Genomic DNA, 56,700 nt, shown 5'->3' on the forward strand with positions numbered 1-56,700 from the left:
CTCCGTTTCCGGGTCGGGGGCTAGCCGGGTAGCCAGCCCCCTTTTGGGAAACGGGTAGAAGCAGCCAAAGTGATCATTGACCGCCGCCAATATTCAAAGCAGTGACAGTTAACTGTTGTCAACTGTCTTTTTTGGCAGCATTTTATTTTCTATGGAAAACGGAGATCACTATGCCAACGATTGACGAATATCTTGACCATGCAAAAGACAATCAGAAATTGAAATCTGATCGCCAGCTAGGTGCGCTTATAGGTATCAAAGGCTCACACGTTTCTGCATTCAGAACCAAGAAGGCTTGGCCCTCGGACGCGACAATGATCAGGATCGCAGAACTTGCCGGTGAAGATCAACATGAAGCCCTTTTAAATCTTAACATATGGCGCAACCTAGATTCACCAGTAGGCCCCGTGTATTCGCGTCTGATGGATAAACTAAAAGCCGCTGCAATGCTTGGTATTGCGCTGTTTTTTGTTATTGCAGCCATTAGCGGAACGGCTACCCCTGCCCGCGCCGATCAGTTGCACGTACTATCCTACAGTATATATTATGACAAATTTTTACCCATACACGTCGCAGAGCAACTGCCCATGTAACAATGGCGCGCTGCAAACAACGCTACCCGATGTTGTTAGTTCTTTGGGGTGTCGTGGTTCTTTTCTATGATTGCCTCATGATCAAGCAACGGGGCAACATCAATATCACCCGCATCCATCATGGTTGAAACCCGCTGAAGCGCGGCAACAAGAAAACTTTGTTCCCAGTCTTCCAGGTTGCTGAACTTTTCCGAAAAGCGATCATGCAGCGCCATGGGCGCACGCGCCAACACGCCATGCGCGGCCTCTGTCAGGCGGACATAAACCTTGCGCTTGTCCGAATGCCCGCGGGCACGCTGCACCAGCCCCATGGATTGAAGCTTATCGACCAGTGCCGTCGTTGATGCCTGGGCAAGGTTCACTTTGGCGGCAATTTCACCAACAGTCATTTCGCCAGAATCCTCTAGCGATTGTAACACCAGTAATTGCGATGTTTTCAGCCCTGCCAGCTTGCCTAAACGTTTGGCATGAATGTCGCTCGCACGTAAAATACGGCGAATAGAAATCAGGGCGTCGTGAAGTCTGTCCATGTGCGAATTCCGAAAGGGCGATCAACAATCATCTCTTATAACGCTCCAAAGCCCTGTCAGACAACGACTTTTCAGCATTTCCATCGAAAACAAAAATGAAATTGCATCGAATACTATATTTTCATGACAGATAATGTTCCCGAAAATAGATTTGTTCTGACATCTCGATCAAAATAAATTATCGTTTATAATCAATAATATATAAGAAAATACAGCAAATATGTCATCTGTCGACTTGATTAAAATGCATCGGTAATCTATGCTTCATCTCACTGAGCTAAATCGATTGACGAAACAATTAGGCAGATAGAACGATGAAAGTTGCCACAAGCGACGGCAGATCGACCCGCAAGACCAATCTGGACATTCGTAAACCAAAGTCCACTGACGGGGCTGCGGTGAACGAACTGATTGCTTCTTGCAAGCCGCTTGATGAGAACTCTGTTTACTGCAACCTGCTGCAATGCTCGCATTTTGCGCCGACCTGCGCGTTGGCAGAGCTTGACGGCGAAGTAGTCGGTTTTGTGTCCGGTTACCTTGTTCCGGAAACACCGGAACGGCTGTTTATCTGGCAAGTAGCGGTATCGCCCAAGGCGCGCGGCCTGAAACTGGGCAAGCGCATGATCCTGGATATTCTTGATCGCCGCGTATGCCACGATGTCAGCGAACTTCACACCACCATTACGACATCGAATGCACCGTCACAGGGTGTGTTCCGTTCGGTGGCCCGTGAACTTGAAACTAATGTGAACCGCAAGGTTCTGTTTGAACGTGAAACACATTTTGATGGCGCCGCTGCCAGTGAAATCCTTTGGCAGATTGGTCCGTTCGAACGCGTCGATGTCGAGCGCGTTGCAGCCTGAAGTTTCACATTAAATGATTTGTCACAAACGCCGAAATTCCGGGAACAAATCCGGGTCTTCGGCGTTTGATTTGACAGAACAAATTTCTATTTTCTCCCCAAATGAAAGAGAGAATTATGACTGTATTTGATCGCCTTGAATCGGAAGTTCAGAGCTACGCCCGCTCCTTCCCCGTGACCTTCAAAAAAGCAGAAGGCTCCTGGCTGACCGATACGGATGGCAATCGTTATCTGGACTTTCTTGCCGGTGCCGGCAGCTTGAATTATGGCCATAACAACCCCGTTTTGCAGGAACGCCTGATCGACTATATCAAGGAAAACGGCATTACCCACGGGCTTGATATGCATAGTTGCGCGAAGGAAGAATTCTTAAGCGCGATGGAAGACAAAATTTTTAAGCCGCGCGGCATGGAATACAAGATCCAGTTCACTGGACCGACCGGCACCAATGCGGTTGAAGCGGCCCTTAAACTGGCGCGCCGTGTCAAAGGTCGTGAAAACGTTATTTCGTTTACCAATGGTTTTCATGGTGTGACGCTGGGGTCGCTTGCCGTTACGGGCAATGAACATCACCGTGGCGCTGCCGGTGTATCGCTTGACAATGCTGTATCCGTGCCGTTTGACGGCTATATGGGCGACGGTGTTGACACAACCGATTATCTGGACCGCGTGCTGAGCGATAATTCCAGTGGTGTCGCCCTGCCCGCTGCGATTATTGTTGAAACCGTTCAGGGTGAAGGTGGTCTGAATGCCGCTGACTTTGGCTGGTTGAAAAAAGTCGAAGCCCTGTGCCGCAAACACGATATTTTGCTGATTGTTGATGACATTCAGGCCGGTTGTGGCCGGACCGGGACGTTCTTCAGTTTTGAACCTGCCGGTCTCAAACCCGATATCATCACCATGTCCAAGTCGCTGTCGGCCTATGGCCTGCCCTTTGCTGTTGTGCTGATCAAACCGGAATATGATGTTTGGCAACCGGGCGAGCATAATGGCACCTTCCGCGGCAATAACCATGCCTTTGTAACGGCGGCTGCCGCCCTGGAACATTTCTGGTCGGATGACAAATTTGCCAAAAGTGTTCAGGAAAAAGCAGTTTTCCTTGGCAACCGTCTGGAAGAAATTGCCACGCGTTATGGCGAAAAAGGCAGTATTTATCGCAAGGGTCGTGGTTTGATGCAGGGCATCTGCTTTGAAAACGGCGAAATTGCTGGCAAGGTTACGTCTGAATGCTTCGCCCATAACCTGATCATTGAAACCAGTGGTCCGGAAGATGAAGTTGTAAAATGCCTGGTTCCGCTGACCATTTCGATGGAAGATCTGGGGCATGGCCTGGATGTTCTTGAAATGGCGACGGCAAAGGTGATGGGCAAAAATGTCGTGACAGCCAAGGCTGCCGCTGAATAACTTATTTATTGCTCCGGCGGTTGCCATAGGGGTGCCGCCGGGCGAACCAAGCCAACAAAATACAAACAAATCAAAGAGTTAAAAATGATTGTTCGCACACTGAAAGAATGTGAAGAAACCGGTCGTCGTGTTGTTGCAGATAACTGGGAAAGCACCCGTTTGTCGCTGGCCGATGATGGCATGGGGTTTTCGTTTCACATCACGACCATCTATGCCGGTACCGAAACCGAAATTTGCTATGCGAACCATTTTGAAACGGTTTACTGCATTTCAGGTAACGGCGAAGTCGAAACCATTGAAGACGGTAAGAAATACAAAATCGTACCGGGCACTGTTTACATTTTAAACAAGCATGACCGTCATTATCTGCGGGGCGGCACAGAAGACATGGTTGTTGCCTGCGCGTTTAACCCGCCGCTCAATGGCCGTGAAACTCATGATGAAAACGGTGTCTATCCGCTGGATGCAGATGCCCTTGCCAGCTAACGATATATCGGGACAGGGCGCTGTGTCACATCGCCCTGCCCGCCTTATACGAGAAACTTTCAAGGAAACGGCCCCCAAAGGAGGCACCATGGTTTCAGCCCGTAAAAAAGCGGATGCCGGACATAGCGTTCACAAAATCGGCGGAACGTCCATGACACAGGTTCAGGCCGTGATGGACAATATTCTGGTGGGTGATCGCGACGAAAGCGACCTTTACAATCGTGTTTTTGTGGTTTCAGCCTATGGCGGGTTTACCGACATATTGCTTGAAAACAAGAAAACCGGTGAAGCAGGCGTTTATCAGCTTTATGCCGGTTCGGAAACCGATTGGGCCTGGGGGGATGCCCTGACCAAGGTCGCCGTGAAAATGTGTGCCCTGAACGAAGAAATTTTCCAGGATCAGTCTGAACTGAAACTGGCCAATTCCTTTGTGCAAGAACGTGTAGAAGGCACGCGCAGTTGCCTGATGGACCTGCATCGTCTGTGCAGCTTTGGTCATTTCAAGCTGGAAAAGCATTTGCTGACCGTGCGTGAAATGCTGAGCGCCATTGGCGAAGCCCATAGCGCGCACAACACCATGTTGCTGCTGCGCGGTAAAGGCGTAAATGCAGTATTTGCCGATCTGTCTGGCTGGCGCGAGCCTGAAGCATCAACCCTTGATGAACGCATTGACAGTGTGTTCACCAATATTGATGTCAAAACCCAGATGCCGATCGTCACCGGCTATGCCCAGTGCAGCGAAGGCCTGATGAGCCTTTATGGGCGCGGTTATAGCGAAGTCACATTTTCGCGCATTGCCTGCCTGACCGGTGCGCATGAGGCGATCATTCACAAAGAATTCCACCTCAGCAGTGCTGACCCGCGCATTGTTGGCGAAGACGCCGTCCGCCCGATTGGCCGGACCAGCTATGATGTGGCGGATCAGCTCTCGAATATGGGTATGGAAGCCATTCACCCACGTGCGGCCAAAGGGCTGCGTCAGAACGGCATTCCGTTGCGCATTGCCAACACGTTTGACCCCGAGCATCCCGGCACCGTCATTGACGATGACTGGCACCCGGAAGAAAGCCGTGTTGAGATCGTGACCGGCATTGCAACCGCATTCGAGATCGAGGTTTATAATCAGGACATGGTTGGTGTTCCCGGTGCCGAAGAAGAAGTTCTGCGCGTTCTGAAGCGCTATAAGGTGCCGACCGTTACCAAGAATCTGAATGCCAATACCATCACACATTATGTGTCTGCGCCGTTAAAGCAGATCCGTCGGTGTGTTGAGGAAATTGAATCCAATCAGCCAGAAGCAACGGTTAAAACCCGCAAGGTTGCGATCGTTTCCGTGATTGGGGCCAATATCGATCAGCCAGGCCTGTTTGCCCGTGCCGTTGGCATCCTTGATGATGCCGGTGTTGAACTGGTAGCAAGCCATTCGCCCAGCCGTCGGGTTGACTTGCAGTTTGTGGTAACAGAAAGCGATTTCAAAAAAGCAATCATTTCGCTGCATCGCGGTTTGGTCGAAGGCAAAAAGAACGAACAAGATACCAAACAGACGTCGAATGACGGCAACAATCTTGAGAATCACGCAAAACTCTCTGCCGCTTAATTCCAACGTCTTGTTTTAAAATCCTGACAAGCTCCGTCATTTTTTGGCGGGGCTTTCTTTTTGGCGTCTTGCGATGAAATTTACACCCCTGCTTGGCACTGTGAAAAGAAACGCTTCAGCTCTTCGCGCTGTCGCGCTTGAAAAATGACAGTCAGAAGAAGTTTTGGGCCGGTGCTAGCAGGCAGCTTCATATCCCTTTAAGATCCATGCAATTACGCAAACTGTTTAAAGCGTTAAAATATTACATCCTGCCCCAGGCTATCCCAGGTAATCGAGCGGCATATGACCAGCAACATGATGGGTTCCAAAGACCGTCCGAAAATCATGACGGCGAAATTCCCCTGCCCACAATGGTTAGAACGAGTCCCCCTTGATCTGATATTACCGGTGGTGCTTTTTTTCCTTGCCGTGGTCGCATTCGTCCCTGGTTTGTCGGGCGTCCCGCCGTTAGATCGTGACGAACCGCGATTTGCGCAAGCAAGCAAACAGATGCTTGAAGCACATCAATATATCGACATCCGGTTTCAGGATCAGTCTCGCTATAAAAAGCCAATCGGCATTTACTGGCTGCAAACCGCTGCTGTCACGCTGACCGGGCATGATGCCAAAGCGCCGCTTTGGGTTTACCGGTTACCTTCGTTTATCGGCGGTATTCTGGCTGTTTTGCTAACCTATTGGGTGGCCCGTGCGTTTTTCGACCCCAAAACCGCTTTTATTGCGGCTCTTTTGGTTGGTTCGACAATTATTCTGGGTGTTGAAGCACGGCTGGCAAAGACCGATGCCTCACTTCTGTGGACGGTCATTCTGGCGCAAGGAGCGCTAGCCCGTCTGTGGCTTGAAAAAAAGACCACCCCAAGCTGGGGGCTGGCATTCTGTTTCTGGACTTCCCTTGCTGTGGGCGTCCTGATCAAGGGGCCAATTTCCCTTATGGTCATCGGCCTTACGCTCGCGGGTCTTTTTGCTTTTGAGCGCGACATCAAGTGGTTTAAATCGGCGGTGCCGTTTTTCGGTTTTCTTTGGTTCCTTGCGCTGGTGCTGCCGTGGTTCCTTGTGATTGGCAAATTAACGAACTACGCCTTTTTTCAGGAAGCCCTCGGTCATGACTTGCTCGGAAAAGTGCTGGAAGGACAGGAAAGTCACGGCAAGCCTCCAGGGATGCATCTTGTGTTCATGGCGATCGTTTTCTGGCCCCTTCCTGGTTTCCTTATTCTGTCAATTCCCCGGATATGGCAGAAGCGTTCGGAAAAAATAACCCGATTTTGCGCCAGCTGGTTCCTGCCATCATGGATTGTCTTTGAATTGATGGGCACCAAATTACCCCATTACACCATGCCCCTTTTACCCGCTTTGGCAATTTGCGTTGCTGCGGCAATGTCGCGTGGCGACGATCACCACGCGCACACGTTCTTCAAATGGACAGGTGCCGTTTTTCTGGGGCTTCCGGCCTTACTTTTGACCATTGCAACAATATTTCTTCCCCTTCATCTTGGCATAAGCCCCTCTTTGCCGGGCATTGCTACCTCTGTTGTCGCGGCGTTGCTGGTGCTGTTTGCCGCCATGCGCCTTGTGGCCGGGCGCGCGGTACAGGCTGTTCCTGTCGCCATTGGCGGTGCATTCATCATGAGTGCGGGGTTTTGGGGATATGTCGCTCCCGCCTTAAAACCGATCTGGATCAGTTCTCGCCTGGTAACGGCAATTTCCGAGGTGGCGCCATGCCGCAACCCGGCCGTTGCGATAGCCGGGTTTGGGGAACCCAGTTTTGTTTTCCTCGAAGGTACAAATACCCGCATTACATCTGGCCAGCAGGCGGCCGATTTTCTCGTAAGCAATCAACCTGCCCCGCCGGCAGACGCCATGGCGGATAGTGCGACAGCGGCCTGTCGTGTTGTTGCAATAGAAAGCCGCCAGGAAAAAGCCTTCCTTACGGAAGCCCAAACAAAAAGCATAACACCAACGCCGATAAAACTGGTGCAGGGCCTGAACATTAATGGCGGCCACCATATGACGATAGGCCTTTACGCCAGCCCTTGAAACATAACGGATCAGTAATGGATATTGCTATGTGGTTTCGTGATCGTTTTCTAAAACTTTGCCAGTGCATCGGGGCGAATTTTGTGACGGCGCACCGTATTTTTAAAACACGCCAAAGTCGAACTTCCTCCTGTAACCCACGCGTCCTCTCTGTTTGTTATCCCCAAAACCTGGCCGCCCTTGCCCTGATTGGAACCGGGCTCTGTGTGATTTTTCTGGATTATCAAAGTCAGATTTGGCGAAAAGCGTTGCCAGCGGACTTTCTACACACATTTGGCTGGATGAATTCCCTGGGCAATTCGGCCTGGCTGTTAATTGCCAGTGGTGTTTTATGCCTTGTCATACTGTCACAAGACGCCCGAGACTATGGGCTGCGACTCAAGATGGCGATTAGCTCGGCCTTTATTTACAGTGCCTTTTTGTTCTATACCGTTGCCGCCAGCGGATTGCTTGTGATCTTAATAAAATGGCCTTTGGGTCGTGCCAGGCCCAAGCTGTTTGACGCGTTAGGCGCATTCCATTTCGATCCTTTGATTTTCAAAGCCGCCTATTCCAGCTTTCCGTCCGGGCATGCCACAACGGTTGGGGCAACTGTTGTGGCACTTGCCCTTATCTTTCCAACATGGCGCTGGTTTATTGCCGCCTGCGGGTTTTGGGTCGCCCTCAGCCGTGTGATATGGGGCGCGCATTATCCTTCCGATGCTTTTACCGGCGTTCTGCTTGGCGCGACATTTTCATATTACAGTGCACACGTTATGGCACGTCGCCGCATTGGATTCCGACTTTCCCAGGATGGGCGGATACACCGATTGCTGGGGGTTTCTTCTGCGCATCAATGCTGGCATGCTTTGCGTAATGCCGTGAAAAAAAGAAAACCTGATCAGACGAAACATTCTGCATCGGCCAAAAATTTTGTTACACAGCAACCTGAACCCTTACAATCAGGAAATTACAATGCCAGATAGCACCAACATGGCGATAAACGACCTGCTTGAGGTCATGTCTAAACTGCGCAATCGGGAAACGGGGTGTCCTTGGGATATTGAACAAACGTTCGCAACGATTGCCCCTTACACAATTGAAGAAGCATATGAAGTTGCCGATGCCATTGCCGCAAATGATATGCCTGAACTGCGTGAAGAACTGGGTGACCTGCTGTTGCAGGTTGTTTTTCATTCGCAAATGGCCGCAGAAGAACAGCTTTTCACCTTCGATGACGTGGCACGCAGCATCACCGATAAAATGATTGCACGCCACCCGCATGTTTTTGGCAATGTTGACGCCAAAACACCGGGCCATGTCAGCCAGAATTGGGAAAAGCTGAAGGCGGCCGAACGGTTGCGCAAGGCCAACGTTAAAGGCCGCGAACAAACCAGTGCGCTTGACGGGGTAGCATCGGCCCTGCCCGCCCTGATGCGCGCCGAAAAGCTGACCAAACGTGCGTCCCGCGTGGGGTTTGACTGGCCAGAGATTGAACAGGTCTTTGATAAACTAAACGAAGAAATTGGCGAACTTCGCGCCGAACTCACCGCAACACCCGATCACGACCGGTTGGAAGATGAATTGGGTGACATGCTGTTTGTGATGGCCAATCTGGCGCGAAAAATCAATGTCGACCCGGAAGTTGCTTTGCGACGGGCCAATTTGAAATTCACCCGCCGTTTTCAGTTCATTGAAAAAGAACTGGCCCGTAATGGCAAGAGTGCTGCCCAGTCCAACCTTGAAGAAATGGATGCTTTATGGAATGCCGCAAAACGGCATGAGCGCTGCGAAAAAACCGATTGATCCATTTATCTTCCAATGAGCTATCGCAACGAGTTTGCTGCACACTCAAAAGCCGTCAGGCCGTATTCCGAAAATGAATTGAAGCATCAAATTTTCATTGTAAGTTGTTGTTTAAGTTCACTAAACATCGACCACTGAACTTAACATGACAGAAGCGACTTTTATCACGGTTGGTGTGTTTAGGACGTTGGTCGACGTTTTTTATAGCCTGAAAAAACTTTAATTTTGAAATCAGCGCGCCCGTCAGGACGTCTTTTTGCCAAATACAGGCAACAGAAGCTCGTTTAATTCGTCCCACAATTCGAGTGTGGCCGCACAGATCAAAGCTGGGCCATTGCCTTCGGCACGATAGTCGTTAACCGAGCGGTCCGGGGAAATGTAGCGCGCAATCCCCCCGGCTTCACGCACCAGCAAGGTGCCTGGCGCATGGTCCCAGGGCTTTAAGGTGCGATAGGCACAAAAATCGTACTCGCCCTGGGCAATTTCCTGATATTCGGCACCACAGCACGAATAATGCGATACTTTTGCGAAAAAGTCGTGATGTCCATGGGCCTTTATCAACCTATCCCGGACATAGGATATTAAAAATCCCCGCGCCTTTTTGGCCTGGGTCGCATTTTTGCGTACACTTAGAGCCTGCCCGTTATGAAACGTGCCGCTGCCCTGTTCTGCCACGGTAACGTCGCCACTAATCGGATCAATGATCCAGGCTGCAACTGTTTTGCCATCGCGGTAAAGGGCCAGCATGGAACGAAACGGTTGGCGATGATGGGCGAAATTTTTGGTGCCATCAACCGGATCAATGATCCAGATGGGGGCGCTATTTGCAAATACGCGTTGCTGCAAGGCAGGATCGTGATGGGCAGCTTCTTCACCTAATGCCACACTGCCTGGCAACAAAGATGTCAGGCGTTGGGTCAAAACGCGCTCGGCCTCGGTATCGGCAATGGTTACAAGGTCGAGCGCATGTGTTTTGATGTTAATATCGGCAGCATCGAGTTGCCCGAAACGCGGCGCAATTTCTTCGGCGGCGACCTCGCGGATGATAGCGGTAACCTTGTCTATATCCGGTGTCATCACTCTAAAAATCCTGCATCGTTATCGGGTTATACGGAATAAAGGTCCAAACCGTTTTTCTGGCACCAGTCGTCGAACTTTCCAACGCGGGTTTCATCAAGCCGGATTTCTATGCTGATGCCGTCATCACCTTCAATGCGGTTCAACACTTCACCCTGTTGATAAAGCCCGGCAAGTGCCTTGCCATTGGCATAGGGAACAAGCACCTGAAACACCGGCATTTCTGCCGTAAGCCGGTTTTCGATCAGTTGCAACAAATCCTGGCAGTTCGCACCTGTCAGGGCGGAAACAACCATGGTGTTTTCGGTGCGGTTGCTCAGCTCTCGCACAGCCAGCGCATCTTCCTCGTTAAGCAGATCCGCCTTGTTCAGTGCCTCGACAAGCTCGGCCCCGTCAATCACCTGCTGAAGACCAAGTTCTTTCAGAACTTCCAGCACGTCTTGTTTTTGCGCATCGGTTTCGGGCGATGACACATCACGAACATGAACAATCAGGTCAGCTTCAAGCACTTCTTCAAGGGTCGCGCGAAAAGCTGCCACCAGATCATGTGGCAGATCGGAGACAAAACCGACCGTATCAGACAAAATCACCTTGCGTCCGCTGGGCAGTTCCAGTCCTCGCATGGTCGGATCAAGTGTCGCGAACAACATGTCCTCAACAAAAACATCTGACCGGGTGAGACGGTTAAACAGGGTTGATTTACCAGCGTTGGTATAGCCAACCAGGGCAACAATCGGGTATGGCACCCGACGGCGCGCCTTGCGATGCAAATCGCGGGTGCGCTTGACCTCTTCAAGTTCACGACGAAGTTTTGCCAGTTTGTCGCCAATCAGGCGACGGTCAATTTCGATCTGGCGTTCACCTGGACCGGCCAAAAAGCCCTTTCCGCCACGCTGGCGCTCAAGGTGGGTCCATGTCCGGACCAGTCTTGATCGCTGATAGCTCAGCAAAGCAAGCTGAACCTGCAAACTGCCCTCACGGGTTTGTGCCCGGTTGGCAAAAATTTCCAGGATCAGGCCGGTGCGGTCAATAACCTTCGCTTTCCAGGAACGTTCAAGGTTTCGCTGCTGGATTGGCGTTAGCTGTCCATTGACCATGACCAGGTCAGCTTCTTCGTCGCGAATCCACTCGCCGATTTTTTCGACGGTACCCGTACCAAAAAGAGTTGCCGGACGCGGCTTCGCAATCGAGACGATTTGCGCCCCGGCGACGTCGAAATCCAGCGCACCCGTTAAATTCACGGCCTCGTCCAGACGCGACTGTGCATCACGCCAGGCCGAAGCGGCATCCATACGTTTGGGATCCGGATGGATCACCAAGACGCGGGGGCGAGCGTCTTCGTCGTCCACCCCCGATGTCAGTGTTTCTTCAGCTATTTTCTTCGTCCGTTGCAGGCTGGCTTGGATCAAACAATTTAATTGGCGTCGTCGGCATTACCGTCGAAATCGCGTGTTTGTAAACAAGCTGTGTGTGGGCATCGCGCCGCAGCAAAACAGAAAAATTGTCAAACCAGGTAATGATCCCCTGCAATTTGACTCCGTTAACCAGAAATACGGTAACCGGCGTTTTGTTTTTACGGCAATAATTCAGGAATACGTCCTGAACATTTTGTGATTTTTCCGCCATTGGTTAGACCTAGCCTTCTTTTATGAGCGTTTTTTTGGTTTTGGGCGGCCAAGGAAAATATCGAACCGCTAGTTCTTTAATGAAATTTACGGTTCGCGTCCCACCTTTTTATGACCTAGTGAAACTATAAGGCTTTCCTTACGCGTTTTACAACCCCTGCAAGCTCTTCGCAATCAGTGAAATGCCAATCTGGGCAAAAAGCTGCGATTTCCGAGGCATCCGCGCCCCCTGTTACTTCGCCACCAACAATAATTGCAACCGCCCCGGCATTGCGCGCACACTGTATATCAACCACGCTATCGCCGACAAACCACAGAGTCCCACCTTGCATTGCAGCATTTTCGCCCAATGCCATATGGACCGGGTCAATTGCCGGCTTGTCGTTTGCGGCATCGGTGGCCCCAACCTGCTGGCCGAAAAAATGCCCCCATTCAAGATGGGCGACCTCGGCGCGCAAAAAATCACCATGTTTGTTACTGACAATTGCCGTGTAAATCCCGGCATCTTTTAGCGCCAGCAACAAATCATGCGCACCCTTTAACGGGCTTAGTTTTTCAAGATGGATGCGGTGAAAATGTTCGTAGAAACGATCTTTGGCTTTTTCCCAGTCATCCCCGAACAAAGCCGGAAAACTGTCGCGCAAAGACCTGGCAACGCGAACATGCGCTTCTTCCATCGTCCAGCGTTCCAGCCCATAATCGTCAAACGTCAAATTCAGGGCCACCAAAATGGGCCCCCAACTGTCAACAAGGGTGTTGTCCCAATCAAACAAGACAGCATCAGGACGCAGCAATACAACTTCTGACATCGGATCATTTTCAGTTCATTAGAATAAAAAGATAACTGTTTACATAAATGCGACCCATCACACTGCAGCAGTGTTTTGCACGCTGGGCCCGTTTAAAAATCAGCTTTTCGACCTGTTTTTGGCATCATCAGCCAACTGGTCCATCGCATCGAAATAGGCATTGCGCAAAGTATTTGCGACCGGCCCCATTTCTCCGTTGCTAATCGCAACATCGTCAATTTTCCAAATCGGCATCACAAAGGTGCTGGCACTTGATACAAATGCTTCGCGGGCATTTTGGGCTTCCGCAACGGTGAAGGCCCGTTCTTCGTATTTGAAACCATTTTCCCGAGCAAATTCCAGGATCGCCATCCGGGTAATGCCCCGCAAAATATTATGATCTGCCTCGCGGGTCACAATGACGTTGTCTTTTGTCACAATCCACGCATTCGAAGACGCCCCTTCGGTTACATAACCGTTTGCATCGACCTGCCATGCTTCAAAGGCCCCTGCTTCCCTGGCTTTTTGTTTTGCCAGCGTCGCGGGCAACAATGCGACCGATTTGATGTCACGACGTGCCCAGCGTTGGTCGGGGGTGGTAATGACGGTGGCGGCCTTTACATCGCGTCCGGGAAAGGCCTTATTACGTGCCGTAATGACAATTGTTGGCATGGCGGCATAGGGGAATGGAAAATCGCGCGGGGATACGCCGCGCGTAACCTGAAGATAAACCAGTCCTTCGCGCACCAGATTAAGCCGGACCATGCGGCGTAAAATCTGCGAAAGGGCGGCGCGCGCCAATGGCATGGCAATTCTAAGCGCATGCAGCGAACGTTCAAGGCGGTCCAGATGCCCCTTCTCGTCAATCAACTGGCCCTTATACACCGCGACAACTTCATAAACACCGTCGGCAAATTGAAAACCGCGATCTTCAACATGAACCGACGCATCCGCATGCGGAAGATACTGACCATTGACATAAGCAATACGCGACATTGTCCAACCTTTAAATTTTAGCGAGAAAAACAGATCCCCCCGGTAACAAGCGATCTGATCCGTTTATCTATCCGTCCAGGATTAAAAATACTCAAGCCGCACGGCAAACATCTTCTCAACTTTTTTGATCTGTTCCGAACCGGCAAAAACAACAATGCGGTCATTGGCTTCAATCACAGTATTTGCGCGTGGCATAACAACCTTGTCGTCGCGCAAAATCGCGCCAAATACCACCCCGGGCGGCATTGCAATATCCTTGATCGCCTTGCCGACGATGGGCGCTGTTTCCAGGGCTTCTGCCTCCAGAACCTCGCCAAAACCTTCCGACAGGCTGTGAACGGCCCGGATACGCCCCCGGCGCACATGTTGCAAAATCGTAGAAACCGTCGTCATACGCGGGCTGATCACCACATCAACACCCAGTTCCGAGACCAGGGATGTATAGGTGCTTTTATTGATCAGTGTTAACGCCCGCTGGCAGCCATACCGTTTTGCCAGCAAGGACGACAAAATATTGGTTTCGTCATCATTGGTCAGGGCCACCACGGCCTCGGCATTGGCAACATTGGCTTCTTCGAGCAATTCCGGGTCCAGAACGTCGCCACACAGAACGACACTTTTCTTGGGCAGTTTCTGGGCCACAAAGCGCGCGCGATCGGGATCGGATTCGATCAGCCGGGTGGTGACGCCGGGGAAGTTATTGTTGATTTCCTCAGCCAAGAACAAGGCAATGTTCCCGCCACCGAAAATCACGATCCGGCGGGCTTCGGGGTCTTCATGACCAAAGGCCGACATCGCGCGATCAACCTGATCACTCGATACCGCCAGATACACCAGATCACCGGCAAGCATCTGGTCTTCCCCCTTGGGGTAAACCGGCTTGTCATTGCGGATCATACCCAGGATTGAAATATTCAGATCGGGGAATAACTGGTGTAATTGCCGCAAGGGCGTATTGATGACCGGACAATCTTCGTTGCAACGCAAGCCGAGGATTTTAACTTTATCATCGGCAAACGGGATCATATCAAACGCACCAGGCGCACGCAGGCGCCGGGCAACTGCCCGCGCCACTTCCATTTCCGGTGAAATGACAACATCAATCGGCAATTTATCACGGCCAAACAACCCGGCCCATTCGGGCTGCAAATAGGTTTGGCTACGAATACGGGCAATTTTGGTGGGCACATTAAACAGTGAATGCGCCACCTGGCAGGCGGTCATATTGACTTCGTCAGCAAATGTCACCGCAATCAGCATGTCGGCTTCGTCGGCACCGGCCTGCTGCAAAATATCAGGGTGCGATCCAAAGCCGATAATGCCCTTGACCTCTAGCGTATCCGAAATCTTACGGATCAGTTCTTCAGACTGATCGATAACCGTTACATCGTTTTGTTCAGCAGCAAGGTATTTGGCAATGTGGAAACCCACCTGCCCCGCGCCACAAATGATGACTTTCATTTAGATCTTTCTCCTGATCAAAAACCTGTCGGCATCGATTGCGTGTCATTCCCCAACGCGATCACCAAAAATGCCAAGACTTTTGAGCTTTCTATGCAGGGCGGAACGTTCCATCCCGATAAAATTGGCAGTTTTGGAAATATTTCCGCCAAACCTGTCGACCTGAGTTTGAAGATATTCCTTTTCAAACAGTTCACGGGCTTCGCGCAATGGCAAGGCCATGATTTCGCTGGTTTTGTCAAATGCCAGCGATTCCGGCATGTCGGAAAAAAGTTCGCCGGGCAGCATTTTGCCACTGATCATTTGGCCGTTTTCACCCGGAGACATGATCATCAAACGTTCGATAACGTTTTTAAGCTGGCGGACATTGCCCGGCCAGTCATAGGCGTGCAGGGCGGCTACGGCTTCGGGCGACAATTTACGCCGTGGCAGGCCGGTTGCATCGGCATAGCGCGCTAAAAAATAGTCTGCCAGCTCTGGTATGTCGTCGCGGCGCGCATTCAGCGGCGGCACATCGAGCGGCACGACATTTAACCGGTAATAAAGATCCTGGCGGAATTTTTGTTCTTCAATCTTTTCCTCAAGATCGCGCGATGTTGTGGCGATAACGCGCACGTCAACACTCACCGGGGTTGATCCCCCAACGCGAATAAAGGTTTGATCTTGTAAAACGCGAACAATTTTTCCCTGCGTTTCCAATGGCATATCAGCCACTTCATCAAGCAGCAAAGTGCCGCCGTGGGCAATTTCCATCATGCCGGTTCGGGCATCGCGCACGGCATTGCCAACAGCACCAAACAGCGATTCTTCCATTGTTTCCGGAGAAATATTGGCGCAATTCAACACCACAAACGGCCCATTGGCCCGTGCAGAACTGCGATGAACCAGCCGGGCGACCACTTCCTTGCCGGTACCGGCAGGCCCTGCAATCAAAATACGGCTTCCGGTTCGGGCAACCCGTTCAATCGACTGGCGCAAATTGGAAATGACGGGTGTTTTGCCCACCAGTTCCACATCCCCGCCGGCACGCAATGTCAGTTCGCGGTTTTCACGGCGCAACCGGGCATCCTCGATTGCGCGTTCAACAACAAGCAGCAACCGTTCGGTATTAAACGGTTTTTCGATAAAATCGTAAGCCCCGTTGCGCGATGCTTCAAGGGCGGTTTCAATATTACCGTGCCCCGAAATCATCACGACAGGTACTTCGGGATGTTCGCGCTGAATAAGCTTTAAGGTTTCAATGCCATCATGCTCGCTGGCCTCCATCCAGATATCGAGAATGACAAGGGTCGGTCGCCGTGCGGCAACCTCGGACAATGCCTGCTGGCTGGAACCAGCCGCACGCGTCGTATAACCTTCGTCTTCCAGAATGCCTGCAATGAGTGACCGGATGTCTTCTTCATCGTCGACGATCAATATATCGTGCGCCATGTTTCGACAGTAACCTTGGTGTTTCTATTTTGTTATCGTGCGGGACCAGACTGACCTATGCCAATGGCGGCATCGTATCATTTCCCAAAGAATTTTCAGTTAACTTTGCCAGGTTTTGCGGAAAGGACAAAGTAATCCTCGCCCCGACCTCGGCTCCGTCGGCGAGTATAAGCTCTCCGCCGTGGTCTTCCATGATTTTCTTGACGATCGCCAATCCAAGGCCCGTTCCCTTGCTTCTGGTGGTCACATAGGGTTCGGTCAAGCGTTCACGATGTTCGGTTGGCAACCCTCTGCCATTGTCTTCAATCACGATATCGATCCGTTGATCTTGCGGGTCACGCTGCGAAATGTGGACCCGGATATGGCCCGGCGCAAGATCGCCCTTTGTTGAATTTCGTCCGGCAATTGCCTCGGCGGCATTTTTTAACGTATTGATCAGGCACTGATTAACCTGGCGCGCATCGCACTGGATTTTGGTTTTGACGTTCTCATCAACGTCAAAATCATAGGTGATCGAAGAATGCGCCTGCTGCTGCAAAAACAAGGCATTGCGCGACAGTTCCACCAGATCTTCCTCGCGCATTTTCGGGCTCGGCATTCGGGCAAAGGACGAAAATTCATCAACCATCCGCCCAATATCGCCAACCTGCCGGATAATGGTTTCGATGCAGGTTTTAAATACCTCGGTATCGCTTTGAATTTCCTTCAGATATTTTCGGCGTAACCGTTCGGCCGAAAGCTGGATCGGGGTTAGCGGATTTTTAATTTCATGGGCAATCCGACGTGCCACATCTGCCCAGGCAGCCATGCGTTGCGCATTTTGCAGTTCAGTCACGTCATCAAAAGTAACCACATACCCGAAAATTGACCGGTCCCCGGCCCGTTCAACAGTGACCCTGACCAGCAGCATCAAGTTAAGGCCATCACGCCGGATTTCAATTTGCCGGGGTTTTGACCGATCGCCTTCCTTGATCGCTTCATCAAACAGAACCGTAAATTCCGGGATAACTTCGCAAATGGCGTGACCGACATTTTCTTCCAGGTCCAGGCCCAGCAATTCGGATGCGCTGCGATTGGGCAAATTAATGCAACAATCGGCATTCAAACCAACAACACCCGCAGTTACGCCCCCCAGAATGGCCTCGGTAAAGCGCCGTCTTTCATCATTGAGCCGGTTTGCCGCGATCAATTCAGCCCGCTGGGTATCAAGCTGTGCTGTCATGCTGTTAAAGGCGCGGCTTAGGGCTTCAAGTTCATCCCCTTGCCCATCCAACGGTACCCGGAACGATAAATCACCGTCACGGACTTTTTCTGCCCCCTGAATCAGTTGTGAAATCGGCTCAACAATTCTGGTTGCCACGGTTAGTGCCAGCATCACGGCAGCCAGCAACAAAACAACCGCGATAATCACGAAGATCATCACGAATGTAATGACAATGCCCGATCGTTCACCTTCAAGGTTTTCATAGGCCTTTACCGCACGCCGGGCCTGTTCGATCCGGTCTAACACATTGCTGTCCACAAAACGGCCGACCAGCAAAAAGCCATCGATAAAATTATCAAGCCGAACAACCGCACGAATACGATCTTCGGTATCGCCCAGCATCAAAACAACGTCGTTAACCCGCGCGCGATCAAATACTTCGGGGGGGACCGGTGCGCCCTCGGGATCATAGGAAAAACTGTAATCGGACTGGGCAATAATCTTGCCACTGCCATCAATGATCAGGGCTTCGGGCAAACCTCGGGCATCAGCCTGGGCGGTAAGAATACGCGCCAGACGCCCCTGATCAGTTGCAAAAGATACGCCAAGCCGTTGCAGGTCGCTGGCGGTTGCCAGCGCATCTGCCCGGATCAGTTCCTGATGTTCCTGCAAATAAGCCTGGGCAATGACCATGCTTTCTTCAACCGCTGTCCGAATGCGGTCGCTAAACCAGCCCTGAATGCCAAAATGCAGAAAAAGTGCCGAAAAAACAGCCACAATAATGGCCGGTGTTACCGCGACAAGGCTGAACATCAAAACCAGCCGGGTATGCAATTTTGCCCCGGCAGTGCCCTTGCGCCGCTCAACCCATATTTGCACCAGCTTGCGCGCAACCAGCGTTGCCAGGGCCAGCAGCAACACCAGATCGACATTAAGTAAAATGATAATGGTGCGCGGATCTGGCCGCAATGGCGCGGTCCCGGTCATTGCCAAATAAGTAACCGTCGCCGAAACCAGGGCTGCAATAACCAGTCCGATGGCCAGCTTGCGAGACTGGGCAATACGACCAAGTGTTATAACAAAAGCCGATTGCTGCCAGGCCTTGCGACGTTGGCGCGCCGGAAAGCTCATTTGGCCCCCCGCACAACTTCCAGTCCCAGGTCGCGAATTTTCTTGCGCAGGGTATTGCGGTTCAGCCCCAATACCTCGGCTGCCTTAACCTGATTGCCGCGTGTGGCTTCCAGCGTCACGGTCAAAAGCGGACGCTCCATTTCGCGCAAAATGCGGTCATACAGACCGTTTGACGGCAAATCGTCATCATGGGCGTCATAATATTCGCGCACATGGCGTTCTATCGATTCGGCCAGAGACTGCGGCTCGCCCATTGGGGCTGCTTCAGCAACGCTGTTTTCAGCAAATTCCGTCTCGATAACATCAACACCGATAACGTCCTGCGAATACAAGGCCGTCAGGCGACGCACCATGTTTTCAAGTTCGCGGATATTACCGGGCCAGCGATGCGCCTTGAGCCGTGCCATCGCATCGGATGACAGGTTCTTGCGCGGCAGGCCCTGCTCGCTGGCCTGGGTCAGAAAATGATTTACCAGTTCAGGAATGTCTTCCAGGCGCTCGCGCAGGCTGGGCAAGCGGATCGGTACCACGTTTAAACGGTAAAACAGGTCTTCGCGAAAGCTGCCTTCGCGAATCAGTTTGCGCAAATCCCGGTGGGTGGCGGCAACAATGCGCACATTGACCCTGATCGGCGTGCGCCCGCCAACACGGGTATATTCGCCTTCCTGCAAAACGCGCAAAAGACGGGTTTGGGCTTCGAGCGGCATATCGCCGATTTCGTCAAGAAATAACGTTCCGCCCTCAGCCTGCTCAAACCGGCCAATCTTGCGTTCATTGGCGCCGGTGAAGGCTCCTTTTTCGTGACCAAAAAGCTCGCTTTCGATCAATTCACGCGGAATGGCAGCCATGTTAATCGCAACAAACGGCCCGTGACGGCGAGATCCGTATTCATGCAATGCGCGTGCGACCAGTTCCTTGCCGGTTCCGCTTTCGCCGGTAACCATTACAGTCAGGTCGGTATTCATCAGGCGTGCCAGCGACCGGTAAATTTCCTGCATCGCCGAGGAACGACCAATCAAAGGCAGACGGTCATCCCCTTCATCATTAGGTGATTTGGCGATTTCCTGATTAACCGGCGTTTCAAGTGCACGATCAACAATGCTTATCAACTCGTTTAAATCAAACGGTTTTGGCAAATATTCAAATGCGCCGCGCTGGGCGGCCTTTACGGCCGTCAACAAGGTGTTTTGCGCGCTCATCACAATCACGCGCAGATCCGGACGCAATTTGCGAATACGCGGCACCATGTCGAGGCCATTTTCATCGGGCATCATCACATCGGTGATGACAAGGTCACCTTCGCCATCGGCAATCCAGTCCCACAGGGTTTTACCGTGGCCGGTGCTGCGTACTTCGTGCCCCTGGCGCGACAGGGCCTGGGTCAAAACAGTACGAATGGCACGATCATCATCGGCGACAAGAATACGGGCTGGTTGCGCGCTCATAATGTTTCTTCCTTGATCCAGCTATCTTTCTGATTGATCTGCACATTCTCGGCTAAGGTGCGATTATAAATCGGCAACATGATTTGAAATTCTGCCCCGCCGCCAGGGACGTCCTTTAGCTCAATCACACCACCATGATCGCTGATGATTTTTGCAACCAGTGCCAGCCCCAACCCCGACCCGGTGGGTTTGGTGGTGACAAACGGGTCAAACAGGCTTTCGCGCATGTCTGGCGGAATGCCCGAACCGTTATCACGCACCGACACAACCAGCGGTAAATGCACACGGGTATCGCCCCCCGCAACGGCCAACCGCACCCCATGCTGGTATCGCGTCGAAATGGTGATCTGACCATCGTCAGAATGCACGGCTTCGGCCGCATTTTTGATCAGATTTAAAAACACCTGAATAAGCTGATCCCGATTGCCATAAACCGGCGGCAGGGATGGATCGTAAATTTCTTCGAAATGCAGTTTTTGCCCAAACCCGTTTTCCGCCAGACGACGCACATGCTCAAGCACGGTATGGATATTGACAGCCCCCCGCTCCAGCGGTTTGTCGGAAAAAATCTCCATCCGGTCGACCAGATTAACAATGCGATCTGCTTCGTCGCAAATCAGCCGGGTTAAAACCCGGTCATCTTCATTGGCCGTTTGCTCTAACAATTGGGCCGCCCCGCGAATGCCAGACAGCGGGTTTTTAATTTCATGTGCCAAAATGGCGGCCATCGCACTAACAGATCGTGCTGAATTGCGGCTTAATAATTGATTGTCAATTTTTTGGGCGATCGACCGGGGCTCAAAAGTTAAAACGGCTGACCCGTTTTCATCGGGCATCGAGCCCACCGTCAGATTAACGGCGTGACGTCCAATTTTCGGGCTTTCAATCAACAAATCATGGTCAGCAACCAGGGTCGCTTCGTCGATGGCCTGGCGAACTAACGAAAAAACAGGACTGTCCTCGGGAATGAAATCCTGAAGATTGCTACGGCACAACACAGCTGCGCTGGTATTAAACAGCTGTTCGGTTGCCTGGTTCACAAACCGGATTTTACCATCACGGTCCGCGACCACCACTGCGCTGGCAATTGCGTTTAAAACGCCGGCGGGATCCACATTGTGTCCCTTGCCAAAGCCAAGCCTCATCTTCGTCCCCCGATCGTCATCTGTGTTTCGGTCAATGTATATGTCGGCTCAGGCCGCACATTCCCGTAATTGGGTTTCAATTTTTGGTTCATAAAAGGCGCGAATGGCATCTTTTACCTGGACCGGATCATCGAGCACATTAACTGTGCGCCGAAAATCGGTCGCATCGCGCAAGCCATTGCAATACCACCCCAAATGCTTGCGCGCGATGCGGTATCCCGGCACATGACCGTGATGTTGGATAATCGCGTCATAATGGTTCAAAATGGTTTCAAGCTGTTTTTCCAGCGACGGGGCCGCCAGCTTTGATCCGGTTTTAAGATAATGCGACACCTGATGCAAAAACCATGGGCGCCCTTGGGCACCACGACCAATCATGACACCATCGGCACCGGAACGGCGCAGCAATTCGGCGGCGTCTTCCTCGCTTTGAATGTCGCCATTGCCGATAACCGGAATACGTACCGCTGCTTTAACATCGGCAATGGCATCCCAATCGGCTTCTCCCTTATAGAACTGGCACCGCGTGCGCCCGTGTATCGTCAACATCTGAATACCCAGATCCTCGGCGATACGGCCAAGATGTGGGGCATTACGATCCTCGTCGTCCCAGCCCAGTCGCATTTTCAAGGTTACCGGAACCTTCACTGCCTTAACTGTGGCTTCCATGATGGCGGCGGCCAGTTTCTCCTGCCGCATCAAGGCAGATCCGGCATAGCCCTTGGTAACCTTTTTGGCCGGGCACCCCATATTGATGTCAATAATCATCGCGCCGCGCGCTTCGTTCATCCGGGCGGCTTCGGCCATCTCAACCGGGTCCGTTCCGGCAAGCTGCACGGAAAGCGGGCTTTCGGCTGCACAATCGCCGTGCATTTTACGCACTTCTTTTTGATGGTGCTGAATGCGGGTCATGGCGTCTGACGCAATCATTTCCGAAACAACAAGATGATCGCCAAACCGGCGCACCTGCTGACGAAAAGGAAGGTCGGTAACACCCGACATCGGTGCCAGAATAACATTTTCCGACACACTGACAGACCCGATCTGCAACGACATGAAAATCTTCCGATTGCCTAAAACTTGGGCAGATTAATGAAACTGAACGCAGAGTGCAACAACTCTAAGCGATACAGTCTGAGGAATGCGGGTTAACACCGATAAAGAAAGGAAATTATCCCAGCAAATAGGCCGTCACAAAGCGCACACCGGGAAAGGCAAGCGTTAACAGCAACCACGCCCCAAGCACAAAGCGCACCGCCATCCTGCCGCGCAAACTTGACCGTTCATGAATCCAGATCAATGTGCAAATAACGGCAAAGCCCAACAGGGTCAGCAACATTTTGTGGTCAATTGTCCACAATGATGCGCCTTCCACCTGTCGCAGGGCAAACCCGGTCACAATACCGATGACTAAAACCCATGCCGACCATTTAAGATAGGTAACCAGCATTTGTTCGCTGTCACGCAGCGGCGGCAAACGGCGGCTCCAGCGGGTTGGGCGGCGGTTTTTCAAAGCATTTTCCTGCACCACATAGGCCATTGCCGCAATCGCCGCAATTGTCACCAGCGCATAAGTGACCAGAGACGTTCCGATATGCACCCACAGCCATGCCGAATATAAAAGCTGCTCTTCTACCTGTCCCGGTGCGGTGCCATTAATGGCCTCAAACACGCCGGCAACACCCCCAAACAGCAGTAAATATGCCCCGACATACCCCGCCAGACGCCAGACCTGCTGGCGGGTATCGCACCCTGTCATCCCGCCAAATGCAAATAGAACGGTCAGTTCCGACCAATGCAAGGCAGAGGCAAATCCGCGCGACTGCACGGCCTCGCCCGTCAGGCTTAAAACCGCAATTGTCCCGACAATACCCAATGCAATCGAGCCATATAGCCAGAGGTCACGTTGCGGTTCGCGCCGTAAGATCTGTGCTGTCAACGGCAGCAAGGAAAGGATGTGGATGGCAGTGGCGATCATACACAGACGTCCAGAATGGTTTAAACAGCCAATTTGCCGACTTGGCAAACCCGGCCCGGAAAGATAACTTTAGGCTCACTTCAGACATGTGAGCGCATATCGTTTATGAACAAAAAAATCTCGGTTGTCATCGTCGCTGCCGGTAGCGGTAGCAGATTTGGCGACCCGCTTCCAAAACAATATCATCAGATAGGTGACAAAACGCTTTTACGCCATTGCGTTGAAGCATTTATGTGTTTTTGTCCGCCCGGCCAAATTCAGGTTGTTTATAACCCTGATCATCAATCATATCTTGATGCGGCCCTTGGTGAACTTTTGTGCCTGCACGGTTTGCGCCCTGCCGTGACCGGCGGGCAAACCCGGCAGCAATCGGTTATAAACGGCCTTCGCGCACTTAAAGATGCCGCCCCCGATCATGTTCTTATTCATGATGCCGCCCGACCCGGGATTGATCCGGAGGTCATTACCCGTGTGCTTGCGGCCCTTGATAATTGCGACGGAGCCATACCGGGCATTACGGTTACGGATACGATCAAGCAATGCGACGGGGCTGGTCATATTATCCGGACCATTCCGCGCGAAACCCTGATGGCGGCGCAAACGCCACAGGGTTTTCGTTTCCAAACCATTCTTGCCGCACACGAAAAGTTCGCCGGTCAGGAAATGACCGATGATGCCAGCCTGCTTGAACAGCTTGGCGCTGCGGTCAAATGTGTGGCCGGAAGCCATCGCAATGACAAAGTTACCCGCCGTGACGATTTATCGCGCGTTGGCGCGCATTTTATTGATGAACCTGCCGCCCCCCAGGCCCGCCCTCATCCCGAAGACCAGGAGCTCTACAACATGCCCAGCATGACATCTGAAGAATTTCGTAGCGGCACCGGTTTTGACGTTCACCGCTTTGCACCGGGCGACGCCTGCATGTTATGTGGCATTTCGGTGCCGCATCATGCCCGCCTTGAAGGGCATTCAGATGCCGATGTCGGTTTGCACGCTTTAACAGACGCCATTCTTGGTGCCATTGCTGCCGGCGATATTGGTCAGCATTTCCCGCCCAGTGATCCGCAATGGAAAGGGGCCGCGTCCGATCAGTTTTTAAAACATGCTGCGGGGCTGGTGAAAAAACGTGGTGGCAGAATTGTAAATGTCGATGTGACACTGATTTGCGAGCGCCCGAAAATTGGCCCGCACACCATGGCCATGCGTCAGGCCGTTGCCGATATTCTGGCGATCGATATCGACCGGGTCAATGTCAAGGCCACAACGTCGGAACGGCTGGGTTTTACCGGCCGCGAAGAAGGCATTGCCGCACAGGCAAGTGCTAGTATCGCCCTGCCAGTACGATCATCCTGACAGATCTTCTGACCAATTGGCGGACCAAAGAAAAAGGCGAGACCGATGGCTCGCCTTGATGGTTTATAACTAAAAATCAAATATTATCAGGCTTCTGCGCCGTCTTCTTCAGGTAGTTGATATTTCAGGATCACCGGCACCTGGGCAAAGCCGAACAGCAGCGTAATCGGCGTAACGCCCCACACCTTAAAGGCCACCCAAAAATCGGTACCGAAATTACGCCAGACAATTTCGTTGGCAATTGCCAGGGCAATAAAAAACAATCCCCAGCGCCATGTCAGAATGCGCCATCCATCATCGGATGCCCGAAATGCGCTTTCCAACACCAGTTTCAAAAACAGCTTGCCTGTCGCAAGACCACCAAACAAAATGGCGGCGAACATCAGATTAACAATCGTCGGCTTGATCTTGATGAACAGGTCATCCTGCAAATACAGGGTCAGACCGCCAAACACGATCACAAACACCCCGCCGATCAATGGCATGACCGGTACGGTACGATTGATCAAAAAGGACACCGATAAAGCAACGATCGTTGCCACAACAAAAACCAGTGTTGCGCTCATCAGATCGTGGGTAATTGCGTTTACCGCAAAAAACAGGACCAGCGGGCCCATTTCCAGGACCAGTTTGGTTAAATGATTCATCGTGCCACTTCTTTTGCCAATTGGGCCCCCATCCTAGGGTGCGCGCGGGTTTAGTGCAACATCAGTGTTCGTTGCCTTGCTGTTCACAAACGTTCACTTCATTGTCGAAAACTCATCGAAGCTGCGCGCTCAACCAGGCTGCGTAACCATCATTGATACGGCCCACAGGCAGCTCCATGATGCAGGGGGTGTCGTATGGGTGCCGAACAGTAACATGATCCATCAGGGCGCCAACCTGCGCGTAACCGGTTTTTAACAGCAGCACGACCTCATTTTCCTCTTCGACCTGCCCTTCCCATTCATAAATGGCCGTCATGGCGGGTAAAATATTGGCGCATGCAGCTAGCTTGAGGCCGATTGCTGACCGGGCAATATCCTTGCCACAGTTAATATCGGGTAAAGTGACATACAGAATGACAAGTTTGTCATTACTGGCAGGCAAATGTGTCATGCCGGTTGCTCCTGTTTCAAATATCAGCGAAACTTTACATCAGAGATGCCTGCCAGATCGTATCCTTTGCCATCATGCAGAACAGGGAACGTTTATCATGCCCCCATCCAAGGCGGCGAAACCGACCGACACCCAATATAGCTGGCTGCAGCGCGGATTAACCCAGCCCGGCGGAAAATTACCGTTATTTGATGCAAACGGTCGTCAGATACCGGCAAAAACCGTACAGGCCTGCATTAAACATGGCTGGGCAGAACCGTGGTTTGCCAATCCGTTAAAACCCGACTGGCTGGTATGTAAGCTGACACCGAATGGGTGCAAGGCCGCCAAAGGTGAAAAGGAATAATACCAGGTTTTTATAAGAACAACTCATTTTGGAATAAGGTGCGGCGAACGACCTTGTGACAGGCTGTGTCGTACATGCTGCCTTATGTGCGCAAATAACAAAAAACCTGCACCAAATATTTCGGGCAGGTGATTGAAAGCAGATTAAAATTTTAAGAAGATATTGGTCGGAGCGAGAGGATTCGAACCTCCGACCCCCTGCACCCCATGCAGGTGCGCTACCAGGCTGCGCCACGCTCCGACCGATGTGCACCTTGCGGCGCGGACAGATACATAGCCCCGCTACGCCCAAGACGCAAATAGTTTTTATGGATTTTTTCCGACTTTTTCAAAGGCAGTCTGCAAAAGCGATTGAAGCTCTTCCAATTCACCCAGAAGGTTCGTCAAGGCATCTCGATCAATACCGGCATTGCCAGAATTTGAAGCAACATCAACACCATCCACCAATGGCGACGATTCTGCACCGGCAGAACCCTGAAGACGACGTTCGCCATCATCCTGACTGTCTTGCGCAAACGGAGACGACACGGCACCATCGGGCAGAGTTCCACCATTTTGCGCAATCAGTTTTTGCACACCTTTAATGGTGTAGCCCTGATCATGCAAAAGTGCGCGAATACCCTGCAGGAATTCGATATCATCGGGCCGGTAATAACGCCGTCCTCCCGCCCGCTTCATGGGCTTGATTTGCGGAAATTTCTGCTCCCAGAACCGTAATACGTGTTGTTGCAATCCCAATTCGGTTGCAGCCTCACTAATTGTGCGGAAGGCAGAGTCAGACTTTACGGTACGGCGATTTTTCGCCGTTTCCCCCAGTTCATTTTTCATTGATCGCGTTTATTCGTAATTATGCGTTAATGCGCGATTTAAGAACTTGTGATGGCCTGAAAACCAACACCTTCCGCGGCAATATTGGCACTTCTTCACCCGTTTTAGGGTTGCGACCAATTCGTTCCCCCTTACTCCGGACAGAAAAGCTGCCAAATGACGAAATTTTTACAACTTCATCACGAATCAACGCGCCAGAGATTTCATCAAGTACCGTTTCCAATAACTGGGCAGATTCGTTGCGCGAAAGGCCGACTTCCTGATAGACCGCTTCGGCTAGATCGGCGCGGGTAACCGTTGTTTCCGACATGCAGACCGCCTCCTTATAACAGGGCAATGAACACAAGATTATAGTTGGTGGCTAAACCAGTCAATATCAATAGGATACACGTGATTATGGCGGAAAGTTGCACTTTTTAGGCCAAATCATTGATTTTCAATAATTTTTAATAGAATAGCCTGTTTTTCGACCAAAAACCATCACCGTATCACCAGCGAATCAGTGACGCCCCCCAGGTGAAGCCGCCGCCCATCGCTTCAAGGACGATAATATCGCCGCGCTTGATGCGACCATCATGTACGGCTTCGCTAAGAGCAAGCGGGATCGACGCTGCCGACGTATTGGCATGGCGATCAACCGTCATCACAACGCGATCAGGTGAAATTCCGAACTTGCGTGCCGTTCCATCAAGGATGCGCTGATTGGCCTGATGAGGAACCAGCCAGTTGATCTGTTCTGCACTGATGCCGGTATCATCGAGAACTTCGCGAATAACAGCGGCCAGATTGGTTACTGCATGGCGAAATACTTCTCGGCCTTCCATTCGCAAATGACCAACAGTCTGGGTGGAAGACGGCCCGCCATCAACATGCAGCAATTCATATTTACTGCCATCCGAATGAAGCCGCGATGCCAGAATGCCCTGGTCCTCGATGGTACCGCGCCCTTCGTGCGCCTGAACAATAACAGCCCCTGCCCCGTCGCCAAACAACACACAGGTGCGGCGGTCTTCCCAATCCAGAATCCGCGAAAACGTTTCGGCACCGATAACCAGCGCCGTTTTGACCTGACCATTCCGAATATACATATCCGCCGTGGTCAGGGCATAGACAAACCCAGAACAGACCGCCTGCAGGTCAAAGGCGAAACCAACGACGCCCAGCCGTTGCTGAACCTTGGTCGCCGTTGCCGGAAAGGTATTATCTGGCGTCGCTGTGGCCACAATGATCATATCGATATCAGCAGCGCTCACATTGGCATGTTCCATGGCCTGCACGGCTGCATTATAGGCCAGATCGCTGGTCATTTCGCCGTCAGCAGCAATGTGGCGCTGGCGGATACCCGTTCGCGACACAATCCATTCGTCAGTCGTATCAACGCGTTTGGATAATTCTTCATTGGTCAGGATTGTCGAAGGAAGATAGGAACCGCAACCGATGATGCGTGAACGAACTGTCATGATGGGAAACTGCCAATATACGAAAGTTTAAACGAAAAAGTTATTATGCGGTGCCAGTTGGCAAGACAGCAGGATCGTCAGCTTGCGTCTTTGACATTTCAGCTTCGAACGACGCGATTTCGGCTTTGATCGTGTCATTCAATCGATTGGCAATCAAATCGTGACAAACACCGATGGCATTTGAAAAACCAAGCGCATCTGTTCCGCCATGGCTTTTCACGGCAATGCCATTCAGACCCAACAACATCGCGCCGTTATAACGGCGCGGGTCCATGCGTTCGCGAAAACGTTGCAAGGACCGGCGGGCCAAAAGATAACCGACCTTGGCCCAAAACGAACTGCGGAAGGTTTCACGCAAGAAATGAACCAGCAACCGCGCCGTCCCCTCGGCCGTCTTCAGGGCGACATTGCCAGTAAAACCATCGGTTACAATAACATCAACCGTCCCTTTGGCCAGGTCATCGCCTTCGACAAAACCGGCAAATTGAATGGGCAGGTTGATTTCCCGTAAAATCGATGCTGCCTTTTTTACCGATTCATTGCCCTTGAGTTCCTCGATCCCGACATTAAGCAAACCGACTGACGGCTTTTCAATACCAAACAGAACCCGGGCAAAAACTTCGCCCAGCAGAGCAAACTGCACAAGGTTATCTTCATTGCATTCGATGTTGGCACCGAGATCCAGCATGATGGTTTCGCCACGCTGGGTTGGCATATATGTTGCAATTGCCGGACGGTCGATTCCGGGCAAAGTTTTCAAAACAAACTTGGCCATTGCCATCAGTGCGCCCGTGTTTCCAGCCGACACAACTCCCTGTGCCTCGCCTTCCTTGACGGCATTGATAGCCAGCCGCATGCTGGAGTCCCGGCGCTGACGCAAAGCCACCGAGGGCTTGTCGTCCATCGTTACTTCCTGTGATGCATGGCGAATTTCGGTTACAGCTGCCAGTTCGGGGCAGTTGTCCAAAAGCGGTTTGATCCGCGTTTCATCGCCATACATTAAAAATTTTAAATGCGGCATACGTTTAAGCGCGATTTCTGCCCCCGCGACGACCATGTCGGGCGCGTGGTCTCCCCCCATCGCGTCAAGTGAAATGCGAACCTGTTCAGGCAATGTATTCTCTTGTCGTTGTTTTAAACATTTATACAGGAAAACGTAACCGCCGCAAAACCGGTCTGCGCCGCGGTTTGGCAGATACGCCCGGAAAGCCCGTAATTACCGGAAATTCCGGTTCGGCACAAGGTAAAGCGTTAGAATGATCAGTTCTTGTTTTCCAGCTTGTCTTTAAGACCGGCCAGTTTCGCAAACGGATTCGGCTTTTCCTCAGCTTCTTCTTCCTCGACGAATTCCTCGATATCAACACCTTCCTTGCGCGGATAGGGATCCATCGAAATGGCCAGAAACTGGGCAGCAACTTCGCCAAGATCGACAATACCATTGGTCAGTGGCTCGGGCTGATCAAGAAGTGCCATCAATTCGTCTTCGCTCAGACCTTCAAGGTCGTCTGCTGTTGATGGCAGGCTGTCTTCACTGACATGTGGCGAATACAGAACTTCAATCTCGTCATCAACAATTTCAGGCACCGGCTCCAGGGTAACAACGCAACGCTGGGTAATTTCCGCATGCAGCGGCCCACGAACCGTCACTTCGCCGTTGCCCGCCAGTTGCAAGGTCAGCTTTGCGGTCAGTTTTTCAATGCTGGCAAGATCAAAACGGTCTGCCAGTGCTGCCCGTTCTGCCGCACTGGCATCAATTTCAATGGTGGTCTTTTTTGCGGTCAGTTCCTGCACTTTGACAATGCGGGAAAATTCCGGCGTCAGATTATCAGACATGCGTAAGCTCTTTTGTTTTCGGTTTTTTACGATCCGGTCGCATCATATGTCGGCGCCGGAAATGAAACTTCACCCTGTATCAACGCAGCATCGTCCAAAGTGGCGAGGTGGTCGACCGTGGCATAAATATATGACGTCATGGCAGCTATTTGCCCGACCGTAACGTTGGTCTCTGCAAACAGGTTACGATCCAGTGCTGCCCCCAGTGCCGTATCCCCGGCGGCGATGCCTTCTTCATAGGCAACGATGCGGCCATGATAGGATTCCGACATTTTGCGGATGCGTTTCAGGATTCCAACATCACCGATCCCCATTTCGCGCATATTCTGGTCCAGGTCCGCAAACATCACGTCAAACACCTGCTGGGCAAGTTCTTTTTGTGCAGGGCTGGTTTTCAATCGGCGAAACAGCATAAAAGCATGCACTAAAATCAGGTCAAAACGGCCTTCTTTTGTGTCGGCAACGCCACCTTGTATGTAAAATGCAGGTTGACGCGCCTGACTTACCAAAGCTGTATATAAAGCAAAGGCTGCATCATGAATTTTGCCTTTTTTTGTTAACCAGCCAAACAAGTTATCACTCCTTCGTTGACATTCGCGCCATGGCAAGCAGAATGCCCTGAATTTCCCGGGGCGCTATGTCCCGTTCGTTGCCCGGCAATATCATGCGCTCAGCGCTGAAACTCAAGGCAATTCATTTACGACGTCAACAAGCGGATCGTTCCGGTGGGTTCAATGCATTCAAGAATAAAGCGCTTCACCTTTATCGTCATCGCCGGTTTTACCGCCGCCTGGCTGGCTGGCTGCAGCCCGCAAATTGCCAATCGCGGCAATTTGCCAGAACCAGAGGACCTGGATCAAATTAAAGTTGGTCAGTCGACCAAAGGCGATGTAACCGATATTCTTGGGACACCCTCAAGTATTGCAACGTTTGATCCGAATGTCTGGCTCTATATCTCGCGCCAGGTCGAAACGGTTGCTTTCTTCAAACCTGAAGTTGTCAAGCAGGAGGTGGTTGTCATCAGCTTTGACACAGCCAATCGTGTCGATCTGGTCAAACAGTATCATCTTGAAGATGGCAAACGGGTTGAACCAACGGATCGGGTAACGCCGACGGCGGGTCGCGAACTGACGATCCTACAACAGCTGTTTGGCAACCTTGGCCGCTTTAGCGATCAAGCAAAATAAACGGCGTATTCCAATCAACCTGATTAACAATCAGCTTTATCTTATTGAAAAATGGTCGAATCCACCTTTGGTGAGTTCGGCCATTTTTCCGTTCAGGTCCTGCATTAAAACCTCATTGATCCGATCGGTCACAGTGCCGATAACCGTAACATCCTGCCCCAAACGTTTTATATCCGTGGCAGAGCCGCACAACAGCAATTCATAATCATCACCGCCAGCAAGAATGGTTTGCCAATGTGACGGGTCAAGCTCAAGGGCTGCTTTGGCAGCATCAGAGAGCGGAATGTGACTTTGATGCAAAATCACGCCCACACCGGATGCCTTGGTCATTTTTCGAATATCGCCGGCCAACCCATCGGAAATATCCATTGCTGACAAACGTGTCCCCAGCGACGCGGCCTGCATGCCAAGTGCTAACCGCGGTTGCGGCAACCAATAACGGTCACATAAAAAATCATGATGAGCCGCATTTTTAAGATCCAGTCTGCCCTGCAAAACCGCAAGCCCCAATGCAGAATCACCAAGTGTACCTGACACGGCGACAACATCGCCCGGGCGCGCGCAATCGCGTCGCAACGCACGTCCCTGCGCAATCGCCCCCAATGCCGTCAAACTGAAAAAAGTCGGCCCGGGAGTCGATACGGTGTCGCCACCAAACAGATCCACATGCCAATGGGCGCAATCTTCGCCAAAAGCCTTGGCGAAGGCGATAATCCATTCTTCGGGAAGGTTGCGATTATAGCCAGCAGCCAGCACCACCCCCATCGGGCGGGCACCCATCGCCGCGATATCCGACAAATTGACCCGCAATACCTTGCGCGCGATTGTTGCCGGGTCATCTTCGGCCCGAAAATGGACATCAGCAACCAACGCATCGCAGGTGACAACGCTATCTTCACCTGGCGTCGATGAAAAAATGGCGGCATCGTCGGTTAACCCCAACGATGCCGCCGAACGACTGGCTATAGGCGTAAAATAGCGCGCGATCAGCTCAAATTCACTCGACCGCTCTGCCATATCAATCCTTGTTCGCCTCAAGCGGACGCAGTGACTTGCCAATACGATCCAAAACGGCATTGACCAGGCGCGGTTCATTTTCATCAAAAAATGAATGAGCGGCATCAACATATTCGGTAATCACAACACGCATCGGAACATCTTCACGCATCATCAATTCGTATGTTCCTGCCCGCATGATGCTGCGTAAAACGGATTCCAGACGTTTGACCGTCCAGCCCTTTTCAAGCGCGCCATCGATCAGCCCGTCAATATCAGGAAGGCGATTTTCAACGCCCTGCACCAGATCGGCAAAAAAACCGCGATCCGGATCGATCAGATTTTCGTTAGGCTCGTCCGCATCACGCTGGCCGAGACCATCAAGCCGGAATTCGGAATATTCCTGAACAACACGCCCGGCTGCAACCTGTGACACATCAGCCTGATAAAGCGCCTGAATGGCGGCAAAACGGGCGGCACTACGCCGTTGGGCGATTGAAGGTTTGGATTTGTCGGTCATTACTTGTGATGTATTCCAAAATGGTTTTGAACTTCGATCATACGCAAAACTGCCGTAGCAGCCTCTCCGCCCTTGTTCTTTTCATCCGCACGTGCGCGCGCCAGTGCCTGGGCCTCATTTTCAACGGTGAGAATACCGTTTCCAACCGCTAGGCAATTATCCATGCACAGCTGCATCAGCGCACGGTTGGCTTCGTTGCAGATATGTTCGTAATGTGTGGTTTCGCCCCGGATAACGCAACCAAGTGCCAGATACCCGTCATAGCGTGGCCCGGTGGCAAGCTCGTTCATTGACTGAACAGCATAACGAATGGCGATTGGCACTTCAAACGCGCCGCTAACCGACAAACGATCCCACGTTGCCCCACCCGCTTCAAGCGTGCTGGCAGCACCTTTGACCAGATCTTCAACGATATGGGTATAATATGGCGCATCAACAATCAGGATGTGCGGGGAACTACTGCTTTTCATTTTACCTCCGAGACGCAAAGCGGACGCTGATCAACCAGATTCAGACCAAATCCGTCAAGCCCTACGATGTGACGTTTGGTGTTTGACAGCAGAATCATGTCTCGCACCCCCAAATCATGCAAAATTTGCGCACCAATGCCGTAATCACGCAGATCGGGTTCTATCGAATCTGTAGCCGTTACGTTATCCCTTAGCGCCGAACCGTCACCGCCATGATGATCAATGATCCCGGCAATGGCGTTGGAAAGGCTGTTGGCCCGTGCTTCGCGAATAAGAACAATAACACCCCTGCCTTCTTCGGCAATGGCCTTCATTGCCGCATGCAATTCGCCGCCGCGCCCGGTTTGGCGGTCGCCTAAAACATCATCAAGAACATTCAGCGCGTGAACACGGGTTAAAACCGGCTTGCCGTCGTTAATATCGCCCTTGGTCAGGGCGATATGCTCGGCATAATTAAGGGTATTTACGAACAGGTGTAAATCAAACGCACCGCCATGAATACTGTCGATCCGGGTGTTTGCCTTGCGCTGAACAACCTTTTCATGCTTGCGCCGATAGCGGATCAAATCGGCAATCTGCGCAATTTTCAGATCATGCTTTTGCGCAAATTCAACCAGTTCAGGCAACCGGGCCATTTCACCCTTGTCATTCATGATCTCGCAAATCACGCCAGACGGGTTAAGGCCCGCCAGACGGGCGATATCAACCGATGCTTCGGTATGGCTCGCACGCACCAGAACACCGCCATTGCGCGCACGTAACGGAAAAACATGCCCAGGCGTCACAATTTCATGGCGATCAGCCGACGGATCAATCGCGACTGAAATGGTCCGCGCACGATCAGGGGCGGAAATACCGGTGGTAACCCCGGTTTTGGCCTCGATCGAAACAGTAAATGCCGTTTCGTGACGGGTGCCATTGCTGGTCGTCATCAGCGACAGGCCCAAATGGTCGCACCGCGCAGACTCCAGCGTCAGGCAAATCAGGCCGCGCCCGTGCGTCGCCATGAAATTGATGGCATCGGGTGTTGCCATTTGCGCAGGGATCACCAGATCACCTTCGTTTTCGCGGTCTTCGTCATCAACAAGAATAAACATCCGCCCGTTGCGGGCTTCCTCGATAACGTCTTCGATTGGTGACAAATAACGATGCGGCATAGGGGTCAGTCCTTTCCGACCATGCGCGCGACATAACGCGCCAGCATGTCAATTTCAAAATTGAACCGGTCACCTGCTTTGCGGCCGCCCAGTGTGGTGTTGTTTTGGGTATGTGAAATCACGTTAATGCCAAACGAATTGTCATCTACTTCATTCACTGTCAGGGATACGCCATCAAGGGTGATCGATCCCTTGCGCGCCACATAGCGACCAAATTCATCGGGCAATTCAAACGTCATCCGCACTGAATCGCCCTCGGGATGCAGGGCTGTTAAAATGGCAACACCGTCGACATGGCCAGAAACGATATGGCCACCCAGTTCGTCGCCCATGCGCAGGGATTGTTCCAGGTTAAGGCGTGCGCCAACAACCAGTTCCCCCAGTGTCGTCAGCGACAGGCTTTCGGTCGAGGCCTCGATGGCAAACCAGCCCTCGCCTTTTTCAACAACGGTCATGCAGGCACCATTGCACGCGATCGAGGCGCCAAGATCAATTTTGGCCGTATCAAAGGCTGTATTGAACTCGAACCGGGTATCGCCACGTTTTTCAATTTTCCGAACCGTACCGATGTCGGTAATGATACCTGTAAACATTGCAATTAATCCGTTATTTTTTCATAGCTTATCATTAAATCCTGACCGACATTCTTAACCAGGCACTGCTTAAAACGATACATCTGTATCAGATCATCCAGATGTAAATCCCCGATAATTCCCTTGCCATCGGCACCTATAATGCCGGGTGCCTGAAAATGAGCAACACGGTCAACCAACCCTTGTTGCAAAAGTGATGCCGCCAGCCTGCCTCCACTTTCAACAAGAATACGGGTAAGCCCTTGTTCAGCCAGAATATGCAATACATTATGTAAGTCGAAATGCCCGTCGACGCACCGGGCCGAGATCACTTTTACCGCTGTTTTTGCAAAAACTTTTTGTGCATCGGCCAAATTCTGCTTAGCCACCACCAGCCAGGTCGGCGTTTGGAATGCGGTTTGCGCCAAAACACATTCCGGCGACACCACAGCAGTCCGATCCAGTACGATCCGCACCGGCGAACTCTCCTCTCGTCCGGCGATCCGGCATCGCAAATCGGGGTTATCGGCAATGACGGTATTGGCGCCAACCATGATCGCGTCGTGATTGGCACGAAACCAGTGACCTTGTTCGCGTGCGCGGCTGCCGGTAATCCACTGGCTTTTGCCATTGCCAAGGGCGGATCGTCCATCGATGCTGCCAGCCAGCTTCAGGGTAACAAGCGGCACATTACGCGTAACCCGCGCCAAAAAACCGGCATTGTGATGATGTGCGACGTCTGTCATCAGACCGGTATCAACGACTATTCCCGCGTCTCGCAACATGTGGTGACCACGTCCTGAAACACGGGGGTCCGGGTCTTCAAGGGCACTTACAACGCGGGCGACACCCGCCTCAATCAGGCCCAGAGCACAGGGAGGGGATTTGCCAAAATGGCTACAGGGTTCAAGTGTGACATAGGCCGTTGCCCCCAATGCCTTTGCCCCGGCCTGATCCAACGCAACGCGTTCGGCGTGGGGCCGCCCGCCGGGCTTTGTCCAGCCGCGCCCGACAATTTCGCCATTCCTGGCCACCAGCACACAGCCAACTGCCGGGTTGGGCCATACATTTCCCAATCCGCGCTGCGAAAGACTTAAAGCGACCCGCATAAAATGCCGGTCATCATCGCCAAAGCTCGAACCGGTCATGGTCATTTATCCGGAGAATCGTCACTGTCTTGCATGTTTTCCACGAATTCCTCGAAATCACGAGCTTCGCAGAAATCTTTATAAACAGAAGCATAGCGCACATATGCGACCTGATCGAGGGCGTGCAATGCTTCCATAACGATTTCACCAATGGTGTCGGTGGTGATATCGCTTTCACCGCTGCTTTCCAGCCGACGCTGAATACCGTTCAGGGCCTTTTCGACCCTTTCATCTTCTATCGGGCGTTTGCGACATGCCAGAAAAATCGATCGTGCCAGCTTGTCGCGATCAAACAATTCGCGCTGCCCGTCTTTTTTCACCACCATTAATTCCCGCAATTGAACACGTTCAAAAGTGGTAAATCGTGATCCACAGGCCGGGCAAAACCGACGCCGGCGAATGGCGTGATTTTCCTCGGTCGGACGAGAGTCCTTAACCTGGGTATCGTCGTGACTACAAAACGGGCAGCGCATTATCTGTTCTCGCTATATTTCAGAGAAATCAGCTATAGATCGGGAATTTATTGCACAAATCCTGAACCTGCGCACGAACCAATGCTTCTATTTCGGCATCGCCTTCAGGCTGGTTAACCAGGGCATCAAGAACGTCGGCAATCAGCTTGCCGATCAGTTTGAATTCCTCGACACCAAAGCCACGGGTTGTTCCTGCCGGGGTTCCCAGACGGATACCCGACGTAACGGTCGGCTTTTCGGTATCAAACGGAATGCCGTTTTTGTTGCACGTGATCCCTGCCCGTTCCAGAGCCACATCCGCCACATTGCCCTTCAGGCTTTTGGGGCGCAGATCAACCAGCATCAGGTGCGTGTCGGTGCCGTTGGTGACAATGTTAAAACCGCGTGACTGCAAGACATCAGCCAGTGCCCGGGCATTATCAACAACCTGCTGCGCATAAACCTTGAATTCAGGCCGCAATGCTTCACCAAAAGCAACCGCTTTGGCGGCAATCACATGCATCAACGGGCCACCCTGCAAACCAGGGAACACGGCCGAGTTGATTTTCTTGCCAAGATCAAGGTTGTTCGACAAAATCATGCCGCCGCGCGGACCGCGCAGGGTTTTGTGCGTCGTTGTGGTAACAATGTCGGCATAAGGCAGCGGGCTCGGGTGGACGCCACCGGCGACCAGCCCTGCGAAATGCGCCATATCAACCATCAGATAGGCACCGACCTTGTCAGCAATTTCACGGAACCGCTTGAAATCGATCTGACGCGGAATGGCAGAACCACCAGCAATGATCAGTTTCGGGTTGTGTTCAACAGCCAGGGCTTCAACATCGTCATAATCGATCAGAAAGTCCTGCTCGCGCACACCATATTGAATGGCATTAAACCATTTTCCCGACAATGCCGGACGTGCGCCGTGCGTCAGATGTCCGCCAGCATCAAGCGACATGCCCAATACAGTATCACCTGGCTGCAACAGCGCCAGCATGACAGCCCCATTTGCCTGCGCACCCGAATGGGGCTGCACATTAACATATTCACACCCAAACAGTTCTTTGGCGCGATTGATGGCAAGCTCTTCTGCGACATCAACAAATTCGCACCCGCCATAATAACGGCGTGACGGATACCCTTCGGCGTATTTGTTGGTCAGAACAGATCCCTGTGCTTCCATGACGGCCTTGGAAACAATGTTTTCCGAAGCAATCAGTTCGATCTGATTTTTCTGACGATCAAGTTCGTCGGAAATGGATTTGAACAATGCCGGGTCAGCGTCAGCCAGACCGGTAGAGAAAAAGCCGTTAAAAGACATTCGAAAGCCTTTCGATAAAACGGGAAATAAAAGAGCCCGAAAGCCCTGGTTCATGCCAATTGGCAAATAGGGTTATTGCGGGGCCGAAAGTTTGTCGATACGCCCCTGATGACGGCCACCTTCAAATTCAGTCGACACAAATGCTTCCACGCAATCCTGCGCTGTCGCAACGCCCAAAAGGCGTGCGCCAAGACAAAGAACATTGGCGTTGTTGTGCTGACGGCAAAGCTCGGTTGACAGGCGATCATGAACCAGAGCGGCCCGGATTTCCGGGTACCGGTTGGCGGCAATGCTCATGCCAATGCCTGATCCGCAAACAAGAATACCGCTTTCTGCCGTTCCGTCGATAATGGTTTTGCAAACCGCATAGGCGAAATCGGGATAATCGACAGATGAGGCACCATCAGTGCCGAGATCCAGCACTTTGTATCCTTGCTTCGACAGTTGTTCGACGATTAATGCCTTAAGCTCAACACCGCCATGATCGGCAGCAATCGCAATGGTTTTGGCCGACATTTTCTGCGCCCTTTTCAAACTGCAATAAAATTTGAGCGCCTTTTAACACATCACTATCGTGCTGCCAACGCGCAGTCGCATCGATCACCGCGAGTTCTGCCATGCACTCTACGCTGCTCTCGAATTCGACTGTCAACAATACATCAACACCTTAATATCAAAAATAGTTGTATGACATCCCCGCATTGGAAAAATAAATACTGGGAAATGCACGTTGTTTTTTAATTGGCGAACAAAAAATCACTACAGAAAACGACATGTTAAACGCTTGGTTTCGCTTCAAAACTATACCATTGTACGTTTGTTTGCTCTGATGTTATTTGTTAAGTATAAAGATCGGTGTTTGCATCAAATTATTTTAACAATATTGAACAAACGCAAATGTTGACTATATGCCCCTTTGAGCTGCAATTCTCGTAGCTATTGGGAACAGGTTCAAGGACACAAGAAAAAATGACCGACGTAAACGACGATACCTTTGATCGCGACGAACTGCTGCAAATGACAGTAGATATCGTTTCGGCATATGTCAGTAACAATGCTCTGGCCGCAACGCAGCTTCCCGAACTGATCACAGCAACTTTCAGATCACTTGAAGATTTGCGTGGCCTTGAAGAAATCGAAGAAGAAGAACCGCTTAAACCTGCTGTCCCGATCAAAAAATCAATTGGCGATGATTACATCATTTGCCTTGAAGACGGCAAAAAACTCAAAATGCTGAAACGCCATCTTCGCACAACCTATAATATGACCCCGGAAGAATACCGGGCAAAATGGGGTTTGGCGGCAGACTACCCGATGGTCGCCCCGAATTATGCAAAGCAGCGTTCACAATTTGCCAAAAAGATTGGTCTTGGCCGCAAAGCCGACTAACGACAGCAAACGGATTGCTTTTTACTGCGATAGCTGTTGATAAAAAGGTGCCCCCGGTTCGGGAGGTACCTTTTTATTTGGGTTTTCAAAATTAAAACTGCATGCGGCAAAATTTCCGCAATCCCTGCACCCTCGCCCGGGCATCGAAACATCAATATAATCGAACAGGCCGGACACCGAAAAAAGCCCGGCACATTTCTGTACCGGGCCATGTCGCGATCAAAAAATCAGGACTGATTAATTCGCATAATCGTAGGTGCCATTTTCCCATTTGTAGAAAACGTAACCCGGAGCAGCGACGTCGCCTTTGGAGTCGAACGAGATCGAACCCAGGACCGTATCAAAGCTGTCACCGCTTTTGAGTTCTTTGGTAACAGGTTCAAAGTCGGTTGTACCAGCTTTGGTCGCAGCTTGTGCCCAAGCCTGGATCGCACCATAGGTATACAGGGTATAACCTTCAGGCTTGTAACCTTTACCTTCGAAGTATTTCACGAGATCCGCGTTGCGCGGATCTTTTTCAAGCGCCGGACCGGCCGTGAACATGGTACCGGCCCCGGCATCACCCGTGATGGACCAATATTCAAGGGTGTTGATGGCATCGCCGGACATCGCCAGAGTGTCCATTCCCTGGGCACGCATCTGACGCACGATCAAACCAAGTTCGGTATGATAGCCACCGTAATACAGCACATCAACATTTTCGGATTTCAGCTTGGTAACCAAAGCCGAATAGTCTTTTTCGCCCGGCGTGATGGCTTCATACAAGACTTCCTTGACACCAGCTTCATTCAGAAATTTCTTGGTTTCGTCAGCAAGGCCCTTAGAATAAGCCTGTTTGTCGTGAACGATGGCAATACGCTTGTCACCATAGTGTGCTGCCAGATATTTACCGGCAACTTCGCCCTGCTGGTCATCACGGCCACAAACGCGGAAAACGTTGTCGAGGCCACGCTCCGTCAATTGCGGGTTGGTTGAAGCCGGGGAAATCTGAATAACCCCTTCTTCGTTGTAGACTTCCGAGGCAGGGATCGAAGAACCCGAGCAGAAGTGACCTGCAACAAGAGCAACATCCTTGCTGATCAGCTGGTTAGCAACAGCAACAGCCTGCTTGGGATCGCAAGCATCATCGCCAACTTCCAGAACCAGCTTTTCTCCGTTCACACCGCCGGCAGCGTTGATATCTTCAACTGCCTTAACGGCACCCTGACGCATCTGTTCACCAAAAGCGGCGTAAGGACCAGTCATCGGACCAACAGTCGCAATGGTAATGTCAGCTTTTGCTGCCCCCATTGACAGGACAAGCGCCGATACAGTTGCCAGAAGGCCAAGCTTGGTTTTCGACATAAGAGAAGTCTCCCTGTTCCAAAGGTTGATTCCGACACCATGCCAGAACCATCTTTTAGGACCCGAAACCGGCCTGGTTTTTTCCCCATTTACCGGTTTCCGCTCCTCGTACTCTAGCATCCCGTTTAAGGTGTGCAATAGTACAAATCGTTTCTTCGCCAACAAACCGGTTCCCCGGCAGCATCGGCAAAAAGTAATGTTATTCAGCGCCTTCACGCGAACGATAGGCAAATGGGCCAACACGTTCATACAACCATGGATACTGTGACAGCATCTTGTTCACCCGGACAATCCGAAATGAAACCATGGCAATAGCCAGCAAAATAACAGTATCAAAAATGAAACCCGACAAAGACAGAAGCTCGCCATTAAACAGGGCAAACCCTAAAAACCGGTCCGTTAATCCCAACAAAATGGCATAGGGAACCATCTGGCTCATCGGGCGCCAGGTATTGGCAACCGCCTGCCCTGTCATCATCGCGCAAAACCCCATCAAAATGATGGTGATGCCAATGGTAACGCTGATGCTGGTGCCTGTAATTGCTTCCATAACGTTATCTCCTAGTGTCCGCCTTCAAGATACGCTGCGCGCACTTCAGGGTTTGCCAGCAATTCAGCACCACCGCCCGACATGGTAATGTTGCCATTGACCATGACATATCCACGATGCGCCAACTTCAACGCATGGAACGCATTTTGTTCAACCAGGAATACGGTAACCTTTTTTTCCAGATTGATCTTTTTGATGGTTTCAAAAATCTGCTTTACCACCAGCGGCGCAAGACCAAGCGAAGGCTCGTCAAGCAGCAAAAGGCGCGGTCGGCCCATCAGGGCACGGCCAATGGCCAGCATCTGCTGCTCGCCGCCCGACATGGTACCGGCACGCTGATTGATCCGTTCCTTCAGACGCGGAAACAAATCAAAGACCATTTCCAGATCTGAATCGAAATGCTTGGGGTCCTGGGTACAAGCCCCCATTTGCAGATTTTCAAAAACCGACATCCGCGGGAAAATACGCCGCCCCTCCGGGGATTGCTGAATTCCCAGCCGACAGATGTCATGGGTTGGCATCCGGCTGATGTCGGTACCTTCAAATAAAATACGGCCTTTGGAGGCCTGCGGCGACCCGCAGCATGTCATCAGAAGGGTTGTTTTACCAGCACCATTGGCCCCGATCAGGGTAACAATTTCCCCTTCATTGACTTCCATATCAATGCCCCTGAGGGCTTCGATATTACCGTAGAAGGTGTGAACACCTTCAATTTTCAACATGGTCATATCGATGTCTCCCTCACTTTGCCTTTGGGGAAAGATGAAGATCCCGGGCAACTTCCGGCGGAAGTTCATCGTCTTCATCTTCACCCAGATAGGCACGGATCACCGCGGGGTCGTTTTTAACGGCCTCGGGGTTTCCATCGGCAATTTTCTTGCCGTAATCAAGCACGATCACATGGTCAGAAATCTTCATCACGACACTCATATCGTGCTCGATCAACAACAGACCAATGCCCTGCTCGTCCCGGATGCTTTGCAACAGCAAATTCAACTCCCCGGACTCACGGGGGTTCAAACCGGCTGCCGGTTCATCAAGGCACAATAACGAGGGTTCAACACACATCGCCCGGGCAATTTCCAGACGCCGCTGGGCGCCATAGGCAAGGTTGCCGGCATTCCAGTCTGCAAATTCGTATAAACCGGTCTTGTTTAACCAGAATTTGGCACGCTCCAGTGCTTCTTTTTCCGCACTGGAATAACGCTTCAGATTGAATAGACCCGCCACCGAAAACAGAGACGCATCCATCAAGCGGTTATGCTGGGCAACGATCAGATTTTCCAGAACCGTCATGCCGGTAAACAGACGAATATTCTGGAAGGTTCGCGCAACGCCGTTATTGCGCGAAATGCGAAAACCTTCGGTCCGTTCCAATAATCGCGGGCCATCATTGGCATTCAGTGTCAACCGGCCCTCGGTCGGCACATAGAACCCCGTAAGACAGTTAAACACTGTGGTCTTACCCGCCCCGTTCGGGCCGATAATTGCCGTAATTTCCCGCTTCCTGGCCGTAAAAGACAAATTGTCAATTGCCACCAGACCACCGAAACGCATTGTCAGATGTTCAACTTCAAGCAATTTGTTGTCGGTCATGATTTTTCTCCGGCAACTTTTTCTTTCTTGCTCATACTCAGCAAGATTGTCGGATCACGGAAAGACAAAAGGCCACGCGGACGCCACAACATGATGGCAACCATCCCTGCCCCGAAAATCAGCATGCGGTATTCAGCCAGTTCACGGAACATTTCCGGGAAACCGATCATGACGATCGCGGCCAGCACCACCCCGATCTGGCTGCCCATACCGCCCATCACAACAATGGCCAGAATAACAGCAGACTCAAGGAAGGTGAAACTTTCCGGGCTGATAAAGCCCTGACGGGTGGCAAAAAATGCCCCGGCAAAACCGCCAAACATTGCGCCGATGGCAAAGGCCGACAGCTTGGTGTTGGTCGGGTTGATGCCAAGAGACCGACAGGCAATTTCATCTTCGCGCAAGGCTTCCCATGCCCGTCCGATTGGCAATTTGCGCAAACGCATGGTCACGAAATTGGTTACCAGCGCCAAAATCAGGATCAGATAGTACAGGAAGATCAAGCGGTGCATTGACGAATATTCAATGCCGAACATGTCGGAAAAACGCGTCACACCTTCTGGTACCCGGCGCGAAAATTCTGCCAGGCCAAAAAACGAGGGACGTTCAATTGATGCAATGCCGTCAGGACCGCCAGTTAAATTGTACCAGTTGATGAGAATCACACGAATGATTTCACCAAAGCCCAACGTCACAATGGCAAGGTAATCCCCGCGCAGGCGAAGAACCGGGAAGCCCAGCATGATACCAAAGCTGGCCGAGAACAAACCCGCCATGGGCAAGCACAGCCAGAAGCTGAGGCCGAAATGCTGGGACAGCAAAGCATAGGAATAAGCACCGACGGCATAGAAGGCGACATATCCAAGGTCCAGCAACCCGGCAAGACCCACCACAATGTTCAGCCCCCACCCCAGCATGATGTAAATCATCACCAGGGTCGCAAGGTCGATTGCAGAGCGGTTTTCGCCAAAAATGAACGGAAAAATAATGAAGAACGCAATCCCGAACATACCGATCTTTTTGGTGTTGGTCCGGTAAGCAAGCTGTAATTTGGCGGATATTTTCCTGGTACCGTCCTCGTCTCCCGTCGGACGGCCTTTGGATGCCGAAAAATAGGCAATCGCAAAAACAGCCGCAATCAAACAGATAAAGAAGATCGCGCGACCGACACTGTGTGTCGCCATATCAAAAATGACAGGTGATACCCAGCGATCATCCAGATCGCGGAAACGCACGAACATTTCGATCACCATCAGGGCCGAAACAACGATCAGACCGGCCTGCAATAATCGAGAAAGATGTTCACGACGCACAACCAGTCCAAGTCGGCCAATAACGGTGGCACCTATCGCAATAAGGACAAGGTCCCAGCGCAGGGCAAGTTCAAGACCGGTCGGACGGTCAACGGTTTCAACCCCCAGAATCATGATAGACATCATGAAGGCCAGAACAGCAAAGAACGCAAGTTCTTTGGCTATGTCTGCCGGTGTAACCCGCGAAGATGTAAGTAAAGACGACATCAGACTTTCTCCACCTCCGGCTTGCCCAGAAGACCCCACGGTCGGAAGATCAGCACCAGAACCAGAATGCTGAATGTAGCAACATCCTTGTATTCAATAGTGAGGTATCCCGACCAGAAGGATTCAATCAGGCCAATCAGCAATCCGCCAAGCATGGCGCCTGGCAGCGACCCGATACCGCCAAGAACGGCAGCGGTGAATGCCTTCACCCCGGCAAGGAAGCCGATATAGAAGTCGATAACACCATAATAGAGTGTCACCATCATACCGGCGACAGAGGCAAGAGCCGCCCCCATGACAAAGGTCGTCGAAATGGTGCGGTCCACATTGATGCCAAGCAAACCAGCCATCGTGCGGTCCTGTTCGCAGGCGCGTTGGGCGCGACCAAGCGATGTTTTCGCAATAAGTGTGGAAAACACAACCATCAGAACAAAGGTTAGAACGATGATGACCATCTGCATATAGCTAAGCTGAACATTGAAGTTCGGACTTTCCATCAACGTGACGCCACCCTTGATGAAGGGCTGCATCGCCTTGACCCGCGCACCCTGTGCAATCTGCACAAAGTTCTGCAAGAAGATCGACATGCCAATCGCAGAGATCAGTGCCGCCAAACGAAACGATCCGCGCAATGGCCGATAGGCTATGCGTTCAACGCCCCAGCCATAAACCGAAGTCATGACCATTGACACGACCAGCATCAAAAGAAGTGTTAACGGCAAAATGCCGCTAATTCCTGCCGCCTGACAAATCAGGAACGTAATCAGGGAATGAAAGGCACCCAGCATGTAAATTTCGCCATGCGCGAAGTTGATCATGCCGATAATGCCATAGACCATGGTGTAACCGATCGCGATGAGGCCATAAATGGCGCCAAGCGTCAGTCCATTGATCAATTGTTGTAAAAAATAAGCCCAATCCATTGCTCAACCTTAGATTTGGCACAGACAAACGCCGCCCTCGACAGCAAGGCTAAAGGAAAAGAACAAGGATATACAAATGTTGTCGGGAAAGAACCCATCTCCCCAATTGCCCCCTCGCAAACTTCCGAAGCCTCCGTCTTTTTGTTATCGGGTAACCCCGCTTTTAAGTTTCCGAACGCGATCATTCTTATGTGATTCTATATTCGGAAACGCGATTAACGATTGAAACCTTAGACACATGTGGTCAAAGGCTGCAAGCGTGTTCGAAAAATTGGTTGAATCTCCCGTTTTCTCGCCCTTGGATAGAATTTTTTACCACAACGGCTACTCAACCAACTGTTCTTATATTGTATACTTTATCCTTTATTGAGAACGTATTCAAGTTTTTGTACCGCTACGCGCTTTAACTGTTCCGGATTTCGCGAAACAGGACCTGCGACTGTCACCTCTTGTCCGCTAACGGAATCGATGGCAGTACATCGCAGATATTGCCCTACCTGCTTGAATTCTATGTATATTTCTCGGCCTTTGAATGAAGGTGATGCCATAATTTATCCCGGATCGCATTTTCGGCTGTAACGTGAAGCATCAGTATAACTTGGTATGGAAACAAGAATACTACCAAATGAGACGAATCTGGACATAAAAAATGCGGAGGACAAAAATCCCCCGCATTGTTCCAGTGGATTATGCTGCTTAATGGCACAACCGGCCTGTTTTACGACTGGATCACTCGCCATCCAGCATTTTAACAATCGCTGAAAAATCGCGCCCGCCATTGCCACCTGCACTATACATGGCATAAAGGCTTTCGGCCAAAGCCCCCATCGGAGTGGTCGCATTGGCACCGGCGGCGGCCTGCTGGGCAAGCTTCAGATCCTTCAGCATCATATCAACCGCAAAACCGGCCTGATAGTCACGGTTGGCTGGCGATGCCGGTACAGGCCCGGGAACCGGACAATAACTGGTCAGCGACCAGCACTGCCCGGATGCCTTGGATGAAATATCAAACAGTTTCTGGGCATCCACCCCCAGGCGCTTTGCCAGCATAAACGCCTCGGAAACGGCAATCATGCTCACACCCAGGATCATATTGTTGCAAATTTTTGCCGCCTGCCCTGCACCATTATCCCCGGCGTGAATAATATTGCTGCCCATTGCCTGTAAAATCGGCTCGGCCGATGCAAAGGCATCTTCACTGCCGCCGACCATAAAGGTCAGGGTGCCTGCTGTTGCGCCGCCAACGCCGCCTGAAATTGGTGCATCAACCGGGCGCATGTCGCGCGCTTTTGCCAGTTCAGCGGCTTTGCGCGCGGCATCCACATCGATGGTGGAGCTGTCAATCACCAAGGTATTGGTAGCGGCATGGGCCAAAATACCGTCAGGCCCATCATAGACGGCCAAAACATGCTTGCCAGCGGGCAATACCGTAACAATCGCCTCAACATCCGTTGCAACTTCCGCCAGCGACCCTGCCGCCGTTCCGCCAATTTCCACTGCCGCTTTTACAGCATCAGCCGACAGGTCAAACACCTTAACCTCATGTCCTGCACGAATAAGATTGGCCGCCATGGGGCCCCCCATATTGCCCAATCCGACAAAACCGATTTTCGCCATTTTTAACGTCTCCTCTGATGGTCCGGTCATTACCGGTTTTCATTGTTTGATAAATATATGGTCTTGCGGGTCCCTTACCCGTGCGAAATGGTTAGTTCCTTGTCATCTGGCAACGGGGCAAAAAAGCCATCCACGTCACGCGGGTCCACCTGCCCGACTTCCGCCTGCGCCCAGCGCGGTTTTTGGTCCTTATCGACGATAACGGCGCGAACACCTTCAAACAGGTCCGGCTTTTCAACCATGCGCTGACTAAGGCGGAATTCCATTATCAGATCAGAAGCCAGATCCAGCATCGCCCCTTCACGTATCTGTTTAAAAGTAACGGACAACGCCATAGGTGATTTTGTTTTTATCATTTTCAGCGTTTTAACAGCAAAATCTGAAAGTGATTGCTCAAGTTTCACCATCACCTCGCCGATAGTATCGGCTCCGAAAATGGTATCAATTTCGCCCCGGTTTTCTGCAATCGGCGCAGAACCGTGATCATGCGCATATTGTTTCAGGATGCTTTCAACCTGACGACAAACCGATTGCGGATCATCCCCTGACGCACCAAAATCGGCATCGGCCAAGGCCTGCTTGACGTTTGCGACATCGCTGCTGTGGGCACCATGCGTTGCAATACCGGCATAAAGACAGTCGGCGGCCCCCAACCGGGCGCCGGTCAACCCCAGATACATGCCGATTTCGCCGGGGCAACGCGGCAGAAAATAGCCGCCGCCAACATCGGGGAAAAAACCGATGCCGGTTTCGGGCATGGCAAACATCGTTTTTTCCGTCACCAGCCGATAGCGGCCATGAACGGAAACACCAACACCCCCGCCCATCGTAATACCATCAAGCAAGGCAATGCACGGCTTGGGATATTGCGACATATAATGGTTTAACAAATATTCGCGGCGGTAAAAGGCATCGAGCAATTCAGGTTGGTTATTCTGGTGCGCATCATAAAGCCCGCGAATATCGCCCCCGGCGCAAAATGCCTTTCCGCCCGTTCCTTCAATCGTCAGAACAGCAATTGCATCATCTCGTTCCCACAAACGCATCTGCTGATGAATGGCATCCACCATTGGCAATGTCAGGGCGTTCAAGGCTTTGGGGCGATCCAGATAGATTTCGCCCACCGCACCGTTCACCGCAAAATTGACACCGACATCACTCATATCAAGGCTCCTGGAGTTCCGATGATAACCATCATTTAGCCGCGCAACGCGCTCCGCGCGATGATAACCCGCATAATTTCGTTGGTTCCTTCAAGGATTTGATGCACACGCAGATCACGCAGCAACCGTTCGACAGGATATTCCCGAATGTAACCATACCCGCCATGCAATTGCAGGGCATCGTTGCAAACATCAAAGGCCGTATCGGTGGCAAAGCGTTTTGCCATCGCGCAAAATTGTGTGGCATCGGGCGCCTGTTCGTCAAGTTTACAGGCTGCTTTGTGCAGCAACAAACGGGCGGCTTCCAGCTCTGTTACCATATCGGCATATTTGAATTGCAATGCCTGAAAGGCTTCAAGCGGCTTGCCAAACTGTTTGCGAACCCGCATATGCTCGCGCGCAAGTGTCATCGCCGCGCGGGCCCCGCCAATGGAACATGCCGCAATGTTCAAGCGACCACCATCAAGGCCCTTCATGGCAAATTTAAAGCCATCCCCTTCCGCACCCAGCAAATTTTCAGCCGGAATTGTGCAATCACTGAAAATGACGGCGGATGTCGGCTGGCTGTTCCAGCCCATTTTTTCTTCCAGTTTGCCAAACGAAAGACCGGGTGCATCCTTTGGGACCAGAAAGGTTGATATGCCTGCGGTGGTTTCATCGCCGGTTCGCGCCATCACGACATAAATATCACTGCGCGACCCGCCGGAAATAAAGGCCTTTTCACCATTCAACACATATGTATTACCGGTGCGAACAGCGCGCGTCCGCAACGAACCTGCATCCGACCCGGCCCCTGGTTCGGTCAGGCAATAACTGGCGAAATGCGCCATACTTGTCAGCTTGGGCAAAAAGGCCTGTCGCTGTTGGTCATTACCGAAACGGTCAATCATCCAGCAGGCCATATTATGGATCGACAAATAGGCCGCTGTTGACGGGCACGCCGTTGCCAGCTCTTCAAAGATCACGGCGGCATCAAGCCTTCCCAAACCCGAGCCGCCGACATCGTCGCGGGTGTAAATTGCGGCAAAGCCCATTTCGGCGGCCTTGCGCAAGGTGTCCTCGGGGAAAATGTGCTCAGCATCCCACCGGGCCGCATGGGGCGCCATTTCACCGGCGGCAAAATCGCGGGCGGCCTGCTGAAATGCCTGTTGGTCTTCTGAAAGGGCGAACTCCATCGGATTTTCCTCACCAAGGCTGTTGTTTCCCTTTACGTAAACGGGAAAAAGCCGCAATGTCAAATAATTCGGCATAATCTTACCGAAATACGTCATTAGGCACATTCCCCAAAACAGCAACCCACATAAATCTGCCTCGCGGCACGTCTTGCCCAGGTTGGATTAATGTGGCTTACTGCGTGCAAATTTCTTCAAAAAACACCTTAAGGGGAATGGAAATGACAGATAGCAAAAACCCGGAAACCATTGTTCTTCATGCCGGTTACCGCGCCGACCCGACGACCGGGTCCGTCGCAGTGCCGATCTATCAAACCACCAGCTACCAGTTTCGCGACACCGAACATGCCGCCAATCTGTTTGCTTTAAAAGAACTGGGCAATATCTATACCCGGCTGACAAACCCGACCAACGATGTTCTTGAACAGCGCATTGCCGCCCTTGAAGGCGGTGTGGCAGCGGTGGCAGTGGCGTCGGGCCAGGCGGCAACAACCTTTGCCCTGCTTAACATTGCCCAGGCGGGCGACAATATTATCAGTTCAACCGACCTTTACGGCGGCACATGGAACCTGTTTGCCCATACTTTCCGGCAAATGGGAATCGAGGTGCGTTTTGCCGATCCGTCTGATCCGGAAAATTTCCGCAAGCTGGCCGATGACAAAACCCGCGCCTTCTATGCCGAAACCCTGCCCAATCCCAAATTGCAGGTTTTCCCGCTGCGCGAAGTTGCTTACATTGGCGACGCGCTGGGCATTCCGCTGGTTGTCGATAATACAGCCGCCCCGGTCCTGTGCCGACCGATCGAACATGGGGCCAGCGTGGTTATGTATTCAACCACCAAATTTATTGCCGGTCATGGCACATCCGTGGGCGGTGTCGTGGTTGATTCGGGCAAGTTTGACTGGGAAAAACACGCTGAACGCTTTCCGCTGTTAACCCAGCCCGACCCCAGCTATCACGGTGCAATCTGGACCGAAGCCGTTAAACCGATTGGCCCGGTGGCCTATGCGATCAAGCTGCGCTGCACCATGCTGCGCGATATTGGTGCCGCCGCCTCGCCGATGAGTTCCTTTCAGATCATTCAGGGGATGGAAACATTGCCCCTGCGCATGGAACGCCATTGCGAAAATGCCAACAAGGTTGCCGCATTTTTGCAAAAGCACCCCAAAATCGCCAAGGTTATTCACCCCAGCCTGCAACAAGGTGAAAGCCTGCGCCGGGCTGAGGCCTATCTAAGCGGTGGATATGGGTCGTTAATGGGGTTTGAGCTAAATGATGGCCGGGCTGCCGGTGAAAAATTCATCAATAGCCTGAAGCTGTTTTATCACGTTGCCAATATTGGCGATACGCGCTCGCTGGCGATCCATCCTGCGACGACAACACATTCGCAGATGACAGAATCCGAACTGGCCGCATCCGGTGTGAGCGAAAGTTACATTCGCCTGTCGATTGGTATTGAACATATTGACGATATCCTTGCCGACCTGGAACAGGCGTTAAACCTCGTTTGATCCCGCGCCTGCCTGAAACGCACGGTCCAGATAACCGGCCACGGGAAACCGCGGCCGGTTTTTATTGACGCCGATATGGTCGTACCGTAAAAGAAATTCAGGCAAAACATGCAAAATACGCAAAACAGGCAAAAACTTCATGTCCAGCGTGGAAAACAGGCAGCACGAAATTGCACGGCTTTTAAAACGATTTGGCACCGTTCACATCCATGATCTGGCAGAAAGGCTGCATACATCGATAGATACCATTCGCCGTGACTTGCGCCAGCTAGAGGGGAGCGGTCACTTGCGGCGTATTCACGGCGGCGCGGTTCTGCCCGCAACCGATGATGGAACTTATCAGGAACGCAGCCAGGAAAATCGCCCCGAACGTGCCGCCATTGCCCGCCACGTCGCCCTTCATATGATCCCGGACGACGCTATTGTCTTTTTCGATAGCGGCACCACCGTCCTTGAAGTTGTGCGACACCTTAAACCTTCCTTTCACGGGACGGCAATTGTGGTTAATCCGGCTGCTGCGGTGGTTTTGGCCGATCATGACACTGCCGATGTCATCATGATTGGCGGGAAAATCATCAAGGGGGATATGGTTGTATCGGGTGCACAAACAGTGACCGAAATTTGCCAGTTTCACGCTGATCTTTGCATTCTGGGAACGTGTGCCATTCATCCTGATCTGGGTGTTAGCACACGCAGAATAGAAGAAAGTGCCAACAAAGCCGCCATGATCGCCCACTCCGCTGACGTCATCGCCATTGCCACCGCCGACAAGCTGGAAACCCGGATGCCTTTCAAGGTCTGCGATGCCGATGCTGTGGGCACGCTGGTGACAGGGCGTAAACTTTCGCAAAGCTATCTTGCCAATTACCGCCGCCACGGCATTGACGTTGTTGTCGTATGATAAAGCAAAGGTGTCGTCGATGAATTCGCTATACACCGCGGCCCATAACCGGTGTCGCGGCATATTTTTTCTGCACGGTGCCGGTTTTGCCAGTTGGGTGCCGCACATCCCGCTGGTTCAGCAACGACTTGCACTTAGTCACGAAAATCTGGGGCTGGCATTGCTTGCGGCTGCGGTTGGTGTGGTGGCCGCCATGCCGCTGGCGGCACGGTGTTCAAACCGGTTCGGGTCCAACACTGTCGTTAAATTTTCCGGTGTGTTATTTTTTCCGGCCCTTGTTATCCCGTTATTTATGGCATCCCTGCCAACATTGGCAATTGCCCTTTTCGTCATGGGTTTTTGTGCGGCGATGATGGATATCGCCATGAATGCAAATGGCGTTAGCCTTGAACGCGCACGCGACAAAAGCATTTTATCGGGACTGCATGGTTTCTGGAGCCTGGGTGGATTTTGTGGTGCCGGATTTGCCACATTATGGTTCACCCTGCCCTTGTCAAAATCCCTGCATCTGCCAATCAGTGCCATTATCCTGCTTGCAGCCCACTGGTATTTGCAACGCGGGCTACTTTCCGATCTGGTGAAACCAGCCGACCACCATAAAGACATTGCCCATCAAACGATCCAAACTGGCAATCAAGCAATTCCCAATGGCGAACGCCCCATTTTCTGGCTGCTGCTGCCCTTTGGTATCTGCGCGTTTGTTGGTCAGTTTGGCGAAGGTGTGATTACCGATTGGGTCACTGTTTTAATGATCGAAACCCATGATAGCACAGCCAGCATTGCTGCGGCCGGGTTTGCCCTTTATTCGGCTGCAATGGCCATAACCCGCCTTTCCGGGGACTGGCTGGTGATGCGGCTGGGGCGGGCGCCTGTTCTTATCGCCAGTTGCGGTTTGGCAACAACAGGTTATCTGATCATTGCCCTGTCGCCACATTACCTGCTTTCGTGGCTTGGTTGTTTTATCACGGGGACGGGGCTGGCTGTTATCCTGCCGCTTCTCATCTCGACCGCAGCGGCCAGCACCGGCAAAAGCGGTGGCACCGTGGTCGCCACCATCGCTGCCACCGGCTATACCGCCTTAATGGCCGGACCACCTGTTATTGGTGCGGTGGCGGAACGTTATGGTCTGATAAATGCGTTTTTATTAACGTCGGGCTTTTTAAGCCTGATCATTCCGGTATATCTGACCAGCATGCGGCAGCGGTTAAAAACTGTCCGCAATAGTTGATCACTGCCGCGATCTGCCGCATAAAACTATTTCCAACGCCACCACCCCCTATTGCGTGAAAGAGATTGATCATGGCCCACCCCGTTAGTTATGGCACTTTCCCCCGCACCCGCCTGCGTCGCCCCCGCATGACCGACTGGTCCCGGCGGATGGTGGCAGAAACCCGGTTAAGTGTTGATGACCTGATTTTACCGGTTTTCGTTATTGCGGGCCGCAATCAGCGCGTCGCCATTCCCTCAATGCCCGGCGTTGAACGTCAAAGCATCGATATTCTGGTTGAAACAGCGCGCCACGCCGAAAAACTTGGCATCCCCGCACTGGCCCTGTTCCCCTATATCGACCCGGCCCTGAAAACCGAAGATGCCCGCGAAGCTTATAACCCGAACAATGTAATCTGCGACGCAACCAAAGCCATCAAGGATGCCTGCCCCAACCTTGGCATCATTACCGACGTTGCCCTTGACCCGTTTAATTCCAACGGCCAGGATGGTGTTGTTCTTGATGGTGAAATCCTGAATGACGAAACAACCGAAGCCCTGGTGCGCCAGGCGCTGGTTCAGGCCCAGGCTGGCTGTGACATTGTTGCCCCGTCCGATATGATGGATGGGCGCATTGCCGCCATTCGCGATGTTTTAGAAACTGAAAACCTGAAAAAGGTTCAGATCATGGCCTATGCGGCCAAATATGCATCTGCCTTTTACGGCCCGTTTCGTGATGCTATTGGCTCGGCCAGTGCGCTGGGCAAGGCCGATAAGAAAACCTATCAGCTTAACCCCGCCAACAGCGACGAATCCCTGCGCGAGGTCGCCTATGATCTTGATGAAGGGGCGGATTCAATCATCGTAAAGCCGGGCCTGCCCTATCTCGATATTGTGCGCCGTGTACACGACAATTTCGGCGTGCCGGTCTTTGCTTATCAGGTCTCGGGCGAGTATGCGATGTTGCGTGCCGCAGGTGACAATGGCTGGCTGGATTATACCGCCTGTGCCGTAGAAACGCTGGCTTGCTTTAAACGCGCCGGTGCCTCGGGCATTTTGACCTATAGCGCCATCGATGTTGCAGAATACATTGGCTAAACCGGGCTGATTGTTCAGCCCCAACATTGCGAAAAACAATAAAGGGGTGCCAGTTTTCCGGCACTCCTTTTTATTTTGGCATGTTATTTTATCATGCAATCCGGTTTCTATTCCAGCCCATTGCCTATGGCCGGGGCCATAAAATGCGGATGAATGCCTGAACGTTGATAAAGCCCGGCCAGATCCTGATACCCGTCAAGAAACCCGCCACGGGTGACCAGCAATGTTTTAATACCCACGGCAAGCCCGCCTAGAATATCGGTATGCAGGGTATCACCAACCATCAATATGCGATTGCGATCCACGGCTGGATGGCGTTGCAAAATATCGTCAAAGACTTCGCGATAAGGTTTGCCAACGCATTGGGGAACGCCGCCGCAAGCATCCGCTGCAAGATGCGCAAAATAACCCGATTCAACCGATAAAAAATCCCCCATCGGCGCACAGATATCGGGGTTTCCAACCAATATTGGCCGCGGATTTTTAGAAAGGCTGGTTTCCAGCATGTGCTGTCGTTGTCCATTCCATTCATCGGAATCAATCAGGACGAACCCTTCTACCGCATCATAAAAACTTTGTTCGTCCGCCAAAAAGCCCGCCTGACCCGGCAACCCGTCAATCGGCCAATGGCCTGGCGCCATGACACCCCACTGTGTCACATCAGAATGACGGTGCATCATCGGAACGATATATTGGGCACTGCTGACCAGTGACTCGACGGTAAAATCAAAACCCCGGTTTCTATGACGGGCAATAATCGTATCGGGCGTATTCGAGGCATCGTTGGTAACAACAGCCAACTCAATATTGCGGTCTCGCAACGCCGATACCGCCGATAACGCCCCCGGGATCGCATGCACGCCGGAATTAAGCACGCCAAACGCATCAAAGATAATGACATCGAACTGATCGGCAATGTCCAGAATATTGCGGACAACCTGTGTTTGCCCGGGCAAATCCACGCTGGCGATCTGCGGCATTCTGTCTGCATATTTCAAATAGGCCGCAATGGCGCTTTCCCGGTCAAGGGCAGGTCTGGCACCTGTCATTATATATAGGCCTTTCGCGATTAAAAATTGGCGTCATCGTCTAATTTACCTGCTCGAGTCTGTTGCCGTTTTGAAAACATCACCGCAAACCGACCCCGCCAGCTTCTTTCAGGCTTCATCAGTGCCTGTAAAAAGCCGGAAAATCAAGACAGCGAAAAAGACGGTATCTCGCAGGATTTGCCCTTATGAGTGGGAACAACCAATACACTAAAAGTTTGGGTAATTTTATTAGCCATGCACTCAGCGCATGAACGGAAAAAGGTCAGCACCTGTAATAAATACGTAAAATTGTCTATTTTTTGAGCAATTGATTAATTTCTGCGCTTTATCCAGCCCTGCTCTGCAAAAAACGCAATGGTTAAATGGCGTGTCAGGGCCTATCTTCTGCTTCAAGAAATAACGGCGACCCAAACGGACACGGTCACACACCCAGATGACATTGCCGCTCAGGTTGCCCATAGCAAACCGACACGTCGAGCCATTCAGCATGCCGTCGGGCATGACGCGGATCACTTGCCGGTTCCATGAATGTTGTTACCGGCGCTGTCCGGTTGGTTTGAAATAGGTGATAAAATGATCCTTACAAAAATTTTCGCATATCTGCGTGCCCTGCGTATCCAATACCAGACCCAGAATGCACTGAGCAAACTTGACCATCGCGAACTGGCTGACATCGGCCTGAACCGCGACCAGATTGATGATGTTGCACATCGTGTAGCCTTTGGTCACTAAGACCTGGTTGCCGATCCTGCCGGAATACCCAAAAAGCCCCGTTGCGATTAATGCGCCGGGGCTTTTTGCTGTTTATGCCAAACAGCATATCGACATTAAAAAACCGTGCTGAACTGATCCCGTAAAACGTTTTTCTGCACCTTTCCCATCGCATTTCGTGGCAATTCATCTACAAAAAACACCTGTTTTGGCACCTTGAAATTTGCCATCAATGTTTTGATATAATTTATTATTTCTTCGCCAGTTAAAGTGGATTCACCCTGCAAAACAACAATGGCCACGACGGCCTCGCCAAAATCAGGGTGCGGCACACCGATAACAGCACTTTCCAAAACCCCGGCCATCTTGTCGATCTCGGTTTCAATTTCCTTGGGATAAATATTAAACCCGCCCGAAATTACCAGATCCTTGGCCCGGCCCACAATATGCACATACCCCTTGTCATCAATAAGGGCGATATCGCCGGTGATGAAAAAGCCATCCTTGCGAAATTCCTCGCGGGTTTTTTTCGGCATTTTCCAATATCCGGCAAAGACATTTGGCCCGCGCACCTCAAGAACCCCCACTTCACCTTGCGCTAAAACCTGCCCCTGATCATCACATACCCGGACCTCAAC

The 56,700-nt window shown here is 51.7% G+C and carries 59 protein-coding genes and 1 tRNA gene (1 of these 60 only partly in view); 17 read left to right on the forward strand and 43 right to left on the reverse strand.

The genetic code is table 11. The features are described 5' to 3' along the window. Positions 1-170: 170 nt before the first annotated feature. Positions 171-593: a hypothetical protein gene (locus AAC086_RS11545; protein ID WP_339778824.1), complete on the forward strand. Its 423-nt coding sequence runs from the start codon at positions 171-173 to the stop codon at positions 591-593. Between the two features lie 35 nt (positions 594-628). Here AAC086_RS11545 and AAC086_RS11550 read toward each other — a convergent pair whose 3' ends face one another. After that, a complete protein-coding gene (locus tag AAC086_RS11550) occupies positions 629-1,123 on the reverse strand; it encodes a MarR family transcriptional regulator (protein WP_339778825.1) in 495 nt (164 codons plus the stop codon). A 314-nt stretch (positions 1,124-1,437) separates the two neighbouring features. Here AAC086_RS11550 and ectA point away from each other — a divergent pair, with 314 nt between their 5' ends. The 7 genes from ectA to mazG all read left to right on the forward strand — a co-directional run bounded on the left by ectA (position 1,438) and on the right by mazG (position 9,288). After that, complete coding sequence (gene ectA, locus AAC086_RS11555) at positions 1,438-1,986, forward strand: diaminobutyrate acetyltransferase (RefSeq protein WP_339778826.1); 549 nt, start codon at positions 1,438-1,440, stop codon at positions 1,984-1,986. Positions 1,987-2,102: 116 nt separating this feature from the next. Beyond that, positions 2,103-3,389 carry a diaminobutyrate--2-oxoglutarate transaminase gene (gene ectB, locus AAC086_RS11560; RefSeq protein ID WP_339778827.1) on the forward strand — a complete coding sequence of 429 codons (1,287 nt, stop codon included), beginning with the start codon at positions 2,103-2,105 and terminating at the stop codon, positions 3,387-3,389. Positions 3,390-3,473: 84 nt separating this feature from the next. Continuing rightward, a complete protein-coding gene (locus AAC086_RS11565; RefSeq protein ID WP_339778828.1) occupies positions 3,474-3,875 on the forward strand; it encodes an ectoine synthase in 402 nt (133 codons plus the stop codon). A gap of 88 nt (positions 3,876-3,963) precedes the next feature. After that, the gene (locus AAC086_RS11570) at positions 3,964-5,472 is read left to right on the forward strand and encodes an aspartate kinase (RefSeq protein ID WP_339778829.1); all 1,509 of its coding nucleotides are present in this window, start codon (positions 3,964-3,966) and stop codon (positions 5,470-5,472) included. A gap of 282 nt (positions 5,473-5,754) precedes the next feature. Next, positions 5,755-7,503 carry a glycosyltransferase family 39 protein gene (locus AAC086_RS11575; RefSeq protein ID WP_339778830.1) on the forward strand — a complete coding sequence of 583 codons (1,749 nt, stop codon included), beginning with the start codon at positions 5,755-5,757 and terminating at the stop codon, positions 7,501-7,503. A gap of 17 nt (positions 7,504-7,520) precedes the next feature. After that, positions 7,521-8,468, forward strand: a complete 948-nt coding sequence (locus AAC086_RS11580) for a phosphatase PAP2 family protein (protein WP_339778831.1) — start codon at positions 7,521-7,523, stop codon at positions 8,466-8,468. Then, positions 8,458-9,288 carry a nucleoside triphosphate pyrophosphohydrolase gene (mazG, locus tag AAC086_RS11585; RefSeq protein ID WP_339778832.1) on the forward strand — a complete coding sequence of 277 codons (831 nt, stop codon included), beginning with the start codon at positions 8,458-8,460 and terminating at the stop codon, positions 9,286-9,288. The genes AAC086_RS11580 and mazG overlap by 11 nt, the downstream gene beginning before the upstream one ends. Before the next feature lie 243 nt (positions 9,289-9,531). Here mazG and AAC086_RS11590 read toward each other — a convergent pair whose 3' ends face one another. From AAC086_RS11590 to ccsA, 12 genes are all read right to left on the reverse strand, one after another. Beyond that, positions 9,532-10,365 carry an inositol monophosphatase gene (locus AAC086_RS11590; RefSeq protein WP_339778833.1) on the reverse strand — a complete coding sequence of 278 codons (834 nt, stop codon included), beginning with the start codon at positions 10,363-10,365 and terminating at the stop codon, positions 9,532-9,534. Between the two features lie 29 nt (positions 10,366-10,394). Continuing rightward, a complete protein-coding gene (gene hflX / locus AAC086_RS11595; protein ID WP_339778834.1) occupies positions 10,395-11,657 on the reverse strand; it encodes a GTPase HflX in 1,263 nt (420 codons plus the stop codon). Between the two features lie 76 nt (positions 11,658-11,733). Continuing rightward, complete coding sequence (hfq, locus tag AAC086_RS11600) at positions 11,734-11,991, reverse strand: RNA chaperone Hfq (protein ID WP_007089557.1); 258 nt, start codon at positions 11,989-11,991, stop codon at positions 11,734-11,736. 124 nt (positions 11,992-12,115) lie between these two features. Further along, entirely contained in the window at positions 12,116-12,799 is a 684-nt protein-coding gene (locus tag AAC086_RS11605) for an HAD family hydrolase (protein WP_339778835.1), read from the reverse strand. A 99-nt stretch (positions 12,800-12,898) separates the two neighbouring features. After that, on the reverse strand, positions 12,899-13,774 hold the full coding sequence (locus AAC086_RS11610; RefSeq protein WP_339778836.1) for a D-amino-acid transaminase: 876 nt from the start codon (positions 13,772-13,774) through the stop codon (positions 12,899-12,901). An 81-nt stretch (positions 13,775-13,855) separates the two neighbouring features. Next, positions 13,856-15,235, reverse strand: coding sequence for a Trk system potassium transporter TrkA (trkA, locus tag AAC086_RS11615; protein ID WP_339778837.1), 1,380 nt, complete (start codon positions 15,233-15,235; stop codon positions 13,856-13,858). A gap of 45 nt (positions 15,236-15,280) precedes the next feature. Then, on the reverse strand, positions 15,281-16,666 hold the full coding sequence (locus AAC086_RS11620; RefSeq protein WP_339778838.1) for a sigma-54 dependent transcriptional regulator: 1,386 nt from the start codon (positions 16,664-16,666) through the stop codon (positions 15,281-15,283). Positions 16,667-16,721: 55 nt separating this feature from the next. After that, positions 16,722-19,001 (reverse strand): PAS domain-containing sensor histidine kinase, encoded by a 2,280-nt coding sequence (locus tag AAC086_RS11625; RefSeq protein WP_339778839.1) that lies wholly within the window; start codon positions 18,999-19,001, stop codon positions 16,722-16,724. Then, positions 18,998-20,446: a nitrogen regulation protein NR(I) gene (gene ntrC / locus AAC086_RS11630; RefSeq protein WP_339778840.1), complete on the reverse strand. Its 1,449-nt coding sequence runs from the start codon at positions 20,444-20,446 to the stop codon at positions 18,998-19,000. The genes AAC086_RS11625 and ntrC overlap by 4 nt, the downstream gene beginning before the upstream one ends. Then, complete coding sequence (locus tag AAC086_RS11635; RefSeq protein ID WP_339778841.1) at positions 20,443-21,591, reverse strand: ATP-binding protein; 1,149 nt, start codon at positions 21,589-21,591, stop codon at positions 20,443-20,445. Before AAC086_RS11635 ends, ntrC begins: the two co-directional genes overlap by 4 nt. A 48-nt stretch (positions 21,592-21,639) precedes the next feature. Beyond that, complete coding sequence (gene dusB, locus AAC086_RS11640; protein ID WP_339778842.1) at positions 21,640-22,647, reverse strand: tRNA dihydrouridine synthase DusB; 1,008 nt, start codon at positions 22,645-22,647, stop codon at positions 21,640-21,642. A gap of 115 nt (positions 22,648-22,762) precedes the next feature. Further along, a complete protein-coding gene (gene ccsA / locus AAC086_RS11645; RefSeq protein ID WP_339778843.1) occupies positions 22,763-23,569 on the reverse strand; it encodes a cytochrome c biogenesis protein CcsA in 807 nt (268 codons plus the stop codon). A gap of 105 nt (positions 23,570-23,674) precedes the next feature. On the opposite strand from ccsA, the gene AAC086_RS11650 reads away from it, so the two are divergent. Continuing rightward, positions 23,675-24,922, forward strand: coding sequence for a bifunctional 2-C-methyl-D-erythritol 4-phosphate cytidylyltransferase/2-C-methyl-D-erythritol 2,4-cyclodiphosphate synthase (locus AAC086_RS11650; protein ID WP_339778844.1), 1,248 nt, complete (start codon positions 23,675-23,677; stop codon positions 24,920-24,922). Positions 24,923-25,008: 86 nt separating this feature from the next. Here AAC086_RS11650 and AAC086_RS11655 read toward each other — a convergent pair whose 3' ends face one another. Both AAC086_RS11655 and cutA read right to left on the reverse strand, forming a co-directional pair. Then, positions 25,009-25,569 (reverse strand): septation protein A, encoded by a 561-nt coding sequence (locus tag AAC086_RS11655; RefSeq protein WP_339778845.1) that lies wholly within the window; start codon positions 25,567-25,569, stop codon positions 25,009-25,011. A gap of 112 nt (positions 25,570-25,681) precedes the next feature. Next, complete coding sequence (gene cutA / locus AAC086_RS11660; protein WP_339778846.1) at positions 25,682-26,020, reverse strand: divalent-cation tolerance protein CutA; 339 nt, start codon at positions 26,018-26,020, stop codon at positions 25,682-25,684. Between the two features lie 97 nt (positions 26,021-26,117). Between cutA and AAC086_RS11665 the strand changes: the two genes are divergently transcribed. Then, entirely contained in the window at positions 26,118-26,366 is a 249-nt protein-coding gene (locus AAC086_RS11665; protein WP_339778847.1) for a hypothetical protein, read from the forward strand. A 163-nt stretch (positions 26,367-26,529) separates the two neighbouring features. Here AAC086_RS11665 and AAC086_RS11670 read toward each other — a convergent pair. The 7 genes from AAC086_RS11670 to AAC086_RS11700 all read right to left on the reverse strand — a co-directional run bounded on the left by AAC086_RS11670 (position 26,530) and on the right by AAC086_RS11700 (position 31,058). Continuing rightward, positions 26,530-26,606 (reverse strand) — tRNA-Pro (locus AAC086_RS11670). Between the two features lie 65 nt (positions 26,607-26,671). Then, the gene (locus tag AAC086_RS11675; RefSeq protein WP_339778848.1) at positions 26,672-27,193 is read right to left on the reverse strand and encodes a MerR family transcriptional regulator; all 522 of its coding nucleotides are present in this window, start codon (positions 27,191-27,193) and stop codon (positions 26,672-26,674) included. A 19-nt stretch (positions 27,194-27,212) separates the two neighbouring features. Continuing rightward, on the reverse strand, positions 27,213-27,503 hold the full coding sequence (locus AAC086_RS11680; RefSeq protein WP_085583110.1) for an integration host factor subunit alpha: 291 nt from the start codon (positions 27,501-27,503) through the stop codon (positions 27,213-27,215). A 178-nt stretch (positions 27,504-27,681) separates the two neighbouring features. Continuing rightward, positions 27,682-28,653, reverse strand: a complete 972-nt coding sequence (locus tag AAC086_RS11685; protein WP_339778849.1) for a beta-ketoacyl-ACP synthase III — start codon at positions 28,651-28,653, stop codon at positions 27,682-27,684. A gap of 43 nt (positions 28,654-28,696) precedes the next feature. After that, positions 28,697-29,767 (reverse strand): phosphate acyltransferase PlsX, encoded by a 1,071-nt coding sequence (gene plsX / locus AAC086_RS11690; protein ID WP_339778850.1) that lies wholly within the window; start codon positions 29,765-29,767, stop codon positions 28,697-28,699. Positions 29,768-29,913: 146 nt separating this feature from the next. Beyond that, positions 29,914-30,486, reverse strand: coding sequence for a YceD family protein (locus AAC086_RS11695; protein ID WP_339778851.1), 573 nt, complete (start codon positions 30,484-30,486; stop codon positions 29,914-29,916). Positions 30,487-30,512: 26 nt separating this feature from the next. Next, positions 30,513-31,058: a ubiquinol-cytochrome C chaperone family protein gene (locus AAC086_RS11700; RefSeq protein WP_339778852.1), complete on the reverse strand. Its 546-nt coding sequence runs from the start codon at positions 31,056-31,058 to the stop codon at positions 30,513-30,515. 162 nt (positions 31,059-31,220) lie between these two features. Here AAC086_RS11700 and AAC086_RS11705 point away from each other — a divergent pair, with 162 nt between their 5' ends. Further along, positions 31,221-31,673 carry an outer membrane protein assembly factor BamE gene (locus tag AAC086_RS11705; RefSeq protein ID WP_339778853.1) on the forward strand — a complete coding sequence of 151 codons (453 nt, stop codon included), beginning with the start codon at positions 31,221-31,223 and terminating at the stop codon, positions 31,671-31,673. A gap of 36 nt (positions 31,674-31,709) precedes the next feature. Here the strand turns inward: AAC086_RS11705 and thiL are convergent, their stop codons facing one another. From thiL to rpiB, 9 genes are all read right to left on the reverse strand, one after another. Next, positions 31,710-32,690 (reverse strand): thiamine-phosphate kinase, encoded by a 981-nt coding sequence (gene thiL / locus AAC086_RS11710; RefSeq protein ID WP_339778854.1) that lies wholly within the window; start codon positions 32,688-32,690, stop codon positions 31,710-31,712. Between the two features lies 1 nt (position 32,691). Next, positions 32,692-33,189, reverse strand: coding sequence for a transcription antitermination factor NusB (gene nusB, locus AAC086_RS11715; RefSeq protein WP_339778855.1), 498 nt, complete (start codon positions 33,187-33,189; stop codon positions 32,692-32,694). Then, on the reverse strand, positions 33,189-33,659 hold the full coding sequence (gene ribH, locus AAC086_RS11720) for a 6,7-dimethyl-8-ribityllumazine synthase (protein WP_339778856.1): 471 nt from the start codon (positions 33,657-33,659) through the stop codon (positions 33,189-33,191). The genes nusB and ribH overlap by 1 nt, the downstream gene beginning before the upstream one ends. Beyond that, a complete protein-coding gene (ribB, locus tag AAC086_RS11725) occupies positions 33,656-34,816 on the reverse strand; it encodes a 3,4-dihydroxy-2-butanone-4-phosphate synthase (protein WP_339778857.1) in 1,161 nt (386 codons plus the stop codon). The genes ribH and ribB overlap by 4 nt, the downstream gene beginning before the upstream one ends. Before the next feature lie 5 nt (positions 34,817-34,821). Beyond that, positions 34,822-35,409 carry a riboflavin synthase gene (locus AAC086_RS11730; RefSeq protein ID WP_339778858.1) on the reverse strand — a complete coding sequence of 196 codons (588 nt, stop codon included), beginning with the start codon at positions 35,407-35,409 and terminating at the stop codon, positions 34,822-34,824. Between the two features lie 5 nt (positions 35,410-35,414). Next, positions 35,415-36,536, reverse strand: a complete 1,122-nt coding sequence (gene ribD / locus AAC086_RS11735) for a bifunctional diaminohydroxyphosphoribosylaminopyrimidine deaminase/5-amino-6-(5-phosphoribosylamino)uracil reductase RibD (RefSeq protein ID WP_339778859.1) — start codon at positions 36,534-36,536, stop codon at positions 35,415-35,417. 2 nt (positions 36,537-36,538) lie between these two features. Then, entirely contained in the window at positions 36,539-37,009 is a 471-nt protein-coding gene (gene nrdR / locus AAC086_RS11740) for a transcriptional regulator NrdR (protein WP_339778860.1), read from the reverse strand. 28 nt (positions 37,010-37,037) lie between these two features. Continuing rightward, positions 37,038-38,312: a serine hydroxymethyltransferase gene (glyA, locus tag AAC086_RS11745; protein WP_339778861.1), complete on the reverse strand. Its 1,275-nt coding sequence runs from the start codon at positions 38,310-38,312 to the stop codon at positions 37,038-37,040. Between the two features lie 72 nt (positions 38,313-38,384). Further along, positions 38,385-38,828, reverse strand: a complete 444-nt coding sequence (gene rpiB / locus AAC086_RS11750; RefSeq protein WP_339778862.1) for a ribose 5-phosphate isomerase B — start codon at positions 38,826-38,828, stop codon at positions 38,385-38,387. 453 nt (positions 38,829-39,281) lie between these two features. Here rpiB and AAC086_RS11755 point away from each other — a divergent pair, with 453 nt between their 5' ends. Further along, a complete protein-coding gene (locus tag AAC086_RS11755; protein WP_339778863.1) occupies positions 39,282-39,701 on the forward strand; it encodes a MucR family transcriptional regulator in 420 nt (139 codons plus the stop codon). A gap of 237 nt (positions 39,702-39,938) precedes the next feature. On the opposite strand, the gene AAC086_RS11760 is transcribed toward AAC086_RS11755, so the two are convergent. From AAC086_RS11760 to AAC086_RS11800, 9 genes are all read right to left on the reverse strand, one after another. Continuing rightward, entirely contained in the window at positions 39,939-41,045 is a 1,107-nt protein-coding gene (locus AAC086_RS11760; RefSeq protein ID WP_339778864.1) for a branched-chain amino acid ABC transporter substrate-binding protein, read from the reverse strand. A gap of 199 nt (positions 41,046-41,244) precedes the next feature. After that, positions 41,245-41,595 carry a DUF6867 family protein gene (locus AAC086_RS11765; protein WP_339778865.1) on the reverse strand — a complete coding sequence of 117 codons (351 nt, stop codon included), beginning with the start codon at positions 41,593-41,595 and terminating at the stop codon, positions 41,245-41,247. An 11-nt stretch (positions 41,596-41,606) separates the two neighbouring features. After that, a complete protein-coding gene (locus AAC086_RS11770; RefSeq protein WP_339779110.1) occupies positions 41,607-42,317 on the reverse strand; it encodes an ABC transporter ATP-binding protein in 711 nt (236 codons plus the stop codon). Positions 42,318-42,336: 19 nt separating this feature from the next. Further along, the gene (locus tag AAC086_RS11775) at positions 42,337-43,191 is read right to left on the reverse strand and encodes an ATP-binding cassette domain-containing protein (RefSeq protein WP_339778866.1); all 855 of its coding nucleotides are present in this window, start codon (positions 43,189-43,191) and stop codon (positions 42,337-42,339) included. Then, the gene (gene livM / locus AAC086_RS11780; protein ID WP_339778867.1) at positions 43,188-44,711 is read right to left on the reverse strand and encodes a high-affinity branched-chain amino acid ABC transporter permease LivM; all 1,524 of its coding nucleotides are present in this window, start codon (positions 44,709-44,711) and stop codon (positions 43,188-43,190) included. Before livM ends, AAC086_RS11775 begins: the two co-directional genes overlap by 4 nt. Continuing rightward, a complete protein-coding gene (locus AAC086_RS11785; protein ID WP_339778868.1) occupies positions 44,711-45,634 on the reverse strand; it encodes a branched-chain amino acid ABC transporter permease LivH in 924 nt (307 codons plus the stop codon). Before AAC086_RS11785 ends, livM begins: the two co-directional genes overlap by 1 nt. A gap of 729 nt (positions 45,635-46,363) precedes the next feature. After that, positions 46,364-47,251, reverse strand: a complete 888-nt coding sequence (gene mmsB, locus AAC086_RS11790) for a 3-hydroxyisobutyrate dehydrogenase (RefSeq protein ID WP_339778869.1) — start codon at positions 47,249-47,251, stop codon at positions 46,364-46,366. A gap of 74 nt (positions 47,252-47,325) precedes the next feature. Continuing rightward, on the reverse strand, positions 47,326-48,414 hold the full coding sequence (locus AAC086_RS11795) for an enoyl-CoA hydratase/isomerase family protein (protein ID WP_339778870.1): 1,089 nt from the start codon (positions 48,412-48,414) through the stop codon (positions 47,326-47,328). Between the two features lie 35 nt (positions 48,415-48,449). After that, the gene (locus AAC086_RS11800) at positions 48,450-49,589 is read right to left on the reverse strand and encodes an acyl-CoA dehydrogenase family protein (RefSeq protein WP_339778871.1); all 1,140 of its coding nucleotides are present in this window, start codon (positions 49,587-49,589) and stop codon (positions 48,450-48,452) included. Between the two features lie 212 nt (positions 49,590-49,801). Between AAC086_RS11800 and AAC086_RS11805 the strand changes: the two genes are divergently transcribed. From AAC086_RS11805 to hemB, 4 genes are all read left to right on the forward strand, one after another. Beyond that, complete coding sequence (locus AAC086_RS11805; RefSeq protein ID WP_339778872.1) at positions 49,802-51,097, forward strand: PLP-dependent transferase; 1,296 nt, start codon at positions 49,802-49,804, stop codon at positions 51,095-51,097. Between the two features lie 139 nt (positions 51,098-51,236). Further along, entirely contained in the window at positions 51,237-51,998 is a 762-nt protein-coding gene (locus tag AAC086_RS11810) for a DeoR/GlpR family DNA-binding transcription regulator (RefSeq protein WP_339778873.1), read from the forward strand. Positions 51,999-52,017: 19 nt separating this feature from the next. Further along, positions 52,018-53,226 (forward strand): MFS transporter, encoded by a 1,209-nt coding sequence (locus tag AAC086_RS11815; protein WP_339778874.1) that lies wholly within the window; start codon positions 52,018-52,020, stop codon positions 53,224-53,226. 71 nt (positions 53,227-53,297) lie between these two features. Then, complete coding sequence (gene hemB / locus AAC086_RS11820) at positions 53,298-54,302, forward strand: porphobilinogen synthase (protein ID WP_339778875.1); 1,005 nt, start codon at positions 53,298-53,300, stop codon at positions 54,300-54,302. Positions 54,303-54,409: 107 nt separating this feature from the next. Here hemB and AAC086_RS11825 read toward each other — a convergent pair whose 3' ends face one another. Both AAC086_RS11825 and AAC086_RS11830 read right to left on the reverse strand, forming a co-directional pair. After that, the gene (locus AAC086_RS11825) at positions 54,410-55,351 is read right to left on the reverse strand and encodes an HAD hydrolase-like protein (protein WP_339778876.1); all 942 of its coding nucleotides are present in this window, start codon (positions 55,349-55,351) and stop codon (positions 54,410-54,412) included. Between the two features lie 240 nt (positions 55,352-55,591). After that, positions 55,592-55,864, reverse strand: a complete 273-nt coding sequence (locus AAC086_RS11830) for a hypothetical protein (RefSeq protein WP_339778877.1) — start codon at positions 55,862-55,864, stop codon at positions 55,592-55,594. Between the two features lie 60 nt (positions 55,865-55,924). On the opposite strand from AAC086_RS11830, the gene AAC086_RS11835 reads away from it, so the two are divergent. Beyond that, positions 55,925-56,083: a DUF1127 domain-containing protein gene (locus tag AAC086_RS11835; protein WP_339778878.1), complete on the forward strand. Its 159-nt coding sequence runs from the start codon at positions 55,925-55,927 to the stop codon at positions 56,081-56,083. A gap of 95 nt (positions 56,084-56,178) precedes the next feature. Here AAC086_RS11835 and AAC086_RS11840 read toward each other — a convergent pair whose 3' ends face one another. Then, on the reverse strand, positions 56,179-56,700 hold the 3' portion of the coding sequence (locus tag AAC086_RS11840; protein ID WP_339778879.1) for a malonyl-CoA synthase. It continues 990 nt past the right edge of the window; only the last 522 of its 1,512 coding nucleotides appear in the window; its start codon lies off the right edge, out of view; its stop codon occupies positions 56,179-56,181.

It is taken from the genome of uncultured Thalassospira sp., from assembly GCF_963976115.1.
In the GTDB taxonomy this organism is placed as follows: Bacteria; Pseudomonadota; Alphaproteobacteria; order Rhodospirillales; family Thalassospiraceae; genus Thalassospira.

Excerpts from the sequence above, each read along its gene's own strand:
- ectA (WP_339778826.1), top strand. The coding sequence starts at position 1,438 with ATGAAAGTTGCCACAAGCGACGGCAGATCGACCCGCAAGACCAATCTG.
- AAC086_RS11795 (WP_339778870.1), bottom strand. The coding sequence starts at position 48,414 with ATGAGTGATGTCGGTGTCAATTTTGCGGTGAACGGTGCGGTGGGCGAA.
- AAC086_RS11675 (WP_339778848.1), bottom strand. The coding sequence starts at position 27,193 with ATGAAAAATGAACTGGGGGAAACGGCGAAAAATCGCCGTACCGTAAAG.
- AAC086_RS11655 (WP_339778845.1), bottom strand. The coding sequence starts at position 25,569 with ATGAATCATTTAACCAAACTGGTCCTGGAAATGGGCCCGCTGGTCCTG.
- AAC086_RS11835 (WP_339778878.1), top strand. The coding sequence starts at position 55,925 with ATGATCCTTACAAAAATTTTCGCATATCTGCGTGCCCTGCGTATCCAA.
- mmsB (WP_339778869.1), bottom strand. The coding sequence starts at position 47,251 with ATGGCGAAAATCGGTTTTGTCGGATTGGGCAATATGGGGGGCCCCATG.
- AAC086_RS11610 (WP_339778836.1), bottom strand. The coding sequence starts at position 13,774 with ATGTCGCGTATTGCTTATGTCAATGGTCAGTATCTTCCGCATGCGGAT.
- AAC086_RS11765 (WP_339778865.1), bottom strand. The coding sequence starts at position 41,595 with ATGGAAGCAATTACAGGCACCAGCATCAGCGTTACCATTGGCATCACC.
- ectB (WP_339778827.1), top strand. The coding sequence starts at position 2,103 with ATGACTGTATTTGATCGCCTTGAATCGGAAGTTCAGAGCTACGCCCGC.
- hflX (WP_339778834.1), bottom strand. The coding sequence starts at position 11,657 with ATGGATGCCGCTTCGGCCTGGCGTGATGCACAGTCGCGTCTGGACGAG.
- AAC086_RS11565 (WP_339778828.1), top strand. The coding sequence starts at position 3,474 with ATGATTGTTCGCACACTGAAAGAATGTGAAGAAACCGGTCGTCGTGTT.
- nusB (WP_339778855.1), bottom strand. The coding sequence starts at position 33,189 with ATGACCGACAAATCCAAACCTTCAATCGCCCAACGGCGTAGTGCCGCC.
- AAC086_RS11810 (WP_339778873.1), top strand. The coding sequence starts at position 51,237 with ATGTCCAGCGTGGAAAACAGGCAGCACGAAATTGCACGGCTTTTAAAA.
- AAC086_RS11775 (WP_339778866.1), bottom strand. The coding sequence starts at position 43,191 with ATGACCGACAACAAATTGCTTGAAGTTGAACATCTGACAATGCGTTTC.
- livM (WP_339778867.1), bottom strand. The coding sequence starts at position 44,711 with ATGTCGTCTTTACTTACATCTTCGCGGGTTACACCGGCAGACATAGCC.
- AAC086_RS11625 (WP_339778839.1), bottom strand. The coding sequence starts at position 19,001 with ATGAGCTTTCCGGCGCGCCAACGTCGCAAGGCCTGGCAGCAATCGGCT.
- AAC086_RS11570 (WP_339778829.1), top strand. The coding sequence starts at position 3,964 with ATGGTTTCAGCCCGTAAAAAAGCGGATGCCGGACATAGCGTTCACAAA.
- rpiB (WP_339778862.1), bottom strand. The coding sequence starts at position 38,828 with ATGTCGGCCAAAACCATTGCGATTGCTGCCGATCATGGCGGTGTTGAG.
- AAC086_RS11685 (WP_339778849.1), bottom strand. The coding sequence starts at position 28,653 with ATGACAGTTCGTTCACGCATCATCGGTTGCGGTTCCTATCTTCCTTCG.
- AAC086_RS11550 (WP_339778825.1), bottom strand. The coding sequence starts at position 1,123 with ATGGACAGACTTCACGACGCCCTGATTTCTATTCGCCGTATTTTACGT.
- trkA (WP_339778837.1), bottom strand. The coding sequence starts at position 15,235 with ATGAAAGTCATCATTTGTGGCGCGGGGCAGGTGGGTTTCCACATTGCC.
- AAC086_RS11730 (WP_339778858.1), bottom strand. The coding sequence starts at position 35,409 with ATGTTTACAGGTATCATTACCGACATCGGTACGGTTCGGAAAATTGAA.
- AAC086_RS11825 (WP_339778876.1), bottom strand. The coding sequence starts at position 55,351 with ATGACAGGTGCCAGACCTGCCCTTGACCGGGAAAGCGCCATTGCGGCC.
- thiL (WP_339778854.1), bottom strand. The coding sequence starts at position 32,690 with ATGGCAGAGCGGTCGAGTGAATTTGAGCTGATCGCGCGCTATTTTACG.
- AAC086_RS11650 (WP_339778844.1), top strand. The coding sequence starts at position 23,675 with ATGAACAAAAAAATCTCGGTTGTCATCGTCGCTGCCGGTAGCGGTAGC.
- AAC086_RS11805 (WP_339778872.1), top strand. The coding sequence starts at position 49,802 with ATGGAAATGACAGATAGCAAAAACCCGGAAACCATTGTTCTTCATGCC.
- AAC086_RS11695 (WP_339778851.1), bottom strand. The coding sequence starts at position 30,486 with ATGTCTGATAATCTGACGCCGGAATTTTCCCGCATTGTCAAAGTGCAG.
- AAC086_RS11635 (WP_339778841.1), bottom strand. The coding sequence starts at position 21,591 with ATGAGGCTTGGCTTTGGCAAGGGACACAATGTGGATCCCGCCGGCGTT.
- dusB (WP_339778842.1), bottom strand. The coding sequence starts at position 22,647 with ATGTCGTTGCAGATCGGGTCTGTCAGTGTGTCGGAAAATGTTATTCTG.
- ccsA (WP_339778843.1), bottom strand. The coding sequence starts at position 23,569 with ATGATCGCCACTGCCATCCACATCCTTTCCTTGCTGCCGTTGACAGCA.
- AAC086_RS11590 (WP_339778833.1), bottom strand. The coding sequence starts at position 10,365 with ATGACACCGGATATAGACAAGGTTACCGCTATCATCCGCGAGGTCGCC.
- ribD (WP_339778859.1), bottom strand. The coding sequence starts at position 36,536 with ATGACCGGTTCGAGCTTTGGCGATGATGACCGGCATTTTATGCGGGTC.
- AAC086_RS11545 (WP_339778824.1), top strand. The coding sequence starts at position 171 with ATGCCAACGATTGACGAATATCTTGACCATGCAAAAGACAATCAGAAA.
- cutA (WP_339778846.1), bottom strand. The coding sequence starts at position 26,020 with ATGACACATTTGCCTGCCAGTAATGACAAACTTGTCATTCTGTATGTC.
- AAC086_RS11680 (WP_085583110.1), bottom strand. The coding sequence starts at position 27,503 with ATGTCGGAAACAACGGTTACCCGCGCCGATCTAGCCGAAGCGGTCTAT.
- AAC086_RS11755 (WP_339778863.1), top strand. The coding sequence starts at position 39,282 with ATGACCGACGTAAACGACGATACCTTTGATCGCGACGAACTGCTGCAA.
- AAC086_RS11785 (WP_339778868.1), bottom strand. The coding sequence starts at position 45,634 with ATGGATTGGGCTTATTTTTTACAACAATTGATCAATGGACTGACGCTT.
- AAC086_RS11575 (WP_339778830.1), top strand. The coding sequence starts at position 5,755 with ATGACCAGCAACATGATGGGTTCCAAAGACCGTCCGAAAATCATGACG.
- ribH (WP_339778856.1), bottom strand. The coding sequence starts at position 33,659 with ATGAAAAGCAGTAGTTCCCCGCACATCCTGATTGTTGATGCGCCATAT.
- AAC086_RS11580 (WP_339778831.1), top strand. The coding sequence starts at position 7,521 with ATGGATATTGCTATGTGGTTTCGTGATCGTTTTCTAAAACTTTGCCAG.
- ntrC (WP_339778840.1), bottom strand. The coding sequence starts at position 20,446 with ATGAGCGCGCAACCAGCCCGTATTCTTGTCGCCGATGATGATCGTGCC.
- glyA (WP_339778861.1), bottom strand. The coding sequence starts at position 38,312 with ATGTCTTTTAACGGCTTTTTCTCTACCGGTCTGGCTGACGCTGACCCG.
- AAC086_RS11800 (WP_339778871.1), bottom strand. The coding sequence starts at position 49,589 with ATGGAGTTCGCCCTTTCAGAAGACCAACAGGCATTTCAGCAGGCCGCC.
- AAC086_RS11705 (WP_339778853.1), top strand. The coding sequence starts at position 31,221 with ATGCATTCAAGAATAAAGCGCTTCACCTTTATCGTCATCGCCGGTTTT.
- hfq (WP_007089557.1), bottom strand. The coding sequence starts at position 11,991 with ATGGCGGAAAAATCACAAAATGTTCAGGACGTATTCCTGAATTATTGC.
- ribB (WP_339778857.1), bottom strand. The coding sequence starts at position 34,816 with ATGCCGCATCGTTATTTGTCACCAATCGAAGACGTTATCGAGGAAGCC.
- AAC086_RS11605 (WP_339778835.1), bottom strand. The coding sequence starts at position 12,799 with ATGTCAGAAGTTGTATTGCTGCGTCCTGATGCTGTCTTGTTTGATTGG.
- nrdR (WP_339778860.1), bottom strand. The coding sequence starts at position 37,009 with ATGCGCTGCCCGTTTTGTAGTCACGACGATACCCAGGTTAAGGACTCT.
- AAC086_RS11665 (WP_339778847.1), top strand. The coding sequence starts at position 26,118 with ATGCCCCCATCCAAGGCGGCGAAACCGACCGACACCCAATATAGCTGG.
- AAC086_RS11815 (WP_339778874.1), top strand. The coding sequence starts at position 52,018 with ATGAATTCGCTATACACCGCGGCCCATAACCGGTGTCGCGGCATATTT.
- hemB (WP_339778875.1), top strand. The coding sequence starts at position 53,298 with ATGGCCCACCCCGTTAGTTATGGCACTTTCCCCCGCACCCGCCTGCGT.
- mazG (WP_339778832.1), top strand. The coding sequence starts at position 8,458 with ATGCCAGATAGCACCAACATGGCGATAAACGACCTGCTTGAGGTCATG.
- AAC086_RS11760 (WP_339778864.1), bottom strand. The coding sequence starts at position 41,045 with ATGTCGAAAACCAAGCTTGGCCTTCTGGCAACTGTATCGGCGCTTGTC.
- AAC086_RS11770 (WP_339779110.1), bottom strand. The coding sequence starts at position 42,317 with ATGTTGAAAATTGAAGGTGTTCACACCTTCTACGGTAATATCGAAGCC.
- AAC086_RS11620 (WP_339778838.1), bottom strand. The coding sequence starts at position 16,666 with ATGGCGCACGATATATTGATCGTCGACGATGAAGAAGACATCCGGTCA.